This window comes from Sphaerisporangium sp. NPDC005289 (assembly GCF_040607455.1).
Lineage (GTDB): Bacteria > Actinomycetota > Actinomycetes > Streptosporangiales > Streptosporangiaceae > Sphaerisporangium > Sphaerisporangium rhizosphaerae.
In genome coordinates this window covers 171178-223482 of the sequence record NZ_JBEXGS010000016.1, presented here as the reverse complement: position 1 = coordinate 223482, position 52305 = coordinate 171178, and the positions used below count along the sequence as shown (strand labels likewise).

The window sequence follows — 52305 nt, the reverse complement described above, 5'->3', positions numbered from 1 at the left end:
TCCAGCGCCCCCCAGCGGCTGTCCACCCTGATCGACCACATCACCTCGGCCGTGCCCAACGCCGACGTGTTCGTCGCCACCATCATCCCGCTGTCGAACTCCGGCCAGGAGAACTCCGTCCGCACCTTCAACGCGGCCATCCCCGGCATCGTCCAGAGCAAGGTCAGCAGCGGCAAGCACGTCCACCTGGTCGACATGCACAGCAAGCTCACCACCGGCGACCTGATCGACGGCATCCACCCCACCGCCAACGGCTACGACAAGATGGCCGCCGCCTGGTACACGGCTCTGCAGTCGGTCCCCGGCAGCATCAGCCAGGGCACCCCGACGCCGACCCCGACCCCCACTCCCACGCCGACCCCCACGCCGACCCCGACGCCGACTCCGACTCCGACGCCCACTCCCACGCCGACCCCCACCCCGACTCCGGGCGGGAAGTCGTGTTCGGCCGCGTACTCCATCACCGGGCAGTGGACCGGCGGCTTCCAGGCGGCGGTGACGGTCACGGCGGGCGGCGCGCCCATCTCGTCGTGGACGGTCGGCTGGCAGTTCGGCAACGGCCAGACGGTCACCCAGAGCTGGAGCGCCACGATCAGCGCCAGCGGATCGCAGGTCACCGCCCGCAACGTGGACTACAACGGCTCGCTGGGCGCCGGCGCCACCGCGCAGTTCGGATTCCTCGGCACCTGGAACGGCACCAACAGCGTGCCCGTGCTGACCTGCACCGCGAACTGACCCACGCCGCGACGGAGCCATCGGCGTCTTCCGACGGAGGAGAACAGCGTGAAACGAAAGCTCTTGGCCATGCTGGCCGCCGCCCTACCTCTGGCGCTCGCGAGCATGCTCATGGCGATGTGGCCCGCCTCGGCCGCGTCGCTGACCCGGGTGACCGGTTTCGGTAACAACCCGACCAATCTGAACATGTACATCTACGTGCCCAACAATGTCGCCGCACGGCCGGCGTTGCTGGTGCTGGTGCACTACTGCAGCGGCTCGGCCAGCGGCATCTTCAACGGCAACGGGCACGACTTCGTCACCGCGGCCGACCGCTACGGCTACATCATCGTCCTGCCCGAGGCCACCCGCAGCGGCTCGTGCTTCGACGTCTCCACCCCGGCGGCGCTCAAGCGCAACGGCGGCAGCGACTCCACCGGCATCATGTCGATGGTCGCCTACGCCCGCCAGCGCTACAACATCGACCCCGGCCGCATCGCGGTCAGCGGATTCTCCTCCGGCGCCATGATGACCAACGTCCTGGCCGCCCAGTACCCCGACGTCTTCACCGCCGCCTCCGCCTACTCCGGCGTCCCCGCCGGCTGCTTCGCCACCACCAACGGCTCACTATGGAACAGCCAGTGCTCCGGCGGCCAGCTCATCAAGACCGCCCAGCAATGGGGCGACCAGGCCCGCGCCATGTACCCCGGCTACACCGGCCGCTACCCCCGCATCCAACTGTGGCACGGCACCACCGACACCACCCTCGCCTACCCCAACTACGGCGAGGAGATCAAACAATGGACCAACCTCAACGGACTCAGCCAAACCCCCGCCTACACCGACCACCCCCAGTCCACCTGGACCCGCACCCGATACGGCGGCACCGGCAACCAGGCCCCCGTCGAAGGAATCAGCATCAGCGGCGTCGGCCACCAACTCCCCATGACCGGCCAACTCGCCTACGCCATCACCTTCCTCGGCCTCGACGGAACCTCCACCAACCCCACCCCCACACCGACCCCCACGCCCACCCCGACGCCCACCCCGACCCCCACGCCCACGCCCACTCCTACGCCCACTCCTACGCCCACGCCGAGCGGCGGACCGGAGGCCTGCCGCGTCAGCGACACGGTCAGCGCGTGGAACACCGGGCTGACGGAGAGCATCACCATCACCAACACCGGCTCCTCCGCCGTCAACGGCTGGTCGCTGGCCTTCACCCTTCCGGGCGGGCAGACGATCACCTCCGGATGGAACGCCACCTACACCCCCACCAGCGGCCAGGTCACGGCGAAGAACGTCGACTACAACGGCTCGCTGGCACCCGGTGCCTCCACCACCATCGGCTTCCAGGCCACCCACACCGGTAACAGCGGCGCTCCCACCGCCTTCACCCTCAACGGCGCGACCTGCTCGGTTTCCTGAGCAATCCGGAGGCGTTCCCCGGACCCGGAAGGCGCAGGACGACCTGCGTCCCCCGGACTCCGGGGGACGCCTCCGGCGTCATTCGAGCGTCGCCGCCCGCCCTCCGGGGCCGCGGATGCCGTCGAGGACGAGCTGGAGATGGCGTCGCCAGTCGCGGTGGCCGCCCGGTTTGAAGTACATCGTCGAGATGACGCCGCTGGCCACGACGGTGAAGTCGGCCAGGGTGAGGTCGGCGCGCACCTGGCCGGAGGCCACGGCGCGGTCGATGACGCGGGTGACGGCCGCGGCGAACTCGGCCTTCTGCCGTCCGATGCGCTCCCATTCGAGGTCGTCGGAGCCCATCAGCGCCAGTTGGAAGGCCGCGTCGCCGTCGGCGGCCTCCAGGTAGCCGCGCAGCATCGCCTCGAAGGCGTCTCCGGGGTCGGTGATCTGCTCGGCGGCGCGCGCCAGGTCCGCCATACCGTGGAACCGCTCGCCGACCATCGCGATGAGCAGCGCCTGCTTGTTGGGGAAGTGGCGGTAGAGGGTTCCCATGCCCAGGCCGGCGCGGGCCGCGATGTCCTCCATCTGGGCCTCGCGCCCGTGCCGGGCGAACAGCTCGCCGGCGGCGGCCATGATCCGCTCACGGTTGCGGCGCGCGTCGGCGCGCAGGGGTCGTTCGATCTCAGTCATCGCTCACACGTCTCGGTCGCCGCTTGACAACCGGAATCTTAGTTCCGTAACGTGCGTGGCGCTAACAGGAAGAGTAGTTCCGGTTCCGTTAAGCCCACAGTGAGGTCGGATATTTCATGATCGTCATAACCACTCCCACCGGCCAGATCGGCCGCGAGGTCCTCCGGAACGTCCTGGACGGCCCAGAGCCGATCCGGGTCATCGCCCGCGACCCGTCCCGCCTCTCCCCCCAGGTGCGCGAACGCGTCGAGATCGTGCAGGGATCGGCGGACGACGCCGGCGTCGTCGACAAGGCGCTCACGGGCGCTGACACCGTGTTCTGGGTTCTCCCCCCGAACCCCCGCGCCGAGAGCCTCCCGGCCCACGTCCTGGACTTCGTCCGGCCGCTGTGCGACGCGATCGGCCGTCAGGACGTCAAGCGGGTGATCGGCGTCTCCAGCCTGGGCCGAGGAACGGCGAGGAAGGCCGGGCAGATATCCGCGATCTTCGCCATGGACCATCTGGTCGAGAGCATGGGGGTGAGCTACCGCTCACTGTGCCCGCCGGGGTTCATGGAGAACATGCTCAGGCAGGTCGCGCCGATCAGGGACCGGGGCGTGTTCTCCCTCGCGATCTCCGGCGATCGCAGGGTCCCGATCTGCGCCACCCGCGACATCGCCGCAGTCGCGGCGGACCTGCTGCTCGACGGCTCCTGGACCGGGCAGGAGAGCGTGCCGATCCACGGCCCCGAGGACCTGTCCCACGATGACATGGCACAGATCATGTCCGAGGTGCTGCGACGGCCGATCCGCTACCAGCAGGTGACCGGCGAGGAGTACAAGGCCACCCTGATCCGGTACGGCGCGACCGAGGCGTGCGCCCAGGGCATCGTCGACATGTCCGCCGCGGTCGACCAGGGCCTCTACGACACCGACCCCCGCACCCCCCGGTCCACCAGCCCCACCACCTTCCGCCAATGGTGCGAGGACACCCTCAAGCCCGCCGTCCTCGCCTGAGACCGAACGACGAATCCCCCGGGCGGCGCACCCCGCGCCGCCGGGGGTGTCGGGTCAGTCGCCGAGGAGGGCGTCGGTGAAGACCTCGGGGTCGAAGGGAGCGAGGTCGTCGGGGCCCTCGCCGAGGCCGACGAGCTTCACCGGGACGCCCAGCTCGCGCTGGACGGAGATCACGATGCCGCCCTTGGCCGTGCCGTCGAGCTTGGTCAGCACGATGCCGGTGATGTTGACCGCCTCGGCGAAGACCTGGGCCTGGCGCATGCCGTTCTGGCCGGTGGTGGCGTCGAGGACCAGCAGGACCTCGTCGACCGTGGCCTTCTTCTCGATGACGCGCTTGACCTTGCCGAGCTCGTCCATCAGGCCGGTCTTGGTGTGCAGGCGGCCCGCCGTGTCGACGATGACCGTGTCGACCTTGTCCTCGATGCCCTTGGACACCGCGTCGAAGGCGACGGAGGCCGGGTCGGCGCCCTCGTCCTTGCGGACGACCTCGGCGCCGACGCGCTCGCCCCAGGTCTGGAGCTGGTCGGCGGCGGCGGCCCGGAAGGTGTCGGCGGCGCCCAGCAGCACCTTGCGGCCGTCGCCGATCAGCGCGCGGGCGAGCTTGCCGGTGGTCGTGGTCTTGCCGGTGCCGTTGACCCCGACGACGAGCACGACCGCCGGCCGCTCACCGTGCGGGGCGGTGTGCAGCGTACGGTCCATGTCGGGGTTGATCAGGGCGAGGAGCTGCTCGCGCAGCAGGCTGCGCGCCTCGTCGTGGCTGCGCGAGCCGAGGACCTTGACCTTGGTGCGCAGCTCTTCGACCATCGTGCGCGTGGGGCTCACGCCCACGTCGGCGGTGATGAGCGTGTCCTCGATCTCGTCCCAGACCTCGTCGTCCAGGCGGTCGCGCGACAGCAGCTCGAGCAGGCCCTTGCCGAGCGTGCTCTGCGAGCGGGCGAGCCTGGCCCGCAGCCGCACCATGCGGCCGGCGGACGGGGGCGGGATCTCGATGGCCGGCGCGGGCGGCGCGACGGGTTCGGCCGGCTTGACCGGCGGCGGGACGGTGGTCGTAAGGGTGTCGTCCTCGATGACACCGGTGGCCGGAGGCCGCCTCTCCTCCGGGATCGTCGGCGCCTCCGGCGGCGCGACGGGCGGAGCGTGCCTCTGGCTCGGGCGGAACAACAGGAACATCCCGCCCGCCGCGAGCAACGCGACGACGATGACGATCAGAATGATGCCGAGGTACCCATCCACAAGAAGTCAGTTTTCCAGACGGGCGGCCATGCTCACGCCCCGGCTTGCCCGCGCCGCGCCGGTTGCACCGATATGAAGCCTTCGACGGCCCTCATCCCCACCCCCTCCACGCGGCGCTTCCCCATCCCTGTGCCCGCGCGCCCCCTCGACCTGGTACCCGAGCCGACGACCAGGGGCTACCCCCGAAGGCATCGTCGCCTTTCACGTCCGCCAGCAGGCGAAAGACGATCGAACCGTCGACGACCAGGCTCACCGGCGCCCCTCGCGCATTGTCGCGCGGACGAAGTCGGGTTCGTAGGGCACGGGTTCATCTGCGGCGATCTTGGCCATCACCTCGTCTGGCGTTGGCGTGGCCGCTTCCTCGTTCAACGGTCAAGCCGGTTCGCGTTCGCGGAGGCGCTGGCTGACGACCTGGGTGACGCCGTCGCCGCGCATGCTGACGCCGTAGAGGGCGTCGGCGATCTCCATGGTGCGCTTCTGGTGGGTGATGACGATGAGCTGGGAGCTCTGCCGCAGCTCCTCGAACAGGGTGAGCAGCCGCTGGGTGTTGGTGTCGTCCAGCGCCGCCTCGACCTCGTCCATGACGTAGAACGGCGACGGCCGCGCCTTGAAGATCGAGATGAGGAACGCCACGGCGGTCAGCGAGCGCTCGCCGCCCGACAGCAGGGACAGTCGCTTGACCTTCTTGCCCGGCGGCCTGGCCTCGACGTCGACGCCGGTGGTCAGCATGTCGGAGGGGTCGGTCAGCAGCAGGCGCCCCTCGCCGCCGGGGAAGACCCGGGTGAAGATGGTCTCGAACTCGCGGGCGACGTCCTCGTAGGCGGCCGTGAAGACCTGCTCGACCCGCTCGTCGACCTCCTTGACCACGGTGAGCAGGTCGCGCCGGGTCTTGCGCAGGTCTTCGAGCTGGGAGTTGAGGAAGGCGTGCCGCTCCTCCAGCGCCGCGAACTCCTCCAGCGCCAGCGGGTTGACCTTGCCGAGCTGGGCCATCTGCCTGTCGGCGACGCGGGCGCGCTTCTCCTGCTCCTCGCGGACGTAGGGCACCGGCTCGCCGTCGCCGACCGGCACAGGCTGCTCGGGGCCGTACTCGGAGATCAGGGCGTCCATCTCGACGCCGTACTCCTCCATGGCGCGCTGCTCCATCTGCTCAAGGCGCAGCCGCTGCTCGGTGCGGGCCACCTCGTTGCCGTGAGCCCGGTTGACCAGCTTGTCCAGCTCGGACGCCAGCTCGCGCACCCGGACGCGCACCGCCTTGAGCTCGGCGTCGATCTCGCCGCGCGCCCGCTCGGCGTCCTCGCGCTCGTCGGCGGCCAGGGTCAGGGAGGTCTCCAGCACCCCGAGCGCGCGGGCCGCGCCCCGGACGACGGCCTCGGCCACCTGGGCCTGGGCGCGGCGGCGCTCGCGCAGCGCGGCGGCCCCGGCCCGCTCGTGGCGCTCGCGCTCGGCCGCTCTCATGAGCTGGTCGGCGCGGCCGGCGATGCCGCGGACGCGCTCCTCGGCCGTGCGGACGGTCAGGCGGGCCTCCATCTCGGCCTGCCGGGTGACGTCGCGGACCCCGGCCAGCTCGTCGCGGGTCTCGGTGGTCGGCTCCGCGGCCAGCTCGTCGGCGTACTCGGCCTCGGCCAGGCGCTCCTCCAGCTCGACGACGCCGGCGAGGTCGCGGTCGCGCGCCTGCTCGGCGGCGGCGACGCTGCGGGCCAGCCGGTCGCACTCGTCGCCGGCGGCCCTGGCGGCGGCGTCGAGCTGGGCCAGGCGCCTTGCCGCGAGGGCGACCCGCTGGTCGGCCTCGCGCTGCCTGGCCCGCACGCGGTCGAGCTCGCCCTGCGCGGCGTTCACGCCGGCCTGGGCGGTGTTGACGCCGGTCTGCGCCTGCGCGGCGCGCGCCTGGACGGCCTCCACGGCCTGCTGGGCGGCGCGCTCGGCCTCGGCGGCGCGTTCGAGCTCGCCCGCGGCGCTCTCGGCGGTGGCGCGGGCCTGCTCGAGATCGGCGACGGCCTGGTCGAGGGCGGCGCGCACCTGGAGGGCCGAGCCCGCGCCGGCGCCCGAGCCGCCGTGCGCGAAGAACGCGCCCACCAGGTCGCCCGACCAGGTGACGGCCCGGACGTCGGGGCGCTGCTCGACGAGCTTCCTGGCCACCGGCACGTCCTCGGCGACGACCACGCCGGCCAGCAGGCTCTCGACGGCGGGGCGGAAGGCGTCGGACACGCTCACCAGGTCGCAGACCCACTCGGCGTCCTCCACGGGCGCGGGCCTCGCCACGGCGGCATCGGACGCGACGACCAGCGCCGCCCGGCCGGCGTCCTCGGCCCGCAGCAGCTCCACCGCGTCCACGACGGTGGACAGCGACTCCACCGCGACGGCCTCGGCGGCGGCGCCCAGCACGGCGGCCACGGCCACCTCGGCTCCCGGCCGCACGGTCATCATCGCGGCGAGCGGCCCGAGCACTCCGGACAGGCCGGCGGCCATCAGCGCCGCGCCGCCGTCGGCGCCCCCGGCGAGACCCATGCGCAGGGCCTCCCCGCGGGCCTCCAGGGCGGCGATCGCCCGCTGGGCCTCCTGGTCGGCGGCCCGCGCCGCCCCGACGGCCGCGCGGGCCTCCGCCAGGGCCCTGCGCGGGGTCTCGGCGGCGGCCTTGGCCTCCTCGACGGCGGCCCGGGCCTCCTCCACCGCGGCCTTGGCCTCCTCGACGCCCTGCTGTGCGCGCGCCAGCTCGTCGGCGAGGGCGGGGTCGGCGGCGGGCTCGGCCTCCTGCTGCGCGTCGTGCTCCTCGCGGGCCCGCTCGCTCCTCTGACGGGCCTCCCCCAGGGCCTTGGCCAGGCGCCCGATCTCCTCCTCGGCGGCCCTGGCGCGGCCCCGCACGGCGGCCACCTCGCCGCGCAGCCTGGCCAGGCTCTCGCGGCGGTCGGCGGCCTCGCGCGCGGCGGCGGCCAGGCGGCGCTCCTCGACGGCCAGAGCGCTCTCGGCCTCACCGCGCCGCCAGACGGCCTGTTCGAGGATCTCCTCGGCCTGCTCGAGCTCGGCCTTGAGCGCCTCCTCGCGCTCGCGCACCTCGGCGGCCTCGCGCTCGTACTCCTCGGGGTCACGCCCGCGCCGCTCGATGGAGGCGGCCTCGACGGCGTGGCGGTGCCGCTCGGCGGCCAGCGTCTCCACACTGTGGAAGCGCTCCTTGAGCGCGGCCAGGCGGTAGTAGGTCTCCTGGGCGACGGCGAGGCGCGGCTGGGCGGCGCTCTCGGCGGCCTCCAGCTCGGCCTCGCGGCCCTGCCCCTGTTCGAGGCCGGCCTCCACCTCGGCGCGCCTGGCGCGGACGGCGGCCTCGTCGGCGGCCTCACGGTGGAGGTGGTCGCGCAGGCGGACGACGTCGTCGGCCAGCAGGCGCAGCCGCGCGTCGCGAAGGTCGGCCTGGATGACGGCGGCCTTGCGGGCGATCTCGGCCTGGCGGCCCAGCGGCTTGAGCTGGCGGCGCAGCTCGGCCGCGAGGTCCTGCACGCGGGTGAGGTTGGCCTGCATGGCGTCCAGCTTGCGCAGCGCCTTCTCTTTGCGCTTGCGGTGCTTCAGGACGCCCGCGGCCTCCTCGATGAACGCCCTGCGCTCCTCGGGGCCGGCGTGCAGGACGGTGTCGAGCTGGCCCTGGCCGACGATGACGTGCATCTCGCGGCCGATGCCGGAGTCCGACAGCAGCTCCTGGATGTCCAGCAGCCGGCAGGTGTCGCCGTTGATGGCGTACTCGCTCTGGCCGGAGCGGAACATCAGCCGGCTGATCGTGACCTCGGTGTAGTCGATCGGGAGCGCGCCGTCGGTGTTGTCGATGGTCAGCGTCACCTCGGCGCGCCCCAGTGGAGGCCGCGAGGAGGTGCCGGCGAAGATGACGTCCTCCATCTTGCCGCCGCGCAGGGACTTGGCGCTGTGCTCGCCCATGACCCAGGCGAGGGCGTCCACGACGTTGGACTTGCCCGACCCGTTGGGGCCGACGACGGCGGTGATGCCGGGTTCGAACTTCAGGGCGGTGGCGGAGGCGAAGGACTTGAAGCCGCGCAGCGTGAGGTTCTTGAGATACACGCGCGCCGACCTCCCCGTTCCGCTCGGGGACCGCCTGCCTGCCTCCCGGGTCCCTTCCGCTCTTCGGGGCACACTACCGGCTCGGGACGCCCTCGGGTGTGCTCACCGGGTATGCGGCCTGCAACGGAGCACGCGGAACGGGCGCGCGCAGCGCCGAGCCGGGCGAGTGCCGGGCCGGGCCGGTGCCGGGCACGCGAGGATGCCGGACCGGGCGGGGCCGGCCGCCGCCGGAGGTGTGCGGCCGGGCGAGGCCGGCCACGCGAAGGCCGGAAAATGACAAGGGACGCCTTTGCGGGGCGTCCCTGACAGTGTGTTGCCGTCCGTACCGAACCTCAGGTGAGGGCCGGCTCGCGATCTTGCAGGCGAGAGAACGCCTCATCTCGCGACTGGGCCGCGAGAGCGTCGTTCTGGGCCTGGAGCCTTGTGAGCTCTGCCTCCAGATCCCGGATTCGCTGCTGGAGACGGCGCATTTCCGAGACCATTCGAGGGTCGAGACCGCCGACGTGGCCGAGTAGAGCCTTCGCCATGGTTAAGGGTCCTCCACGCTGAGTGACCAAACTGGTTCGCGCACTTCTTGCCGCGGGAGGGGTGCGCGTGTTTCCTATCAAGAGTCGCACCGGCAATGGAGGCGGTCAAGTTGAACGCTCTCCATGAATGCGCCAATGGGCACTCCCGACATGTAAATATACCGCATTTAGGGGGTTTAAGGGAAGCGCCTACCGCTCCACGAATCCACCAAAACCCCCGCGAACCGGTGACCAGCGCTCCACCACGGTATCTACCCGCCCCGGGGTGTCACCACCCCTGAGCAGGGCGAGAAGCTTCTCACAGGCCTCGCGCGGTCCCTCGGCGACGACCTCGACCCTGCCGTCGGCAAGGTTCGACGCCGACCCGACCAACCCCAGCTCAAGAGCCCGGGACCGCGTCCACCAGCGGAAACCCACCCCCTGCACGCGACCGCGCACCCATGCGTTGAGACGGATGTCACTTGCGCCGGGCGCGGCGTCCCCGCTCATGTCGCCACCCGGGGTTGACAACGGGGGCAACTGTAGGAGGACCTGTTCATGAAAGCCTCCCGGACGACCGGTGCGCCACAGCGGGGGCACGGCTCGCCCTCCCGGCCGTACACGTTGAGCGACCGGTCGAAGTAGCCGCTCTCGCCGTTGACGTTGACGTACAGGCTATCGAAGGACGTGCCGCCCTGGCCGAGGGCCTCGGTCATCACCGCGCGCGCGGCCGCCAGCAGCTCTTCGACCTTGCGCCGGCTCAGCGACCGCGTGGGCACGCCGCCGTGCAGCCCCGCCCGCCACAGCGCCTCGTCGGCGTAGATGTTGCCCACCCCGCTGATCAGCGACTGGTCCAGCAGCGCCCGCTTGACCTCGGTCTGCCGGGTGGCGAGCCGCATGGCGAACATCTCCTCGTCGAACGCCTCCTCCAGCGGATCGGGCGCGATGTGCGCGATCGGCTCGGGGACCGGCCGCTCCAGCGGCAGCAGAGGAGCCACCAGCACGTGGCCGAAGGTGCGCTGGTCGACGAACCTCAGCTCGGGGCCGCCGTCGGAGAACCCCAGGCGCACCCGCAGGTGCTTCTCCAGCGGCGAGCCCGGGTCGACCACCAGCAGCTGGCCGCTCATGCCCAGGTGCGCCAGCAGCGCCTCGGACGCGCCATGCCGGGCCTCTCCCGCCGGACCGGCTTGAGGAAGATCCGCTCCGGCGTCTCCGCTGTCCTGCGGGAGATCCGCAGAGCCGCCCACCGGGGCCTCGGAGCCGTTCAGCGCCTCGGCCAGGGGCAGCCACAGGTATTTGCCCCGCCGCTCTGCCGAGACCAGCGTGCGGCCCGCCAGCCGCCCGGCGAACTCGGCAGAACCGGGAGCGTGCCTGCGGATCGCGCGAGGATGCAGGACCTCGGCGAAGGCGATCGTGCGCCCGGCGACCCAGCGTTCCAGCCCGCGCCGGACGACCTCGACTTCCGGCAGCTCCGGCATGGGTCAGCTGGCCTTCTTGTCCCGGGCGTCGGCGGCCGCGCGTATGGCGTTCCAGGCGGCCTCCGCGGCCTGCTGCTCGGCCTCCTTCTTGCTGCGCCCCGCGCCCGACCCGTACTCCTGGCCGCCGACCTTGACGATCGCGGTGAACGACTTGGCGTGGTCGGGCCCGCTCTCGTCCACGTGGTACTCGGGCACGCCCAGCATCTCGGCGGCGGTGAGCTCCTGCAGGGAGGTCTTCCAGTCGAGGCCCGCGCCGAGCGAGGCCGACCGCTTGATCAGCGGGTCGAACAGCAGGTGGACCACACGGAACGCCTCGTCCAGCCCCTTGTCGACGTAGACGGCGCCGATGAGCGCCTCGAGGGTGTCGGCGAGGATCGAGGACTTGTCGCGCCCGCCGGTGCCCTCCTCACCCCGGCCGAGCCGGGTGAACCGGCCGAGGTCCAGGGCGCGCGCGACGTCGGCGAGGGCGCGCATGTTGACCACGGCCGCCCGCAGCTTGGCGAGCTGGCCCTCAGGAAGATCGGGATGCCCCCGGAACAGGGTGTCGGTGACCACCAGGCCCAGCACCGAGTCGCCGAGGAACTCAAGGCGCTCGTTGGTGGGCAGGCCACCGTTCTCGTACGCGTAGGAGCGGTGCGTCAGCGCCCGCTCAAGAAGCTGCTCGTCCAGCTTGACGTCCAGGACGCGCTCGAGCTCGTCCCTGGCGATCTCTACCGGTATGGGCTTCCCACCTGCGGCCACGTCTCCTCCTCGGACGGTGTCTCTCTGGCCGTCACGCAGCACGTCACGACCATGGTCGCGATGGCGGATGGAACGCGGGTGCCCGAAAACGTGGTGGACGCCGGGAGATTGCGGCAGCCCCGGCGCCCACCACGGCCGCGGGCGAACCGCCACCGCACGCCTTTGAACGGTGGACGGTCGTCCCGGCCGGATGCGGGGCATCCGGCCGGCTCACCGGCCACCGCAGGCGTGATCAGGCCGACGGCTCGATGACCTGTCGGCGGTTGTAGGTGCCGCAGGTCGGGCATGCCACGTGCGGCAGCTTCGGCGACCGGCACTGGTTGCAGCTCACGAGCGCCGGCGCGGCGGTCTTCCACTGCGCGCGGCGGGAGCGGGTGTTGCTCCGCGACATCTTCCGCTTGGGGACGGCCACGTCAACCCTCCTGGGTCTTGTTGTTCTCGATGTTCAGGCCCTGCAACGCCGCCCAGCGGGCGTCGGTCTTATCGTGCCGATGGTCTGGGCCGGCTTCCGCCAGCTTGACCCCACACTCCACGCAGAGACCGGGGCAGTCTTCACTACAGACCGGGCTCAACGGCAGTGCGAGCACCACCGCGTCGCGGAACGTCGGCTCGAGATCGAGGAGTTCACCGTCGAGGAGTGAGTCGTCCTCGGCGGCGTCTTCCGCCGAGTAGAAGAAGAGCTCCTGGAAGCCGACCTCGATCTGCGAGGTCAACGGATCCAGGCACCGCGAGCACTCGCCGGTGAGCGGGGCTCGCGCCGTGCCCGTGACGAGCACGCCTTCCATCACTGCCTCGAGCCGGATGTCCAGCTCGATCTCGGCGTCCACGGGGACGCCGATCATGCCGACGGTGAGATTCGCCGGAGCCGGGAGGGAACGGGAGGTCTCGCGCATGGACCCCGGCCGTCGTCCCAGATCATGGGTCGAAATCACCCAGGGGGCCCGGGGGTCGAGGCTATGCAGCGTCTTCCTGCTCTCTTGAGGCATGGCGAATCACCGCCGTCGTACAAGGCCGATGAGAAAGAATACCAGCACTCAGCCGCGGAGCCGTTCGACCAGCATCCGGTGCACCAGATCGGGCACGAGCCCCGAGACGTCCCCACCGTACCGGGCGATCTCCTTCAGCCTGCTCGACGACAGGAAGGAGTACTCGGGGTTGGTCGACATGAACAGCGTCTCCACGCCCGACATGCGGTAGTTGAGCTGGGCCATCTGCAGTTCGTAGTCGAAGTCGCTGACCGCGCGCAGGCCCTTGACGATCGTCGGGATGCCCTGCTGCTTGCAGAAGTCGACCAGCAGCCCGTAGAACTTCTCGACCCGCACGTTGCCGTACTCGCGGGTCACCTCCTCGAGCGTCGCGATGCGCTCGTCCACGGTGAACAGGCTCTTCTTCTCGACGTTGATCAGCACGGCGACGACGACCTCGTCATACAACCGGGACGTCCGGCCGATGATGTCGAGATGGCCGTTGGTGACGGGGTCGAACGACCCCGGACAGACGACGCGACGCAAGGCGTACCCCCAGTTTCACTGGTTCCCGGCGGCGCGACCGTACCAAACGGACGCTTCGCCATAGCGACGGACCCTCTCCTCGCTGAATCCCGAGGGCCAGACCAGGTCCTTCCCCCGCGACTCGCGCTCCACCGCGACCAGGGCGTCCGAAGCCAGCCAGCGGTTGTCGCGCAGCCGTTCAAGCACCTCGGCGACGGCCTCGTCCTTCACCGCGTACGGAGGGTCGGCGAACACGAAGTCGTACGGCTCGGCGCACGGGAGCGCCACGACGCGCTCGACCCGGTCGCCGGTCACGACCGCCCCCGGCAGGCCCAGCGCGGCGATGTTCTCCCTGATCGTGCGCACGGCCTTGACGTCGGACTCCACCAGCAGCGCGTGTGAGGCTCCCCGCGACAGCGCCTCCAGGCCCACCGCCCCGGACCCGGCGTACAGGTCGAGCACGCGGGCGCCGTCCAGCGGGCCGAGCAGGGAGCCGACGGTGGAGAACAGCCCCTCCCTGGCACGGTCGCTCGTCGGGCGGGTGCCACGGCCGGGGGGCACGGCGATGCGGCGCCCGCCGGCGGTTCCTGCGATGACTCGGGTCACCCGCCCATTCTCGCCGCAGCCCGAGCCGCTCCCGCACCGGCCGGGACACGCGGTACGCCCCCACGCCCACCGCGGCCACGCGCACGCCCACGCCCGCCAGAGCCGCGGGGCCGCGCCCGCCGGGGCCACGGGTACGCCCACGCCCGCCGGGGTCACAGGTACCCACGTCCGCCGGGGTCACGGGACGTCACACGCCCGCCGGGGCACGAGATGGGGCCCTCTGCCGGCCCGAGAGCCAAGGTCAAGAGTGGCCAAGTGTCGTCGACGAATGCGCAAGGGTCGTTCCGCACGGCGGCCTGAGCCCACATGATGAGTTCTGCGGCCTTCATGGTGACCCAGGGGAAGGCCGACCGGCGTGATCGTGAGCCCTTCCGCGCGCCGGTGCCCTCGGCACCTGACCCGAGGGTGGGCCCAGCCGGGGACGGCATTCGGGGGGAGGCCGTCCCAAGGCTGGGCCCTGGGTCATTTTTATGACCCAGGGCATCCCCCCGTCAGCACTGAATCCAGGACCGCGCCGCCGATCCCCTGCCAGAGTTCACCCACGCCACCGTGGCGGCGTGGCCGACGACCTCACGCGCCCCGGCTCCTCGCACGGTCCGCAGCCCCGCCTCCACCTCCACGCCCAATGCCCCGCACCCCTGCGGAGGCAGGCGAATGCCCCGCGCCCCCGCGAAAGCGCCGCCCCGCCGCCACAGGCTGCCCGATTTCACCCGTCGATGCGACTCTTCCTGTCGGCGCCGGGTCGGCGGGTCGTGGTACGGCGAAGCCGGCGCCACACTACGTCGAGCAACTTGGGCCGTTCACCCACCTCTGGTAGCGATCATGCCTTTTCGAGGTATTCGGCGCGGTCGTCGCCGAGGAGGCGGTCGATCTCGGCGCGGAGCGCCGGGTGGGCGGTCAGGTCGGGATCGGCGGACAGCAGCAGCCCGGCCTCCTCGCGGGCGTCCCTGATGACGTCCTCGTCGCGCAGCAGCCGCAGCATCTTCAGCGATGATTTGCGCCCGGACTGGGCCGCGCCCAGCACATCGCCCTCGCGCCGCTGCTCCAGGTCGACCCGGGACAGCTCGAACCCGTCGAGCGTGGCGGCGACCGCGTCGAGCCGCTCGCGGGCCGGGGTGCCCGCCGGGAAGTCGGTCACCAGCAGGCACAGGCCGGGCAGGCCGCCCCGGCCCACGCGCCCGCGCAGCTGGTGGAGCTGCGACACGCCGAACCGGTCGGCGTCCATGATCACCATGACGGAGGCATTGGGGACGTCCACGCCGACCTCGATCACCGTGGTGGCCACCAGGACGTCGACCTCGCCGCGCGTGAAGGCGCGCATCACGGCGTCCTTGTCCTCGGGAGGCAGCCGCCCGTGGAGCACCTCGACGCGCAGGCCGGCCAGCGGCCCGCCGGCCAGCAGCGGGGCGACCTCCATGACGGCCAGCGGCGGGCGGCGCTCGCCGTTCCCCTCCCCCGCCTCGGCGGCCTCGCTCAGCTCGGCGAGGTCACCGGGCTCGGCCAGGTCGCTCAGATCGCCCTCGTCGCCCTCCTGGTCGCCGATGCGGGGGCAGACGATGTAGGCCTGGCGGCCCAGGCCGACCTCCTCGCGGATGCGCTCCCAGGTGCGTTCGAGGAAGTGCGGCTTGTCGGCCGCGGGGACGACGTGCGTGGTGATCGGGGCCCGACCAGAGGGCAGCTGGCTGAGCGTCGAGACCTCCAGGTCGCCGAACACCGTCATGGCCACCGTGCGCGGGATCGGGGTGGCGGTCATCACCAGGACGTGCGGCCGTCCGCCGCCGGCCTTCTCGCGCAGCGCGTCACGCTGCTCGACGCCGAAGCGGTGCTGCTCGTCCACGACGACCAGGCCGAGGTCGGCGAACTGGACGTGCTCCTGGAGCAGGGCATGGGTGCCCACGACGACGCCCGCCGCGCCGGACGCGGCCTCCAGCAGGGCGGCGCGGCGGCCCGCCGCGCCCATGGAGCCGGTGAGCAGCGTCACCGCCGTGCCGCCGAACATGCCGCCGGTGCCGAGGTCGCCGAGCATGCGGACGATGGAGCGGTGGTGCTGCTGCGCCAGCACCTCGGTGGGGGCGAGCAACGCCGCCTGGCCGCCGGCGTCGACCACCTGGAGCATCGCCCGCAGCGCCACGACGGTCTTGCCCGCGCCCACCTCGCCCTGGAGCAGACGGTGCATCGGGTGCGCCAGCGCCAGCTCGGCCGCGATCTCTTCGCCGACGGCGACCTGGCCCTCGGTGAGCTGGAAGGGCAGCCGGCCGTCGAAGTCGGCGAGCAGCCCGTCGTCCCGGCTGGGCCGGGGGATGGCGGGCCACGCGGCGGCGGCCTGGCGGCGCTGGGCGAGCACGGCCTGCAGCATGAACGCCTCGTCGAACTTGAGCCTCTTGCGCGCCCTCGCCACGTCGCCCTGGTCGCGCGGCCGGTGGACGGCCTCCAGCGCCTCGGCCAGGCCCGGCAGCCGGTGGCGGGCGCGCAGGTCGTCGGGCAGCGGATCGGGGATCGGGCCCAGCGTGTCGAGCACGACGCCGATCGCCCTGCGGATCACCCACGAGGTGATGCCGCCCGCCGCCGGGTAGATCGGCACCGGCGCGGCGGCGAACTCGGCCGCCGAGGACGACGAGGACTCGACCTCCTCGAACGGCTCGAACTCGGGATTGCTGAGCTGCCACTTGGCCCGCTCGCCGTGCCCGAACCGCCCCACCTTGCCGGAGAACATCGCGCGGGTGCCGGGCTTGAGCCGGGTCTCCACCACGTGGGACATCTTGCCGAAGAAGGACAGATAGATCTTGTTGCGCCGCCCGTCGACGACCTCGACCTCCAGCCAGGTGCCCGACCGGTTGCGCATCGGCTTGCGCATGAGGCGGGAGACCTCGCCGACCACCGTGACGTGCTCGTCGACCTCCAGGGCGTCGAGCGCGGTGAGCTCGCCCCGCTCGGCGTAGCGCCGGGGGTAGTGGCGCAGGAGCTCGCCGACCGTGGTGATGTTGAGCGAGCCCTCGAGCGGCTTGGCCGTCTTTGGATCGAGCGCCTTGATGAGCGGCTCGTCGAAACGCGTCACGTCAACCAGTTGTACCGCTCCCGGCCGACAAGAACCCCCGCGAAGGCTTCACTCGACGCCGTACGCGCGGCGCGGCGCCCGTCGGCTCGGCCTGGCCGCCCGGGGCGCCGCGGCCGGGCCGGGCGGGCACGGGGGCGCCGCGCACGCCGGCCCGGCGGCCTACTCGACGCCGATGAGCAGCGGGTAGCCGCCCTGGCCGCCCTCGTGGACGACCGTCTCCAGGTCCGGCCGGGCCGAGGCCAGGTGCTCACGGACGGCCCGCGCGGGCCGATCGCCGTCCGCCCCCAGGATGAGCGTCACCAGCTCGCTGGCGGCCGACAGCATGCGGGAGGCGGTCGTGACGGCGACGGCCTCGACGTCGGAGCCGATCAGGGCCACGTCGCCGTCGATCACGCCGAGCACGTCGCCCGGACGGCACAGGCCGGCGCTGGTCATGGCCTCCCGGTCGGCCACCCAGACGTGCCCGTGGCGGGCGTGGCCGGCGCTGTCGGTCATCGCCACCACGTCGTCGTCGAAGCGCCGCAGCGGGTCGTGGACGGCCAGGGCCGCGAGCCCCTGGACGGTCGCCTTGGTGGGCAGCACGCTGACGACCACGCCCTCCTCGCGGGCGATCGCCGCCGCGCCCATGGCCACCGCGTTCACGCCGGTGTCGTTCGGCAGCACCGCGACCTCGGTGCCGGCCTGCCGGATCGCGTCCAGTACGGCCCCGAGCGCGGGACTCGAGCCGGGCTCGCGGCGCACCACCACGGCCCCGGCCCGCTCGAACAGGCGCGCGATGCCGTCGCCCGCCGCGACGGCCACCACGCCGCGCCCCTGGCCGCGCCGGGGAGCGTGCGCCGCAGCCTCCAGGTAGGCGATCTTGACGCGGTGCGGCCGCCCGGCCCGCATCCCCGCCTCGACGGCCGCCCCGGCGTCGTCCACGTGGACGTGCACGTTCCACAGGCCGTCCCCGCCGACGACCACCAGCGAGTCGCCGAGGCGGTCGAGCTCCTCGCGCAGCGCGGCGACGGCGGCCTCGTCCGCATCCAGGAGGAACATCACCTCGTAGCCGAACTCCTCGACGTGCCCGTGCTCGCCCGGCCCTACAGGGGTGAACCGCGCGGCCGGCGCGGGCACCTCGTACCGGCCGACATAGGAGTCGGTGATCACGGCGGCCAGGCTCTCCAGGACGACGGTCATCCCGGCGGCGCCCGCGTCGACCACCCCGTTGCGGGACAGCACGTCGAGCTGCTCGGTGGTGCGGCCGAGGGCGGCGCGCGCGGCGGACGCGGCGCTCCTGGCGACCTCCGCCAGCTCGCCGGCGGCGTCCAGGCCGTCCGCCGCCTCCTCCGCCTCCTGCGCGGCGCGGGCCGCCGCGCTCAGCACGCTCAGCACGGTGCCCTCCACCGGGCGCGCCACCGCGCTCCTGGCCAGCTCGGCCGCCCTGGCCAGCGCCTCGCGCAGGTCGCGGCCGACGCCCTTGGCGGGCTTGAGCACCTCGGCCATGCCGCGCAGGGCCTGGCTGACGATCACCCCCGAGTTCCCCCGCGCGCCGATGAGCGCGCCGTGCGCCAGCGTGCCCCAGGTGGTCTCGGCGTCCGCGTCGTGGGGCAGCCCGTCGAGCGCCTCGGCCGCCGACAGCATCGTCAGGTGCAGGTTCGTCCCGGTGTCGCCGTCGGGGACGGGGAAGACGTTCAGCGCGTCGATCTCGGCGCGGACCCTGCCGAGCGCCTCGGCGCACAACCCGGCCCAGCGGCGCACCGCGGCGGGGTCGAGGATCCGCAGCGACTCCCCGGCGTCGGCGGGCTGCGAAGGCATGGGGGGCTCCCTCCTGCGCGCGGCGAATCGACCCCGCGCGGCACGTCGCACGGTGGTTCGCGCGCGCGGGACCGCGCCGGCTCCGATGATGCGCTACGGTTGGTGATACGAGATTATCCCCGTTCGCCCGCCCCTCCGTTTGGTGAGCACCGGGCGACATCGGATACCCTCGTGTGGCCAGCCGGTAGTCCCGGCATGCCCGACCGCCGCTTCTACCTCGGTTTCGGGCCTATTGACTGATCTAAGGAGCGATGACCGTGGCTTCCGTCTGCGACGTTTGCGGCAAGGGGCCGACTTTCGGCAACAACATCTCGCACTCGCACCGCCGCACCCGCCGCCGCTGGAACCCCAACATCCAGCGTGTGCGCGCCATGGTCGGTAGCACGCCGAAGCGGCTGAACGTGTGCACCTCCTGCATCAAGGCGGGCAAGATCGCCCGCTAGCACCGGCTTCGATGGCCCGCCACCCACCATGGGTGGCGGGCCATCGCCGTTCCCGCACTCCCTCGACCAGCGCCCCTGCGGCTGCGACGCGCCTGACAAGGTCCAGCCGGGCGGCGTCCCCTGTGCCTGCCGGCGCGCACGGGCGCGTCCCCGCTACCCCGAGGCCAGCTGTTCGACGCCGCCCTGTGCCTGCGGGCGCGTCCTGCGGGGTGCACTACGGGCACGTCCTGAGACGGTCAGGCGAGTGAGCAGACGCTCCTGAGCCCGCCGGCGTGTCCCGAGGCGGTTCTGGGCGGGCGTGCAGGCGCCCCTACGCCCCAGGTGCGCCCTGAGAAGGTCAAAGGCAGTGAGCAGCGGCCGTCTATGTCGGCAGGCGCGTGTTGAGAGCCTCAAGGGAGCGGGCCAAACGCCGCGTGTGTCCCGGCGGGCGGGTTCTCGGCCAGATCAGGCCCGTGTGCCCCCGCGCCAGCGCCAGGCGTGGTCGACGGGGCCGATGCCCGCGCCCAGGGGGAACCCGTGAGCGATCGCGCCGGTGACGTACTCCTTCGCCTTGGCCACCGCACCGGGGACGTCCTCTCCCAGCGCCAGGTGGGAGGCGATGGCGGAGGCCAGCGTGCATCCGGTGCCGTGGGTGTGCCGGTTGTCGAGCCGTTCGGCGGAGAAGCGGTGCTCGGTGACGCCGTCGGTGAGCAGGTCGACCGGCCGGCCGGGCAGATGGCCGCCCTTGATCAGCGCCCAGGCGGGCCCGAGGGCCAGCACCGCCTCGGCGGCCGGCCGCAGGTCGTCCTCGTCCTCGACCTTGAACGAGGTGAGCTGCTCGACCTCCCACAGGTTCGGCGTCACCACGGTCGCCACCGGCAGCAGGCGCGAGGTCACCGTGTGGACCGCCTCGGGGGCGAGCAGCGGGTCGCCGTGCTTGGACACGCCGACGGGGTCCACGACCACGGGGACCTCCACGCCGGCGAGCACCTCGGCGACCACCTCGACCAGTCGAGGGGAGGCGAGCATGCCCGTTTTGACGGCCTGCGCGCCGATGTCGCCGAGCACCGAGTCGAGCTGCGCGCGCACCGCCTCGGGCGGCAGTTCCCAGTAGCCCTGCACGCCGAGGGAGTTCTGCGCGGTCACCGCCGCGATCACGCTCATGCCGTGGACGCCCAGCGCCAGCATGGTCTTCAGGTCGGCCTGGATGCCGGCGCCTCCGCCCGAGTCGGAGCCGGCGACCGTGAGCACGCGGGGAGGAGTCACGCGTCCATCAAACCAAACTCCCCCTCCGTCCCGGGGCCAGGAGGGGCCGCTATGCCGCTGGGAGCCCGCTGGAGGGGGGAGAGGAGGTGGCTTACTGGAGGGAGATTTCGGGGGCGACCTCGGAGGAGAAGGCGTCGTCGGTGCGGAGGCGGCAGCTGCCTCCGGTGAGCTGGCAGGTCTCCGGGGAGGCGGAGTCGCCGTCGGCGGTGAACGACACCACGACCGTCTCGCCCTCGCCCAGCGTCGCGGCCGAGGACAGCACCAGGAGGTCGCCCTTCTGCGTCCATTCCGCCCCGTCGGCGCCGGTCACCTCGCCGCCGACCGGCACACGGACACTCCAGCCGTCCAGCGCGGCCCCGGTGTTGGTGATCGTCAACCGGCCGGTGTACCCGGCGGGCGTCACCGCCGACACGCCGAAGTCGACGGCCACCCGGCCCGGCGCGACCAACGGGTCGGCGTCATCGGCCTCAGGCGTCGCTTCGGGCGAGGTGGTGATGTCGGTTTCCTCGGGGTCCGGCGTGGGGTCCGCGGTGTCCTCCTGCGGGCTCGGCCGCCCGGTGGGGGTCGTCCGGGTGCGCTCCGGCGTCGGCCGGGCCGAAGGCTGCGGCGTCCGGTGGGCGGGCGGACGGCTCGCGCCGGAGGTGGGCGCGGAGGAACGGCGGGACGACGAACTGGGCGACCCGGCGCTGGGGGAAGCGGACGCCTCGTCGGAGGGGGCGCCGGTGTCGGGCGTCTCGGTGTCGCTGGGCGGGGTGTCCTGCCGCTGTGGCTTGCCGGGGGCGATGGCCGCGCAGACCTGGCCCTTGGGGCAGTCCGGCGGCCGGACCAGGTCCACCTGGCCGGAGGACAGCTTGACGCCGATCACGGCGGTCGTGATGGCGGTGACCACGGCCACGGCCGACAGCGCCGCGAGGCGCCCCCTCCGGGCCTTCGGACGGTCCTCGCCGTCCTGGCCGCGCCGCCGGCCGCGCCTGCGGCCTCCGCCGTCGTGTGGACCTTCGGTGGCGGGACCGCCGGGACGCTCGTCACCGCCCGGCGCCAGCCCGACCCGCAGGACGTCATCCTCCGAACGCGGCCCCGGTCCCACGCGCGGAGAGGCGCCTTCCGAGCTCGGCCCCGGGCCGACGCGCGAAAGGTCGTCCTCCGACCTCGGCCACGGGCCGACGCGGGGAAAGTCGTCCTCGGAGCCGGCCCCGGGACCGGCCCTCAGGCCGTCGCCGGAACCGGCCGGGTAGCCGGCACGCAGCGTGTCCCCGCCGGCGGCGGACCAAGGCGACATCCGCGCCAGGTCCTCCCCGAAACCAGAGCGAGGCCCCCCGGCCGGCACGTCCTCACCGGGAAGCGGCCCAGGGACCACCCCCTGCATGTCCCCGGCGGGCGGCGGCGCGTGGGCCGTTCGCGGCGCGTCCTCGGCAGGACCGGCCGATTCCGGCTCGTCGCCCCAGGCGGTCGGCCAGGCGGGGGTGGGCACGGCGTCCCACGCACTGGACCTCGGCGGCTCGGCCTCCACGCCCGCACCCGCGGACGGCGACTCCTGCCACGCCGAGGGGCCCGCGGAGGAGGGCTCGGACCAGGCGGAGGGGCTAGGGGACGAGGGCTCCGGCCACACCGTGGCCCCTGTGGACGGCGGCCCGGACCAGGCCGAAGGAACAGGAGACGGTGGCTCAGGCCACGCCGAAGGGCCAGAGGACGGCGAGTCCGGCCACGCCGGGGCGCCCGTGGGCGGGGATTCGGTCCAGGTTGGGGTGCCAGGGCCCGGGGAGACGCCTGAGGCCGGTGGGGGCCAGGCGGGAGAGCCAGGGCCAGGGGAGGCGCCGGAGGCCGGTGTGGGCCAGGCCGGGGCGTTGGGGTCGTCGTCGGGCCAGGCGGCGGGGGCCAGCCATTCCTCGGTTCCCCGGTCGTCGTCGCGCCGGCCCGAGGCTCCGCGCTCGTCCGCCCCGTCGGGGTCGGACCCTCGGCCTCGCGATGACGTGTGGCGTCCCCGTCCCATGAAGCGCCTTCCTCCTAGAAACCACAGCGCGTCACTTCATAACACCTTCAACACGTCTTTGTCACAATTTTCACGTTAATCACGGAAGTGATCCCAGCCACTTCTCTGCCCCACCCGCCCTCTGACCTGCACGCCTTCCCCCTCCGCCACCCGCCCGATGACCTTCCACTCAGCGGGCAGCGAGACGTCCGGCGGGAACGCGGCGACCAGCGCGTGGTCCTCGCCCCCGGTCAGCACCCACTCCACCGGGTCCTGGCCGAGCTCGGCCGCGGCGGCGACGAGCAGTGCGGGGACGGGCAGGGAAGCGGGGTCCACCTCGATGCGCACCCGGCTGGCAGAGGCGATGTGCCCGAGGTCCTGCACCAGCCCGTCGCTGACGTCGGCCATGGCGGTGGCGCCGAGAACGGCCGCCCGCGGCCCGCACGCGTACGGCGGCCTGGGACGCCGGTGGGCGTCGGCCAGCTCGGGGAAGGCGTCGTCGGCGCCGCCCGCCAGCAACAGCGCGAGCCCGGCCGCGGCGTGGCCGAGCCGCCCCGCCACGGCCACCACGTCGCCGGGACGCGCTCCGGAGCGGGTCACCGGGGCACGTCCGCCGAGGTCGCCGAGTGCGGTGACCCCCAGCACAACAAGATCGGACCTGGCGATGTCGCCGCCCGCCACGCTCGCGCCGACCAGCGCGCACTCCTCGCCGAAGCCGTCGGTGAGGCCGTCCACCCAGTCGGTCGCGGTGTCCCCGGGCATCCCGAGGCCCACCACCAGGGCGGTGGGATCGGCGCCCATGGCCACGACGTCGGCGAGGTTCTGCGCCGCCGCCTTGCGCCCGATGTCGTACGCACTGGACCAATCGCGACGGAAGTGCCTACCCTCGAGTAGGAGATCTGTCGTCACAACCACCCGTCCATCAGGGGCGCGGACCACCGCGGCGTCGTCCCCAGGACCGAGCAATACCGCCGGAAATTGTGGCAAACGTCCGGCAATACGGGCAATGATCCCAAATTCGCCAAGATCTGCGGCTGTGATAGCACACCTCCAGGTCTGTTGCATGTACGGTTGCGATTCGGACTGATCGAGTAACGGCACTGAAACAAACCAGCTTCGCCCCCGCGGGAGGACGTGATGGTGCAGGCCTACATCCTTATCCAGACAGAAGTCGGCAAGGCCGCCGCGGTCGCAAGCGCGATCGCGGGCATCCAGGGTGTGACACGCGCCGAGGACGTCACCGGCCCGTACGACGTGATCGTCCGCGCCGAGGCCAACAACGTGGACGAACTAGGCAAGCTGGTCGTCGCGCAGATTCAGGCCGTCGAGGGGATCACGCGTACCCTTACTTGTCCGATCGTGCACATCTGAGCGTCGAGGTCTTCGGGGGGAGCCATGGGGCGGGCCGTCGTGGCCGCGTCGTGCCTGGCGGCGCTGTCCCTGACCGCCGGCTGCGGCGCGGCGGTCCGGGTGCAGCCTCCGGCCCCCCAGGGTGCGACGGCGGCCGCCTGCGCGTCCCTGGACGGCCGGCTCCCCCGCACGCTCGACGGCGCGGAGCGCGTCCCGTCCGAACCCCCTTCGCCGTACGTGGCGGTGTGGGGCTCGGGCGAGATCGCGCTGCGCTGCGGCGTGCCGCGCCCCGCCGCGCTCGATCCCACCGAGCAGGTTCCCGAGATCAACGGCGTGCCGTGGTACGCCGACCCGGCCAGGCCGTCGCTGTTCACGGCCCTGGTCCACGGCGACTACGTCGAGCTGACGATCTCCTCCAGGCACCAGGCCGCGGCCGTGCTCGTCGACCTGGCCGCCCCGATCAAGACGGCGTTCTCCGGCCACTGAAACCCCGCGGCCGGCCCGACGCCCACCGCGACCCGCGCGCCGACGCCCGCCGCGACTCGCATACCGACGCCCGACGTCCCTGACCGGAGCGGCCGCCGCGGGCGGGCCGACGGCCCTTCCGCCCGCGATGACGCGCTCCGGCCGTTCCACCCGCGGCGACCCCCTCCGGCGGCTCAGCGCAGGCCGACGGGGCGGTGCAGCGCGAGCTGGATCAGATGGTCCACCAGCTCGGCGTAGGAGAGGCCCGTGGCCGCCCACAGCTGGGGCGCCACCGACATGGCCGTGAAGCCCGGCATCGTGTTGATCTCGTTGAGGATCAGATGCCCCGTCGGCGTGTAGAAGAAGTCCACGCGCGACAGCCCTTCGCACCCGAGCGCCTCGAACGCCCGTACGGCCATCGCCCGAAGCTCCTCCGCGACCGCCTCGGGGATGTCGGCCGGCACGCTGAGCGCCATGTCCGAGCCGATGTACTTGGCCGAGAAGTCGAAGAACTCGTGCGACTCTTCCACCAGCACCTCGCCGGGCAGGCTCGCCCGCGGCGGCTCGTCGCCCGGCCACTCCAGCACCGCGCACTCGATCTCGCGACCCTCGATCGCCGCCTCGACCAGGACCTTCGGGTCGTGCTCACGGGCCAGCTCCACGGCCCGCTCCAGGCCCTGCACGTCGTCCACCCGGGTGATGCCCTGGCTGGACCCGGCCCGGGAGGGCTTGACGAAGACCGGCATGCCGAGGGCTTCGACGTCCTTGAGCACCCGGTCGCGGTCCAGGCGCCAGTCGCGGTCGCGCACGACGACGTACGGCCCGACGGGCAGGCCGGCCGAGGCCAGCAAAGCCTTCATGTACGCCTTGTCCATGCCCACGGCACTGGCCAGCACCCCCGAGCCGACGTAGCGCACGCCGGCCATCTCCAGCAGGCCCTGGATGGTGCCGTCCTCGCCGAACGGGCCGTGCAGCATCGGGAAGACGACGTCCACCTGTCCCAGCGAGGCCGGGATCGTCCCGGCGTCCAGCGCCACGAGGGGACCGCCTCCGGACGGCAGCGCGAGCGCCGCGCCGGCCGGGTCCACGCTGGGCAGTTCCTCGCCCTCGATCTCGAACCGCTGGTCGTCGGTCGCCAGCACCCACCGCCCGTCCGGCGAGATGCCGATGGGCACGACGTCGTACTTCGACCGGTCGATGGCCGAAAGGACACTGCCCGCGCCCATGAGCGACACCGCGTGCTCGGAGTTACGGCCCCCGAAGACCACCGCCACCCGTACGCGCGGCCGGGATTCCTGCTGCTCGTTCATGATGCCCGAATCTACCTTGCGTCACTGTCGTCCCTGCTTGTCAGGTGCGGGGCGCGTCGTCCCATGACGCCCGCCGACGGACCGGAATGGTCAGGCGCGGGTGGCGGTGTTCGAGCGCAGCGCGTCGAGCGCCTCGGTGACGTCGGCGATGAGGTCCTCGGCGTCCTCCAGGCCGATGGAGAAGCGCACGGCCCCCGCGTCGACGCCCGAGCCGGCCCGGGCGGGCTCGTCGAGGCGGCGGTGGGTCGTGGAAGCCACGTGGGCGACCTTGGTCTCGGCGCCGCCGATCGAGGCGGCGATGCGCGGCAGCCGCACGGTGTCGGCCAGCATGACCCCGGCCTCGTAACCGCCGTTCGGGACGACGGTGACGCACGCCCCGTACCTGGTGCCCTCGGGGCCGGCGTCGAAGAGCTGGCGGGCGAGCTGGTGGCCCGGGTGGCCGGCCAGGCCGGGGTAGTCGACGCGGCGCACCGCCGGGTGCTTGGCGACGGCCGCGGCGAAGACCATCGCGGTGGCGCACATGCGGCGCACCCGCAGCGTCAGCGTCGCCAGGCCCCGCCGCAGCAGGAACGCCTCGTCGGGGGCCAGGGCTCCGCCGGTGTCGATGCGCACCTCGCGGATCTGCGCGATCAGGTCGGGACGCCCCACGACCGCGCCGCCCGTGGCGTCGTCGTGCCCGCCGATGTACTTGGTGGCCGAGTGGACGACCAGGTCGGCGCCGTGTTCCAGGGGCCGGCAGACCACGGGGGTGGCGAAGGTCGAGTCGACGACCAGCAGCGCGCCGGCGTCCCGGGCGATGCGGTAGAGCCCGCGGATGTCGGCGACCGCCATCGTCGGGTTGCTCAGCGTCTCGGCGTAGATGATCTTCGTGGTGCGGCGCACGGCGGCGTGGACGCGGCGCAGGTCGGCGTAGTCCACGAAGTCGACCGACACGCCGAACCGCGACAGCACGTTCGACAGCAGCGAGTAGGTGCCGCCGTAGACGTGGGCGGGCGCGACGACGTGCGCGCCGGCCCGCAGGAACGTCATCAGCACCCCGCTGACGGCCGCCATGCCCGAGGCGAACGCCTGCCCGGCGACGTCCTCGGGGGCCGCGGCGCCCTCCAGCGCGGCGATGCCCGAGGCGAACGCCGCCACGGTGGGGTTGTCGACGCGGCTGTAGGCGAACCCCGGCGCCCGGTCGCCGAGCACGTCGGCGTACTCGGCGGAGCCCTCGAAGCTCCACGCGGAGGTGCGCCAGACGGGCAGCCCGATGGGGAGCTGGCGGGAGGCCGGGACCGGTGGCAGGTGGACGGCCCGGCTGTTCTCGCCGAGCCTCCTGCGCATGCGTCGGGAGGAAGTCACACGCCGTACCGTTCGGGCTTGGGAGTCCGTGACATCAGCAGCATCGCGGCCTCGCTCGGGGTCATTCCGTCATGGACGACGCCCACCACGACCTCGGTGATCGGCATCTCCACGTCGTGCTTCCTCGCCAGGTCGAGGACCGACTCGCAGGACTTGACCCCCTCGGCGGTCTGCCTGGTGGCCGCGATGGTCTCGGCCATGGTCATGCCCCGGCCGAGATTCTCGCCGAAGGTGCGGTTCCTCGACAACGGGGAGGTGCAGGTGGCGACGAGGTCTCCCATGCCGGCGAGGCCGGCGAAGGTGTGCGGGTCGGCGCCGAGCGCCGCGCCGAGCCGGGAGATCTCCGCCAGGCCGCGGGTCATCAGCATCGCCCGGACGTTGTCGCCGAGCCCCATGCCGGCGGCCACGCCCACCGCGAGCGCGATGACGTTCTTGACCGCGCCGCCGAGCTCGACCCCGACCACGTCGGTGTTGGTGTAGGCGCGGAACCACGGCAGGTGGCAGGCCTCCTGCAACCGCGCGGCCACCTCGTCGTCGACGCTGGCCACCACGGTCGCGGCCGGCTCGTGCCTGATCAGCTCGCCCACCAGGTTGGGCCCGGAGACCACCGCGACCCGCTCGGCGGGGACGCCCGCGACCTCGCAGATGACCTCGCTCATCCGCCGCGAGGTGCGCAGCTCGATGCCCTTCATCAGGCTGACGAGCACCGCGTGCGAGGGGATGTGCGGGCTCCACTGGGCCAGGTTGCCGCGCAACGTCTGGGAGGGCACCGCGAGCACGACGAAGTCGGCCCCCTCCATGGCCTCGACCGGGTCGGTGGTCGCGCGCACCGTCGCGGGAAGCCGCACGCCGGGGAGGTACTCGGGGTTCTCGCGCCTGCGGTCGATGGACTCGACCACCTCGGCCCGCCGTCCCCACAGGGTCGTCGGCGTGCCGGCCTCCGCCAGGATCATCGCGAAGGTCGTCCCCCACGAACCGGTTCCGAAAACGACGGCCTTGGTCATCTGCTCACCGTACGCCCACTCCGCGGCACATGGCCGTCTCTGACGGTCACCGCCGGATCGTTCACTGTCATGGCCACCGCGACGCCGGCGGACGAGGCCGCCGGCGCGCCGTCACCCGGCGCGGGTCTCGGGCTCGCCGAAGGGGGCGTCGGGCGCCTTCTCGCCGCGCAGGTCGGCGAGCTGGGAGGTGATGTCCGCCATGATGTCGGCCGTGGCCTCCTTCAGGACCTGGGAGCGCATCGGCAGGCCCGCGTACTTGGACAGGTCGACGGGCGGCCCGGCGATCACCCGGAAGGTCTTGCGGGGGAACAGCCGGGGCTTCTTCTGGCCGTACGGGAGCAGCTCCTGGGCGCCCCAGTGGGCCACCGGGATGACCGGGACGCCGGTCGCCAGCGCCAGCCGGGCGACGCCGGTCTTGGCGCCCATGGGCCAGAACTCGGGGTCGCGGGTGATCGTGCCCTCGGGGTAGAAGATCACGCAGGAGCCCTCCCTGAGGGCCTGCTCGGCGTCCTTGAGCGAGCGCGCGGCGTCGGTGCTGCCGCGGTGCACCGGGATCTGCCTGCACTTTCTGACGATGGTGCCGATGACCGGGATGTCGAAGACCCCGGACTTGGCCAGGTACACCGGCCAGCGGCCGTTGTTGTAGGCGAAGTGGGCGAACAGCAGCGGATCACTCCACGACAGGTGGTTGGCCGCGATGATCACACCGCCCTTGCGGGGAACGTTGGAGCGGCCCCGCCAGTCGCGCTTGGTGAAGAGCAGCAACACCGTCTTCACGATCGCGACCACGAGGGCTTCCCAGAAAATGGGCGGACGTCCGGGGCGGCTCATCGACTCCTCCAGTCATGCCTGTGCGCCCTCAGTCTCCCGGGTGCCTCCACGGAATGTCGAGGCGGGATGCTTAAGCCATGCGCCGTACGCAACCTGGCGGGCCCGGCCCGCGGCCCGGCTGGACCATGGTGGTGCCGGTCAAGACCCTCATCGCCGCCAAGACACGCCTGGCCGCGGCGGCGGGTCCGCACCGGGCCGCGCTGGCCGTGGCGATCGCCTGCGACACGGTCGCGGCCGCGCTGGCCTGCCCGGCGGTGGCCCGCGTCGTGGTCGTCACCGGCGACCCGGTGCCCGCCGAGGCGCTGTCGGCGCTCGGGGCGCACGTGGTGCCCGACCCACAGGCCGGGTTGAACGCCGCGCTGCGGGCCGGCGCGGCGCATGCCCTGGGCCTGGCGCCGGACGGGCCGATCGGCGCGCTCCAGGCCGACCTGCCGGCCCTGCGTCCGGCGGAGCTCGGCGTGGCGCTGGCGGCGGCGGCCGAGTTCGACCAGGCGTTCGTCCCGGACGCCGCGGAGGTCGGCACCACCTTCTACGGAGTGCGTCCGGGCGTGGCCTTCCGGCCGCGGTTCGGCGGGGAGTCGCGGGCCAGGCACCTGGGCGGCGGGGCCAAGGAGCTGACGCCCGACGGCATCGTGTCGGTCCGCACGGACGTCGACACCCCCGCGGACCTCGCGGCGGCCCTGGCCCTCGGCGTCGGCCCCCGCACCCGCGCGGTGGTGGAGACGATGAAGGAGTCCCCCACCCGGGAGACTCCTTCCTGACTCTCCTTCCAAGGCGATTCCAACGGATGGGCCACAAGGAGCCGCGCCCCGAGCCGCCGAGCGAAGCGGGGCCGGAAACTACGCCTCTTCCTGTTCGCGGGCGTGCTTGGGGAGCAGGAAGGCGACCAGGAAGGTCAGCAGCAGCATGCCGTCCACGACCCACAGGATCGTCTTCATCGCCACGCTGAAGCCCTGCTTGGCCGCCTCGGTACCGGCCGACGCGACGGCCCTGCCGATGGCCGCGCCCGCCTCCGGCCCCTTGGCCGCCGACGCCGCGTCGGCCTGCAGCCGCTCGCACGAGGCGGGCACCAGCACCGGGTCCTTGGCGACCGCGCGATCGTGCACGCAGGCGCGCACGCCCTCGACCAGGCGGTCCTGCGGGGCGCCGGTCACCTGGACGGCGGCCAGCTCGGCGCGCAGCTTCGGGGCGGTGTCGTCCGCGGCGGCGCCGACGTTGCCGCCGAGCAGGCCGAAGAACACCGTGCCGAGGAGCGCCACGCCGAAGGCGCTGCCGAGCTGCTGGACGGCGGTGAGGGTGCCCGAGGCCGAGCCGGTCTCGTGCTGCTCGACGCCGGCGAGCACGATGTCGAAGAACGGCGCCATGAGCAGGCCCATGCCGATGCCGGTGACCGCGAGCGCGGGGGTGAGCTGCCAGGGGGTGACGCCGACGCCCGCGAGGTTGAGCGTGACCAGGATCGCGAGCACGCCGACGGCCATGAGCAGGGTTCCGCCGTGCAGCAGCTTGCGCCCGTACTTCTGCAGGGGCTGGGCGATGCCGAAGCCGACGACCATGCCGAGCGACCATGGCACCATCGACAGGCCGGCCTTGAGGGTGGAGTAGCCGAGGCCGATCTGGGTGTAGAGGTTGAACACCAGCGTGAAGCCGATCATGCCGGAGAAGAAGACCAGCCCGGTGACCAGGCCGCCGGTGAAGGCGCGCTTGCGGAACAGGCTCGGCACGACGAGCGGGTCGCCGCCGGCCCTGGCCTTGCGCGACTCGTACCACCCGAAGACCGCGAACACCACGACGGACCCGGCGATCATCAGCAGCGACCAGAGCGGCCAGTCGTGCTCACGGCCCTGCACCAGCGGGAAGATGATCAGCAGACCGGCCAGCGAGGCGAGCACCATGCCCGCGACGTCCAGTTTGAGCGGGTGGGGCGAGCGCGACTCGGGCAGGAAGCGCAGCCCGAACAGCACGGCGGCCAGGCCCAGCGGCAGGTTGATCAGGAAGATCATCCGCCAGCCGGTGCCCCAGAAGTCGGCGTCGACCAGCCAGCCGGCGAGGATCGGGCCGCCCACCGAGGACAGGCCCATGACCGGGCCGAACATGCCGAACGCCGCCTGCATCTCCTTGGGCGGGAACATCTCCTTGATCATGCCGAGGCCCTGCGGCAGCATGACCGCGCCGAACAGCCCCTGGACGACGCGCGCGGCGATCAGCAGTTCGGGGCCTTGGGCCACGGCGCACAGCAGGGAACCGAGGGTGAATCCCGCGGCGCCGATGATGAACATCTTCTTGCGGCCGAAGATGTCGCCGAGCCGTCCGCCGGTGATGAGGCCGACGGCCATGGCCAGGGTGTAGGCGGCGCCGAGCCACTGGATGACGGCGGCGCTGCCGCCCAGTTCGGCGCGGATGGTCGGCGAGGCGATGTTGGTGACCATCGCGTCCAGCAGGTCCATCACCTCGGCGGCGAGGATCACGAACAGGGCCGCCCACCGCCAGCGGTAGGGGGCCGTCCCGGGTGGCGCCGCCGGCGCGGTCGCGTCTGTGGTGGTCATGAGAACTCCTTCTGCGGGGGGTCGGCGCCGGGCGGCCGGCATCGTCGATCTGAACACTGTTCACCATAGCTGATCGCCGTTCTACAATTGAACGGCGTTCGCGAGCCTGTTCGGCGTTCTCAAGATATGTCGCATTCGACCGCGACACAAGATATATCGCGAAAAAGAGCGGCGTTCACCACCGCGAGCGGCGTTCGACCGGCCAACTAGACTCCGTGGGTAGCGATCAGGAACGAGGCGGTGAGGCATGAGCGAGCCACGGAGTGAGGAGAACGAGGTCCCCGCGCCCCCATGGGAGCGGTCACGCAGGCGCGCCGCCCCCGCGCGCGTGCCGCTCACCCTCGGCCGCATCGTCGATGCCGCCTTCACCGTCCTCGACCGCGAGGGGTACGACGGCCTGAGCATGCGCCAGGTGGCCGCCGAGCTGGGCGTCGCGGTCTCGGCGCTGTACGCCCACGTCGCGAGCAAGGACGAGCTCCTCGAGCGCATGTACGCCCGGCTGTTCGAGGGCCAGGAGCTCCCCGAGCCCGACCCCGCGCGCTGGCGCGAGCAGGTCAGGGACTACGCCGTCCAGGGCCGGGCACGGCTGCTCAGCCACCGCGACATGGCCCGCATCTCCATGGCCCATGTGCCCTTCAGCCCCGAACTGCTCCCGCACGTCGAGCGCATGCTCGCCATCTTCCGCGCCGCCGGGCTGCCCGACCGGGTGGCCGCCACGGCGGGCGACATGATCTCCACGTTCCTCGAGGGGTTCACCTACGAGCAGAGCATGTGGCAGGAGCGCCAGCGCAACACCGACGCGCGCACCTGGGAGGAGATGCGGGCCACCATCAAGGCGTACTTCGACACGCTGCCGCCCGACCGCTTCCCGAACCTGCTCGCCATGGCGGACATGATGTTCGGCGGCACCTACGACGCCCGGTTCGAGCTGGGGTTGGAGATCATCATCCGCGGCCTGGCCAGCTACATCGAGCCGGGAAGCCCGGCGGGCCAGAACGGCGACACCGACGCCCCGGTGGAGGGCGGCGACACCGGCGCCCCGGTGGAGCGCGGTGGCTCGGGTGCCCCCGGGGACGGCGGTGGCTCCGGTGCCCCCGGAGAGCGGTAGCGCTACAGGCGGGTGATCCGCCGGAAGGCCACCAGCACCGGCACGTGCGCGAGGGCGATGACGCCCGCCGCCGCCCACAGAGTGTCCCCGACCCCGCGCCACTCCCCCACCAGCCCGCCCAGGATGCCGCCGAACGGCATGGCGCTCCACATCAGGAACCGCATGGAGGCGTTCATCCGGCCGAGCAGGCGCGGCGGGCACATCGCCTGCCGGTAGCTCAGCTGCGTCACGCTGAACACCGTCCCCGCGAGCCCGGCCACGGCCAGGCCGAACGGGAAGAGCGCGACGCGCCAGCCGGGCGCGGCCAGGCACGCGACGAGGGTGGCGGGCAGCGCGACCGCCGCCGCGCCGTAAAGCGTGCGGCCCGTCCCCCAGCGGGCGACGGCGCGCGGGGCGGCCACGGCGCCCAGCAGGCCTCCCAAGGCCGAGGCGGAGATGACCGCGCCGTACAGGCCGGGGCCGAGCCGGAGCTCGCGCAGCACGAACAGCGCCTGAGCCGACGTCCACGCGCCGTACCCCAGCATGTTGAGGGCGCCGACGAGCGCGATGACGCGCAGCACCGGATGGCCCGCGACGTAGCGCACCCCCTCGGCGACCTCGGTGAACAGGCTCGGCCTGCCGGAGTCGGCGCGGGGCGGCGGCGTCCCGGCGGCGGGGATCGCGCTGAGCATCACCGCCGACAGCGCGTAGCTGACGGCGTCCGCGAGCAGGGCCAGCGGCGCGGTGACCACCTGGACGAGCCACCCGCCGAGGCCGGGCCCGGCCAGCGACGCCGTCGAGCGGATGGTCTCGATGGTCCCGTTGCCCCGGGCGAGGTGGCGCCGGTCGACGATGGACGGCAGGAAGCTCATGTGGGCGACATCGAAGAACACCGTGCCGACCCCGGTGACGAACGCCACCGCGTACAAATGGGGCAGCGACAGGCCGCCGGCCACCACCGCCACGGGGATGCTCGCGAGCGCCACCGCGCGCAGCAGGTCGGCCGCGACGAGGATGCGCCTGCGCGGGAGCCGGTCGGCCCACACCCCTGCGGGCAGTCCGATCAGCAGGAAGGCCGCCATCTGGGCGGCCGTCAGCAGGCCGACCTGCAAGGGCCCCGCGTGCAGGCTCAGCACCGCGACGAGCGGCAGGGCGACGAGACTCACCTGCGCGCCGACCTGGCTGACCGCGTCGGCGCCGACGAACAGGACGTACGACCTGCCGCGCCAGAGACCATGGGATCCACGGGATCCACGGGATCCACGGGATCGGTCGGGCGCGTCCGGCGGCTCGGACGTATCCGCCGCATTCGGCACGTCCGCCGCATTCGGCACCTTCGCCGCATTCGGCACGTCCGCCGCATCTGACACGTCCGCCGTATCCGGCCCGTCGGGCGTGTCCGGCGTGTCGGTGGTGTCGGTCGTGGCCATGGACGGCACCATGGCCGCTCTCCGGGGACCGGTCAAACGAATATCGGCGGAGTAGACTGGCCGGCGTGCAGGCCACGGTGCGGAGCTTCGACCCGGACACCCGGTCGGGCTCGCTCTTCCTCGACGACGGCAGCGAGATCCCCTTCGGCGCCGCGGCCTTCGACGCGGGCCCGCTGCGGCTGCTGCGCCCGGGCCAGCGGGTGAACTTCGCCCTCACCGACGACACCGTCACCGTGATCACCCTGTCGACCTTCCCTCTGCCCGAGAGCGGCGCGTAACGCCCCTCGCGGAGCGTCACCGGGCGAGGTCGGCCCCGAACACGCGGGGCCCGGTTGAGGACCCTCTGGCCGGCCCTCCGACAGAGCGCGCGGAGCGCCGGCGCGGACCCTCAATACAGCGCGGAGCACGGACAGAGCGCGCGGCGCGCGGGGTATGGACCGCCAGCGCCGCGGAGCGCGGGCGGAGGGCCGGGCACGGACGGGGGCGCCCGGGATCCCTGGCGGGGATCCCGGGCGCCGTTATCGCCGGTCAGGTGCTCATGGGTCAGGTGATCACTTTTTCTTGGCGAGCTTCTTCCCCGCGGCGTTCACCTGGTCCTTGAAGTCGGCGCCGGGCCGGAACTTGGGCGCCCAGCTCTCGGAGACCTTGATGGGCTCACCGGTCGAAGGGTTCCTTGCCTGGCGGGCCGGCTTGTGCGCCATCTCGAACGCTCCGAAGCCCGTGATAGAGACTTTGTCCCCGTTCGAGACAGCGTGCTGGATGGCCTCGATTATGGCGTTCACGGCCTCTGTGGCCGTCTTCCTGTCGCCGACCCGATCGGTGATCGCGTCGACGAGTTCTCGCTTGTTCATCTAGCTTGCTCCCCCTGTTACCGCTGTCTGAGGATGAACATCGCGGCCGGCAGTGCGCGACCCCGTTCTCACCCGGTGTGCCAGGTGCGGGGTTTCGGCACGCACCCACCAGTCAACGGTCAGAAACCCCTTACCCGCTTGAAATTAAAGGACACACGGCCAGGACTCAATCACATTCCGCGATGTTTCGCCTACCCGGCGTGTCGGATTCGGCTTCGAGGTCGGCGAGAAAGGCGTCCAAGCGGGCGCAGGCGTGATCGACATCACGCTTCGCACTGTCACATATGGCCACAAAGCGGCGTGCGAAGCGTTCCTTGTTCTCAGGGGACATGCGTGCGGCGGCCACCCGACGGTAAACGTCGCGCAACCGCCGCGCCAGCTCGTCTTCGGAGCCCGCGGTGTCGTTCAGACGGTCGTCGGCAGCCATGGCTGCCGACCATTCTCGTACGCCGTCACATCGTCGGCGTGCGTCAGGGTCAGCCCGATGTCGTCCAGCCCCTCCAGCAGGCGCCAGCGGGTGTAGTCGTCGATCTCGAAACCGGCCGAGCCGCCGTCCCAGCGCACCTCGCGGCCGACCAGGTCGACGGTCACCTCGGTGGCCGGATCGGCCTCGACGGCCGCCTGCAGCGCCTCGACGGTCGCGGCGGGCAGCACGACCGGCAGCAGGCCCATCTTGGTGGCGTTGTTGCGGAAGATGTCGCCGAACCGGGCGGCGATGACGGCGCGGAAGCCGTACTGCTGCAGCGCCCACACGGCGTGCTCGCGCGAGGAGCCGGTGCCGAAGTCGGGCCCGGAGACCAGCACCGTGGCGCCGGCGTAGACCGGGTCGTTCAGGACGAAGGCCGGGTCCTCGCGCCAGGCGGCGAACAGGCCCTTCTCGAACCCCGTGCGGCTGACCTGCTTGAGCCAGACCGCCGGGATGATCTGGTCGGTGTCCACGTTGCTGCGGCGCAGCGGCACCGCCCGGCCGGTGTGGGTGGTGAAGGCTTCCATGGTCGCGAGCTCCTTACAGGTCGGCGGGCGCGGTGAGACGGCCGGTGACGGCGGTGGCGGCGGCGACGGCCGGCGACACCAGGTGGGTGCGCCCGCCCTTGCCCTGGCGCCCCTCGAAGTTGCGGTTGGAGGTGGAGGCGCTGCGCTCGCCCGGCGAGAGGGTGTCGGGGTTCATGCCCAGGCACATAGAGCACCCGGCCTGCCGCCACTCGGCGCCCGCGGCCTGGAAGACCTCGTGCAGGCCCTCGGCCTCCGCCTCGGCCCTGACCTGCATCGAACCGGGGACGATCAGCGTGCGCGTCTTGACCGTGCGTCCGCGCAGCACGTCGGCGGCGGCGCGCAGGTCCTCCAGGCGGCCGTTGGTGCACGAGCCGACGAAGACGGTGTCCACCTCGATCTCGCCGAGCGGCGTCCCCGCGGTGAGGCCCATGTATTCCAGGGCGCGCTGGGCGGCCGCCGGGTCGGAGGTGTCCTCGGGGGCGGGGATCGCGCCGGTCAGCGGCGCGCCCTGGCCCGGGTTGGTGCCCCAGGTGACGAACGGCGACAGCGTCGAGGCGTCGATCTCGACGACCGTGTCGAAGACGGCGTCGTCGTCGGTGCGCAGCGAGCGCCAGTACTCCACCGCGGCGTCCCACGCCTCGTCCGTGGGGGCGTGCGGACGGCCCTGGAGGTAGGCGAACGTCGTCTCGTCCGGCGCGATCATGCCCGCGCGGGCGCCCGCCTCGATGGACATGTTGCAGACGGTCATGCGGCCTTCCATCGAAAGGTCGCGGATGGCCTGCCCGCGGTACTCGACGATGTGGCCCTGGCCGCCGCCGGTGCCGATCTTGGCGATGATGGCGAGGATGAGGTCCTTGGCGGTGACGCCGTACGGCAGGGCGCCGCTGACCTCGATGGCCATCGTCTTGGGCCGGTAGGCCGGGAGGGTCTGGGTGGCCAGCACGTGCTCCACCTCGGAGGTGCCGATGCCGAAGGCGAGCGCCCCGAACGCGCCGTGGGTGGAGGTGTGGGAGTCGCCGCAGACGATGGTCATGCCCGGCTGGGTGAGGCCGAACTGCGGGCCGATGATGTGCACCACGCCCTGACCGGCGTCGCCCATCGGGTGGAGGCGGACGCCGAACTCGGCGGCGTTCTTGCGGAGGGTCTCGACCTGCGCCTTGGAGACCGGGTCGGCGATCGGGCCGAGCACGGTGGGGACGTTGTGGTCCTCGGTGGCGATGGTCAGGTCGGGCCGGCGCACCTTGCGCCCCGCCATGCGAAGGCCGTCGAAGGCCTGCGGGCTGGTCACCTCGTGGATGAGGTGAAGGTCGATGTAGAGCAGGTCGGGCTCGCCGTCGGCACGGCGGACGACGTGCTGCTCCCATACTTTCTCGGCCAGTGTGCGACCCATGTCCTGAACGCCTCCTTGCGTCTCGGTCCCCCGGAAAACGTCTCATATGACAAGACAGAAATTTCGGGATATGGACAGCCTACCCGCCCCTCTCCCATATGCCAGTTGCATCTCGGATAGCGAGACGGCAGTATCGGGGTATGGACAACTCTAGCGGAGTCGGCGTACTCGACAAGGCCGTCCTCGTGCTCAACGCCCTCGAAGCGGGCCCCGCGTCCCTGGCACAGCTCGTCCAGGCCACCGGCCTGGCCCGTCCCACCGCCCACCGGCTGGCCGTCGCGCTGGAACACCACCGCATCGTCTCCCGGGACACGCAGGGCCGCTTCATCCTCGGCCCCCGCCTGTCCGAGCTGTCCACCGCAGCAGGCGAGGACCGCCTGCTCGCCGTCGCCTCCCCCGTCCTCACCCAGCTCCGCGACCTGACCGGCGAGAGCGCCCAGCTCTACCGGCGGCAGGGCGACGAGCGCGTGTGCGTCGCCGCCGCCGAGCGGGCGAGCGGCCTGCGCGACACGGTGCCGGTCGGCAGCTCGCTGCCCATGACCGCCGGCTCGGCCGCCCAGGTGCTGCTGGCCTGGGAGGAGCCCGACCGGCTGCACCGCGGCCTGCGCGGGGCCAAGTTCACCGCCGCCACGCTGGCCAGCGTGCGCAGGCGCAGCTGGGCGCACAGCGTCGGCGAGCGCGAGCAGGGCGTGGCCAGCGTCTCGGCGCCCATCCGCGGCGCGGGCGGCAAGGTCATCGCCGCCGTCTCGGTCTCGGGGCCGATCGAGCGCCTCACCCGCACGCCGGGCCGCATGCACGCCGCTCCGGTCGTCGCCGCCGCCGAGCGCATCACCGAAGCGATGCGCCGCGCCAACTGATCGGTGACCGGCCGGGAGCGCCCGGCCGACGGTGCCGCCCCCGACCCGTGCGAACTGATTAGAGACGGCCGCCGCCAAGCACTAGCCTGGCGGAGTGACAGATCGCATCGAGGCAGCCGCGACGGAGCTGCGTCCCCTCCTTCAAGAGTTCATTCTCTGGGCACCCGACAACGCACCGGACAGTGATCCCGACCTGGTGGGACCCGCCGCTCTCTGGCACCGCCTGATCGCTCGCGACGACGTCCACCTGTGGAAGCGCGAAGACCTGCGCATGGTGCTGGTCGAACGCCTCCCGCAGGTCGTCGAGGATCCCGACGCGGCCGCCGACGGCATGGTCCCGGCCGTGCGCTCCTACCTGACCTTCCTGTCCGAGACCGGCCGCCTGGCCGAGGGCTCCGACGACCTGGACGATCTCCTCGACGAGCTGGACGCCGTCGAGGAGGACTTCGTCGAGGCCATGGAGGAGGTCCTGGGCGAGCGTGACTGGGAGGAGGAGGACGACGAGCTCGACGAGGAAGAGGTCGAGGGTCTCGGCGACTTCGAGCCCTTCACCGACGAGCTGGCCGATCTGCCCACCATCCGCCTGCGCCCCGACGCCGAGCTCGCCGACGCGGCGCGGGAGGTCCCGCTGATCCACAAGGCCCGCGACCTGGCCGTCTGGGTCGGCAGGTCGCGCAAGGTCGGCGAGGACAGCCTGCTGAGCGACGACGAGATCAGCCAGGCCCTGGCCGTTCTCGGGCTGCCCGAGCCGGACGAGAAGCCGTTCGCCCACGCCGTCCCGGCCCTGTGGAACCTGTGGAACCTCGCCGTCGACCTCGAGTTCCTCACCCCCGACGGTGAGGACACCGTCAGCGTCGACGCCGACACCGCCGCGTGGCCGTTCGAGAACGACGAGGACGTCCTGGACGCCTGGATGCTCGGGCTCCACTCGGTCGACTACGGCGACCCCGAGCTGGACGACGACGATCTGACGCTCGCGCTCTCCGGTCTGACCCGCGCGCTGCTCGTCAGGCTGCTGGTCGCCGAGGGCGAACGGCCGCTCGGCGAGCTGCGCGAAGAGCTCGCCGAGGCCGCCGCCGAGTTCGACGACCTCGGCAGTGCCGCCTGGGAAGAGGCCGGCGACCCGCTCGCCTCCGTCGTCGAGTGGCTGTCCGGCTACGGCATGGTCACCGTCGAGGACGACCGCGTGCGGCTCACCGCCCTCGGCACCGAGGGCGTGGTCCACCTGCTGGACGACGACGACATCGAGGTGGACGCGCGTCCCGCGATCGACGCGATGACCGCGCTCGACCTGCTGTCGCTCAGCGCCGACCTGCCCGAGGAGGAGGCCGACGCCGAGTTCGCCGCCTGGATGCGCCTGCGCGAGCCCGCGACGGCCGCTGAGGAGCTCCTGGAGGCCGCCGCGGAGGACGAGGCCGACGCGCTGATCCGCGTCCAGGCGGCCAGCCTGGTCGGCTCTCTGGGGCCGGTCGCCGTCCCCGCCTGGCGGGAGGCGCTGAACGAGCCGTCGCTGCGGCCCTACGCCGCCACCCACCTGGCCCAGCTCGGCATCGACGACGCGCCTGAGCCGAGCCAGAGCGACACCCACTGGCTCATCCTGGACATGTGGACGATCTCGGCGGGCCTCGGCCGGCCCGAGTTCGTCAGCAGCCTGCACGACATCGGCCCCGCGCCCGTGCTCAGCAGTCTGCTGGAGGTGATCTGGAAGATGCCGCACCCGCACGTCGAGGAGCTGCTGGAGGCCATCAGCGAGGCCCACCCCGACAAGCAGGTCGCCAAGGCCGCCAAGCGCGCCCTGTTCAAGGCCCGCTCCAAGGCCGCGCCCGACGCCGCCGAGTAGGCCGCCCGCTCCGCTCCTGCGCCCGTCCCCGCGGACCGACCGTCCGCGGGGACCCGCGCTGCGGAAGAGGGGGGGAATGCGAAAAACCCCCGGAAGACGAGCTTCCGAGGGTTCCCGAGCTGCGGTGTAGCCCCGACCGGATTCGAACCGGCGCTACCGCCTTGAGAGGGCGGCGTCCTAGGCCACTAGACGACGGAGCCAGGCCGACAGGCCTTGCGGCCATGTCACTGCAGAGTAGTCCCGACCGGATTCGAACCGGCGTTACCGCCTTGAGAGGGCGGCGTCCTAGGCCACTAGACGACGGGACCCTGCAGCTGTCCTAATCGACGGAGGCGCCCTTGCGGACGCCCCGGCAACGGCCGTAACTCTACCGCACCCCGCAGAGCACGACCAAACCGTTACCGCCCACCGGCCGCCGGCTCAGGCCCGGCCCGGTCGGCCCAGGCCTGGCCAGGTGAGGCTCCACGCCGCGGGACCGTGTGATCGACCAGGTCGGCGCGGAGGCCCCGCGCCACCGGCCCCGCGCCACCCGGCGGACGGCGGGCGCCACTCGGCGGACGGCGGGCGGCGGCCGAACGGAGCGGGAGGGCAGCCGAACGGGGAGCGAGTGAACGGTGAGCGAGCGAACGGTGGCGGGCGCGCCGGCAGCGGCAGGCGGGGAGGCGGCGCCGGAAAAACGAAGCGCCTATGTCCTTCACGGACATAGGCGCTCAGCAGGAAACCTGCTGGGGTACCAGGACTCGAACCTAGACTAGCTGAACCAGAATCAGCCGGGCTGCCAATTACCCCATACCCCATTGCTCACGGCCCCTGCTCGTCGCCGGGCCCGCTCGCGACTTCCGAAAGAATAGCCCAGCTTGGGGGCCAAGACCAAAACGATTGCCCAACCACGAGATTCCCCCTGGTCGGCCCCTGAAGCGGGCGGTCGTCCACAGGATCGCCGCTTGATGTGCCGAGCACGGCCAGGCTGTGTAACGCTGCAAGGAGAGCCGTCGCCACGTGAGGAGCCCGCGCGTTGACCGAGAACCCCTTCTTCGCCCCCAGTGCCCTGCCCTACCGCCTGCCTCCGTTCGCGGAGATCCGCGAGGAGCACTACGCGCCCGCCTTCGAACGCGGCATGGCCGAGCAGCTCGCCGAGGTCGAGGTCATCGCGGCCGGCGAGGAGGCGCCGACCTTCGACAACACCGTGGCAGCGCTCGAGCGGTCCGGTGAGCTCCTGTCGCGCGTCTCGACGGTGTTCTTCAACCAGGCGTCCTCCGACACCAACCCCGCCGTCCAGGAGATCCAGAAGGACGTCACGCCCAAGCTCACCAAGCACAGCGACGCCATCCATCTCGACCGGCGGCTGTTCGCGCGCATCAAGGCCATCCCCGTCGACGGCCTGGACGCCGAGGAGCGCTTCCTGCTCGAACGCTACGTCACCGACTTCGTCCGGGCGGGCGCCGAACTCGAGCCGGCCGATCAGGAGCGGCTGAGGTCTCTCAACGAGGAGCTGTCCACCCTCTCCACCCGTTTCGAGCAGAACCTCCTCGCCGCCACCAACGCCGCGGCCATCGTGGTCGAGGACGCCGCCGAGCTGGACGGCCTGTCCGAGGACGCCATCAAGTCCGCCGCCGAGACCGCGAAGTCCCGGGGCCTCGATGGCAAGTACGTCCTCACCCTGGTGCTGCCCACCGGCCAGGCCGCGCTGGAGGAGCTGACCGACCGCGCCCTGCGCGAGCGCATCCACCGCGCCTCCGTCGAGCGGGGCCTCGCAGAGAACTCCGAGCTCGTGGTCCGCATGGCGAAGCTCAGGGCCGAGCGGGCGGCGCTGCTCGGCTACGAGAACCACGCCGAGTACGTCGTCGCCGACCAGACCGCGCCGGGCACGCGCGCCGTCACCGAGATGCTCGCCAAGCTGACCCCCGCGGCCGTGGCCAACGCCCACCGCGAGGCCGACGAACTGCGCGCCGAGGCCGGCTTCGACATCGCCGCGTGGGACTGGTCGTTCTACGCCGAGAAGGTGCGCGAAGCGCGCTACTCGATCGACAGCCGCCAGATGCGCCCGTACTTCGAGCTCGACCGCGTCCTGCGCGACGGGGTCTTCCACGCGGCCGGCAAGCTCTACGGCCTGCGGTTCGCCGAGCGCTCCGATCTGGTCGGCTACCACCCCGACGTGCGGGTCTTCGAGGTGACCGACGAGGACGGCTCCCCGCTCGGGCTGTTCCTCGGCGACTTCTACGCCCGGGCGTCCAAGCGCGGCGGGGCGTGGATGAACAGCCTGGTCAAGCAGTCGGAGCTCGAGGGCACCCGGCCGGTGGTGGTCAACAACCTCAACATCGTCAAGCCCCCGGCCGGCGAGCCGACCCTGATGACCTGGGAGCAGGTCAACACGATGTTCCACGAGTTCGGGCACGCCCTGCACGGGCTGTTCTCGGCCGTGCGGTTCCCGAGGTTCTCCGGCACGGCCGTGCCGCGCGACTTCGTCGAGTATCCCTCGCAGGTCAACGAGATGTGGGCCACCTGGCCCGAGGTGCTGGCCAACTACGCCCGCCACCACGAGACCGGCGAGCCCATGCCGCAGGACCTCGCCGACCGCATGCTGGAGGCCCAGAAGTTCAACCAGGGCTACGCCACGGTGGAGTACCTCGCGGCCACCCTGCTCGACTGGGCCTGGCACACCTTCACCGAGGAGCCCCGCGACGCCCAGGAGTTCGAGCGGCAGGCGCTGCGCAACGCCGGCGTCGACCTGCCCCTCGTGCCGCCGCGCTACCGCAGCACCTATTTCGCCCACATCTGGGTGGGCGGGTACAGCGCGGGCTACTACTCCTACATCTGGAGTGAGGTCCTCGACGCCGACACGGTGGAGTGGTTCAGGGAGAACGGCGGCCTGACCCGCGAGAACGGCGACACCTTCCGCCGCGAGCTGCTGTCCAAGGGCGGCAGCGTGGACGCCATGACCGCCTTCCGCGCCTTCCGCGGCCGCGACCCGCGCATCGAGCCCCTCCTGGAGCGCCGCGGCCTCCTGTGACCCACGCCGCGCCACGGACGCGTCCGGGCCCGAAGGCCCGGACCGCGCCCGGGAGTCTCAGCTCACCGCGCCTGGCATTCTCAGGTCGCCGCGCCTAAGACCCTCAGGTCGCCGCGCCTGGGAGCCTCAGCTCGCCGCGTCCTGCAGCTTGGCCAGGGCCGCGCGCAGGCGGTCCAGGGCGCGCTCGCGGCCCAGCACCTCGATCGACTCGAACAGCGGGAGCCCGACCGTCCGGCCGGTGATCGCGACCCGCACGGGGGCCTGGGCCTTGCCGAGCTTGAGGCCGTGCTCGGCGCCGACCTCCTCAAGGGCGGTCTTCAGAGACTCGGGGTCGAACGACACCGACTCCAGCCGCTGGAGGTAGCCCGCCAGGATGTTCTCGGCGCCCGGCTTCATCGCCTTGTCCCAGCTCGCCTGGTCGAAGACCGGCTCGTCCAGGAACAGGAAGTCGACGTTGGCCGTGATCTCCGACAGCACGGCGATGCGGGTCTGCGCCAGCGGCGCGACCTTGGCGAACGTCTCGCGCCCCCACGAGGGGTCGAGCCAGGGCTCGCAGCGCGCGATGAAGGTCGCGAGCGGCAGCGCCCGGATGTACTCGCCGTTGAACGCCCGCAGCTTCTTCTCGTCGAAGAACGCCGGGGAGGGGTTGACGTCTTCGAGCTTGAACAGCGGCACCATCTCAGACCACGGCATGATCTCGCGGTCGCCGCCCGGCCCCCAGCCGAGCAGCATGAGGTAGTTGACCATCGCCTCGGGCAGGTAGCCCTCGTCGCGGTAGGACTCCAGCGCCACCTTGTCGCGGCGCTTGGACAGCTTCTGCCGCTTCTCGTTGACGATCACCGGGACGTGCGCCCACACGGGAGGCTCGACGCCGAGGGCCCGCCACAGCAACTGCTGCTTGGGCGTGTTGGACAGGTGCTCCTCGGCGCGGACGACGTGGGTGATGCGCATCTCGATGTCGTCGATCACGTTGGCCAGCACGAACAGCGGAGAGCCGTCGCCGCGGGCGATGACGAAGTCCTCCATGGCCTTGTTCGGGAACTCCACCCGCCCGCGTACCAGGTCGTCCACCACGGTGATGCCCTCGTCGGGGGTGCGGTAGCGCACCGCCCCCTCGGCGAGCCCGCGGTCGCGGCAGAACCCGTCGTACCCCTGGTGCTCGGAGCCGGTGCGGGCCTTGACGTCCTCGCGGGTGCAGGTGCAGTGGTAGGCGTTGCCGTCCGCGACCAGCTTGGCGGCGGCGGCGCGGTGCTGCTCCTCGTACGCCGACTGGAAGTAGGGGCCCTCGAAGTGCGGGGAGTCGCCGTGGATGCCGATCCAGGCGAGGGCCGAGATGATGCCCTCGGTCCACTCGGGCCGGTTGCGGGCGGCGTCGGTGTCCTCGACGCGCAGCACGAAGCGGCCGCCCGACTGCTCGGCCAGCGCCCAGTTGAACAGCGCGGACCGCGCGCCGCCCACGTGGAACATGCCGGTCGGCGAGGGCGCGAACCGCACCCTGAGCGTGGGCTCCGCCGAGCCCTCCTGCAGATCAGTCACGGGAGACCACCCGGTTGGTGAGAGTGCCGATGCCTTCGATGCCCACGCTGACCTCGTCGCCGTCCTCCAGCGGGCCGACCCCCTCGGGCGTGCCGGTGAGGATCACGTCGCCCGGGATGAGCGTCATGACGTCGGTGATGTAGGCGATGAGCTTGGGGATGTCATGGATGAGCTGGGAGGTGCGCCCGCTCTGCTTGAGCTCGCCGTTCACCGTGGTGGTGAGGGCCAGGTCGGCGGGGTCGAGCTCGGTCTGGATCCACGGCCCGAGCGGGCAGAAGGTGTCGAAGCCCTTGGCCCGCGTCCACTGCCCGTCCTTGCGCTGCAGGTCGCGGGCGGTGACGTCGTTGGCGCAGGTGTAGCCGAAGATGACCTCGTGGGCGCGCTCGACCGGCACCTCGCGGCACAGGCGCCCGATCACGACGGCCAGCTCGCCTTCGTAGTCGACCCGCTCGGAGAGCTTGTGCGGGTAGGCGATCGCCTCGCTCGGGCCGATCACCGACGTGGACGGCTTGCTGAAGATCAGCGGCTCGGCCGGCGGCTCGCCGCCCATCTCGCGGGCGTGCTCGGCGTAGTTCTTGCCGACTGCGATGATCTTGCTCGGCAGCATCGGCGTCACGAGCCGCACTTCCTGCAGCGGGTAGCGCTCGCCGGTGAACTGGATCGCGCCGAACGGATGCCCGTCGATCCTGGAGATGAACTCCTCACCCTGAGCGCCCTCGACCACGCCGAACGCGACACCCTCACCTGTGGAGAACCTTGCGATACGCACCCTCCAAGGCTAGTGCCGCCCACCGGCCTCCGCTGCCATCACCACCAGCACCCCGCCGAGCCCTCCCCGGGCACCGGCGCGAGTGGCCCAGGTCACTCCCCGGCCGCCGTATCCGCCGGCAGATCGGGCAGATCCTCGATCGAGAAGTCCGCCGAGCAGCAGGCCAGGTGCCTGGTGATGGCCTCGTTCAGCTCGGCGGACGGGGTGGCACGCGCCAGCGCCTCCGCCAGTTCCTCATGGGTCGGCCGGAGCGAAACAAGGGTCCTCAGCGTCGCCCGGACAGGTTCACCATGATTACTGATCATCGACTCCATCAGTGCCGCACGCGACGCGGAAGCGTCCGGCCCGTGGCCCAGCGCCTGCAAGGCCAGCAATCGGATCAAGCTATCTGTCGTCATCCGAGCGCTCCCGGTCCCAGCGCTCTCGATTCGAGCGCTCCCGGTCCTAGCGCACTCGATCAGCGCCGCACGTACCGCGACGTCCCCGTTCAGCCGGCCCAGCACCAGAAGGGCATTGATCTGCATGTCGATGGACCCGTCGGTGGCGGCGGCGATCAGTAGCCGCCGTGCCTCGGGCTCGTCGGACAACTCCGCCAGGACCGTGATCGCCGCGGCCCTGCTCTCGCGTCGTTCGTCGACGGCCATCGCCAGGATCACGTCTCGCGCCTGGGGGTCGCCGGCCGCTTTGCCCAGAGCGGTCACGGCGGCCCGCTGGACCTTGCCTTCGGAGTCGGCGCAGAGTCCGATGAGTGCCGTCCGGACAGCGGGATCATGGACGGCGCCCGCCAGGGCCTCCGCCGCCGCAGTACGGATCTCGTCGTCCTCGTCGGCGGTGCACCGCAGCACGGCCGCGCGCACGCCCGGATCGGCGACCGCGCCGGCGCCCGCGCGCACGGCGATGGCGCGGATCTCCGGGTCCGGGTCGGCCACCGCTCGCATCAACGCCTCACGTACATCGGGGTCGTCCGGCGGCGCATGGCCGAGTGCGGCGAGGGCGGCCGCGCGAAGCTCATGATCGCCACCGGCCGCGTACCGCAGCAGGAGGGCCAGCCCACCGGGATCACCGGCGACGTCCCGGAGATGCCCCCGGGCGACGATGGCCGGCTGATCATGATCCGTGTACCGGATCACGCTGTACTCGTCCCTGGTCCACCGCAGGATCGACGGGAGCACGTCGGGGTCGGCGGCGATGCCGCCGAGTGCGCGCGCCACGGCGGTCTGGACCTCCGTGGCCGCGTCGGCGACCCGGTCCAGCACCGCCCGGCGGACCGCCGGGTCGTCCAGCATGCCCGACAGCGCCGTCACCGCGGCGGCACGGACCCGCCAGTCCTCGTCGGCCGTGCACTCCAGCAGCAGGGGCAGCACAGCGGGGTCGTCCAGGGCGCCCGCCAGACCCGCCACCGCCGCGGCGCGTACCTTTCCTCCAGGTTCCACGGCATGCAGCAGAGTGGCGCGGTGGTCCGGGTGGCCGAAGAACCGCTGGAGGGCTTCCTGCGCCGGGGACATCAGCGACGGCCACGCGACCGGCAGTGCACCGTCTGTGTCGAAGGCGGATTTTTCGCGGGAGTAGCGCGCCTGCACCATCGTCAGCAAGGCGTCCGGCAGCCGACGGTCGCCCGGGATCAGCGCGACGGCGATCGCCGCCGCCACCTCGACAACCGCTCTCCAGGGCTGGTGCGCCCCGCGCCGGAGGAACCATGCCAGGTAGGTCTCGCGTCCCGGCCATTCCGGGCCGAGAGTCTGGACGGTGGTCAGGATCTGCAGGCCGAGCACCACGGCGAACAGATCCCGCGTGTCGCCGCCGTATTCCAGTGTCTGCACGATACGCACGATCACCCGGCCGCCCGCCTCCTCCAGTTCGGCCGAGGGGCGTTTCTCCGCCAGGCACTGGGCGGCAAGGATGACGTTCCACGGCAGATCGCCGCCGGAGATGGTCCAGGGCCAGGGCCAGTTGACCTGGTCGGCCAGGTAGGTGACGATCTCGGCGGTGCGGGCGTCGGTGACCATGCCGGCGATCAGGCGCAGCACCTCGCGCCAGGCCGGGTCGTTCCAGTGCGCGCCGAACACCTCGGTCTTGAGCTCGTCCAGGCTGAGCGTGCCGTCGCGTTCGAGCTGCCAGCGGTACGCCTCGGCGCAGAAGTACTCCAGCAGGGCCCGGTGTACGAACCCGTACAACTCGGTGCCATACCGGCTGAGGATGAAGTTGCGCTCGCGGAACTGACGGATCATCACCCGGGCGATGCGCGTGGCCTCGGCCGGCGGGTGCCGGAACCGGGTCGTGAGGTAGTCCTCGAACTCCTCCCGCAGTTCCTCGGCGGTCAGGTAGTTGCCACCGGTCCCGCCCCGGCCGCCGAGCTGCATGCGCAGGGCGACCCGGCGCAGCAGCTCGCCCTTCTCCTCCTCGCCGATGTGGTCGACGTGCGGGCTCTCGTCGCGCAGATAGCGCTCGACGTCCCAGCGCTGCACGAGCACCGTCGCGGCGTACTCGTACACCTTCCAGCGCTCGCGCGGCAGCTCCTGGTGCCGTCCGATGATCGCCAGGATGGTCAGCAGCAGCGGGTTGCCCGCCATCTCGCGCACCGACCGGATGTTCTCCACCGCGTCCGCGATGCGCTCGGTACGGCTGACCGCGTCGGCGGGGCGGTCGTGCAGCGCGAGGTGGTACCAGGAGGTGAGGAAGGACCTGATCTGCTCCGGGTCGAGGTCCTGCAGGGTGGCGTGGGCGAACCCGGCGTCCGCCAGGGTGGCCTTGGCGTAGCCGATGATCCGCGAGGTGACCAGGACGCGGGCCGAGGGGTACCGCTCGGCGAACCCGGCGATGCGCCGCGTCACGGTGGCCCGCTCCCCGGGGTCGAAGATCTCGTCCAGGCCGTCGAAGACGACCAGTGCGGGCCCGCCGGCGCCAAGGTAGGCGTGCAGGTCGTCGCAGGTCAGGCCAAGCGACTCGGTGTGGCACAGGTGGTCCAGGTAGTCGAGGAACGTCGCGCGGCCCGACCCCGCGTAGGACTTCAGCTCGACCAGCAGCGGCAGGTGCCCCTTGAAGGCCGGCAGTTCGGCGCCGGTCCCGGCGAGCGCGAGCATCAGGTAACGGGCCAGGGTCGACTTGCCGGCGCCCGGGTCGCCGAGCAGCACGGTGTTGCGGGCCTCGCCGCCGGTGAGGAACTCCAGCACCTTGCGCCGAGGGCGCTCCCGGTAGGCGGTGGCGAGGCGACGGACCTCCTCGCGGTCGTCATGGTCTGGAAGATCACGCGCATCGAGGTTCCCTTCGGCGCGGATCCACCGCCACAGCTCCTTGGGCAGGTCCAGCGGCGGCACGTCCTCCCGGACGTCCTGTTCCACGAACACCGAGCCGAGGGCGAAGCGCATCTCGTCGGCGTACCGCGGCGGGGTCAGCGTCTCCAGGTCCAGCCTGCTGTACTGCCGGATGAGCCGCTGGTAGTAGGTCCGCACGGCGCCGGAGTCCAGGTGCGGGCCGGACGGCAGAGCGGGTCGCTGATCGCCGAGCGTGAGGTGGACGGCCGCCGCGACCTTGCGGCCCAGCTCCTCCGGAGAGGTGAAGAAGCTGATGATGTGCCGGTCGGCGAGTTCGGCGCGTAAGGCCTCGATGCGGGTGACGTCCGTGTCCATCTTCGATCGAGGCCAGGGGGCGTCCTCGTGCAGCAGGAAGATCAGCACGGGTATGCCGGCCTCGACCGCCGCCCGGTACTCCAGTTCGGTGATCGCCCGATCGTGGTCCGGCGGGACGTGGCCGTACCGCCAGGCGAAGATGCCGATGTAGAGGTCGCAGTCCCGTACGTCCGCCAGGCACTTCTCGGCGGCGGGATGGGCGTCGGCGACGTACGCCTCCATGGCGAGGTCCGCGACGCGCATCTCGTGCAGCGCCTGCCGTACGACCGCGCGCTCGTCCCGCAGATCCCGGTAGGTCGAGGAGACGTACGCCTTCTTCATCACTGATCACCCCAACCTGATCCCACCGAATTACCGAAAAAGGCACGCCGGAATTGGCCCATGTGGAGGCCTCGCCTCCGACCGATCCCGTACAGCCCTCCCGCGTCGGCACCGCCGCCCGCCGCCCTGATCAAAGGCCGGAATTCCCCCGATCTCCGGCGCAGCACGAGTATCCAGGAGAAGGCCCACCTATATCGCAGAAACCGAACATCAGCCGGCGCCGGAGATGGCACTGCGTCGGCGTGGGCGACGGGGCGGATCGTAGGGTGGCTGTGCCGGGTCAGGGTCCGTCACCGCGTTCCGCGCGCGTGCGGCCGCGGGCCTGGCTACGACGTCACGTGGCGAGGAGTGGACATGTCGGTTGTGAAGATCAACGCTCTGATCGTGCCCGACGAGATGCGGGAGGAACTGGAACGCCGGTTCGCGGGACGGGCGGGGATGGTGGAGTCCTCGGACGGCTTCGAGTGGTTCGAGTTGCTGCGTCCGCTGGAGGGCACCGACCGCTACCTGGTGTACACGCGGTGGCGCAGCGAGGAGGACTTCCAGCGCTGGCAGCAGAGTGAGTCCTTCCAGCGGGGCCACGCGCGCGCCGCGGCCGACGCGGCCGCCCAGGGCCAGGCGGCCGAGCAGGGCCAGGGCCACGGCGAGGCGGCCGAGCAGGGCCATGGGCACGGTCAGGGGCACGGCCATGGCCAGGGGCCGGCCGCGACCGGCTCGGAACTGTGGACCTTCGAGGTCGTCCAGAGCACCGGCCACAAGAAGGCCTGACCGGCGCGCGGCGCGCACGGAACGGTGACCCGCCCGTGGCACCCGGCACGGGCGGAGCGGTGACCGGCCCGCCACGCCCGGCGAGCCCGGAGCGGTGATCCGTCCCCGGGGGGCGTCCGGCGAGGCGACGCGGCGGGGAGTCCTGATCCGACAGGGCCGGTGAGGCGGTCAGAAAGCGGGCCATACCTGGGAGAAGCCTGGGTCCGGCGCATCTGGTTGTTAACGATGCGGCGGAAGAGGCGCGAGCGACTTGACCTGTTCGTCATGATTCGGACAGCATGATCCGCCCCCATCTTCGGTCACGGAAGGAACTGGCGTGCGCCGCCGGACACGAGCCCTCGCTTTCCTCACCACCCTTCTGCTGACCTGGGGCTGGACCTTCCAGGCCGCGCCCGCGGGCGCCGACCGCTCCGCCGGGGCCGCGGCGGTGAAGCAGAGCGCCGAATGCCAGGGCGACTGGCTGCCCGCCACGCCGACCTCCGCGCAGGTCATGTCCGGCGAGGTGCAGTTCCTCGACCTGCCGCCCGTCAAAATCGGCACCACGATCAACTGGCGCTGGAGCCCGTACAAGAACCGCTCCTGGGACATGGTGTTCTCCTCCCTGCGCTGGGTCGGCCGGCTGGTCGCCGACTACGAGACCTCCGGGGACGAGAAGCTGCTCGACCGCGCGACCGCGCTGGTCAAGAGCTGGGTGGAGAGCAACCCCCGGGGCAGCTCGCGCGCCAGCGCCTACGCCTGGGACGAGCACCCGATCGCGTTGCGCGCGCCCGTGCTGGTCTGCCTGAGCCGCCACGTCAAGGCGTCCTGGCTGACCGGCAGCCTGGTCGACCACGCCAGGATGCTCTCCGACCCGGCCCTGTACGAGAAGGGCCACAACCATGGGATGGACCAGGACATCGCCCTGCTGCGCATCGGCTGCCGCACCGGGCACAAGGAATGGAGCGACCTGGCCGTCCGCCGCATGACCGGCTCGGTGAAGCTCGACATCGACTCCCAGGGCGCACTGCAGGAGCAGGCCCCGCGTTACGGCATCTACGTGCACGAGCGGCTGAAGGTCGGCATGGAGGCCATCACCGACTGCGGCAGGAAGGTGCCCTCCGAGATCGAGAAGCGCTGGGAGTCGCTGGAGGGGTACATCACCCACGCCACTGAGCCCAGCGGGTTCATGGTCCCGATCGGCGACGGCGGCGCGGACGTCAAGCCGGCGGGGTACAAGCACGCGAACAAGACCGTGCAGGTGTTCCGGACCGGCTACGTCTTCGGGCGGACGGCGTGGGACAAGCCCGAATCGGCGTACTACTCGATCAGGTTCGGCCCCGGCCTGAAGTTCCATGGGCACGAGGACCACCTGGGCGTGACCTACTACGCGCAGGGGCACGACGTGCTGGTGGAGGCCGGGTTCCACTCCTACGAGCGGACGGCGTACCGCTACTGGACCATGTCGCCCGAGGCGCACAACGTGCCCGTCGTGGTCGGCAAGCCCTTCCGCGGGCGCACGGCGACGTCCCTGACCCGCTCGTCGATCAAGGACGACCGGCAGTCGTACAAGCTCACCGACAAGGCCTACGGCGTGAGCAGGAACCGCTCGGTGCTGGTCAACCACGGCGACGACCTGATGGCCGTGCTGGACACGGTGGCCTCCGGCGCGAAGGCCCGCAGCTACTGGCACCTGGACCCGGCGCTGACCCCGGTGTCCACCAGCGGCGGGCGGGTCGTCGTGAAGGACAGGTCGGGCTGGAAGGCCACGCTCGTGCAGCTCGCCATGCCGTCCTGCGCGCCGATCGGCGGACAGTCGGTCGTGCGGGCCCAGACCAACCCCTACCAGGGCTGGATCTCACCGTCCTACATGGCCAAGGTGCCCGCCTCGGTGGTCGTCTCTCCCGCGGCCGGCGACCTGCTCACCATCGTCGTCCCCGGCACCGCCGAGCCCAAGGTCACCTGCTCGGGCACCCGCGTCACCGTCGAGACCTCCGACGGCCGGACCTCCTTCCGCGCCTCCGCCGGCACCCTCTCCTGAAGCGACCGGGAGGGCCTCGCGGGCCCTCCCGGAACCCGCTGTCTCCCCGATCGCGGGTCGCATCGTGGCCGGCCGACGCCCGCCCGCCCTTCCCACCACTGTGGAGAAGATCTTCAGGAACGCCCGCTGTCGCACCTTCGACCCACGAACGCGACCTATCCGGGCTTGTCCGGCGGATACAGCTTGTCGAAGGCGATTCCCGTCAGGACGGAGACGGCGACCGCGATCATCCACGGGTCGATGCCGGTGGCCTGGTTGATGAACTGAGCCGCCTCGCCGAAGTTCAGACTCGCATCCGCGCATGCGGCCAATGCCATCGCGAACGCGGCGCCGGTCATCACCCTGCGCCGCGATGCTCGTGAAGCGACGGGGAAACGTGCCTGCGGAGCCGCGAGCACGCCGGGCACGCCCAGGGATGGCGCCTTCTCAGGTAAGCGCGCGAGCAGATGTGGATTCGGCCAGATCGCGGAGCCGGGCATGCGGAACAGCGGCTCCCATTCGGGCCGCTCGGGGACGGCTTCACGAATGGTCTCGG

Annotated in this window: 44 protein-coding genes and 3 tRNA genes (1 of these 47 only partly in view); 14 read left to right on the top strand and 33 right to left on the bottom strand. The window is 72.0% G+C overall.

Annotated features, from left to right (window positions below; translation table 11 throughout):
* Both ABZT47_RS26670 and ABZT47_RS26665 read left to right on the top strand, forming a co-directional pair.
* The coding region (locus ABZT47_RS26670) for a cellulose binding domain-containing protein (protein WP_354847527.1) at positions 1–735 on the top strand (735 nt) is incomplete at its 5' end.
* Between the two features lie 48 nt (positions 736–783).
* Positions 784–2142 carry a PHB depolymerase family esterase gene (locus ABZT47_RS26665; RefSeq protein WP_354847524.1) on the top strand — a complete coding sequence of 453 codons (1359 nt, stop codon included), beginning with the start codon at positions 784–786 and terminating at the stop codon, positions 2140–2142.
* A gap of 78 nt (positions 2143–2220) precedes the next feature.
* Here the strand turns inward: ABZT47_RS26665 and ABZT47_RS26660 are convergent, their stop codons facing one another.
* A complete protein-coding gene (locus tag ABZT47_RS26660; protein WP_354847521.1) occupies positions 2221–2814 on the bottom strand; it encodes a helix-turn-helix domain-containing protein in 594 nt (197 codons plus the stop codon).
* 116 nt (positions 2815–2930) lie between these two features.
* On the opposite strand from ABZT47_RS26660, the gene ABZT47_RS26655 reads away from it, so the two are divergent.
* Positions 2931–3809 carry an NmrA family NAD(P)-binding protein gene (locus tag ABZT47_RS26655; protein ID WP_354847518.1) on the top strand — a complete coding sequence of 293 codons (879 nt, stop codon included), beginning with the start codon at positions 2931–2933 and terminating at the stop codon, positions 3807–3809.
* 54 nt (positions 3810–3863) lie between these two features.
* On the opposite strand, the gene ftsY is transcribed toward ABZT47_RS26655, so the two are convergent.
* The 12 genes from ftsY to ABZT47_RS26595 form a co-directional block, all read right to left on the bottom strand.
* Positions 3864–5042, bottom strand: a complete 1179-nt coding sequence (gene ftsY, locus ABZT47_RS26650) for a signal recognition particle-docking protein FtsY (RefSeq protein WP_354847515.1) — start codon at positions 5040–5042, stop codon at positions 3864–3866.
* Positions 5043–5414: 372 nt separating this feature from the next.
* A complete protein-coding gene (gene smc, locus ABZT47_RS26645; RefSeq protein ID WP_354847512.1) occupies positions 5415–9098 on the bottom strand; it encodes a chromosome segregation protein SMC in 3684 nt (1227 codons plus the stop codon).
* Between the two features lie 332 nt (positions 9099–9430).
* Positions 9431–9625: a hypothetical protein gene (locus ABZT47_RS26640; protein WP_248958190.1), complete on the bottom strand. Its 195-nt coding sequence runs from the start codon at positions 9623–9625 to the stop codon at positions 9431–9433.
* Positions 9626–9814: 189 nt separating this feature from the next.
* Complete coding sequence (locus ABZT47_RS26635; protein WP_354847509.1) at positions 9815–10114, bottom strand: acylphosphatase; 300 nt, start codon at positions 10112–10114, stop codon at positions 9815–9817.
* Complete coding sequence (gene mutM / locus ABZT47_RS26630; RefSeq protein ID WP_354847506.1) at positions 10111–11082, bottom strand: bifunctional DNA-formamidopyrimidine glycosylase/DNA-(apurinic or apyrimidinic site) lyase; 972 nt, start codon at positions 11080–11082, stop codon at positions 10111–10113. The genes ABZT47_RS26635 and mutM overlap by 4 nt, the downstream gene beginning before the upstream one ends.
* A 3-nt stretch (positions 11083–11085) precedes the next feature.
* Positions 11086–11802, bottom strand: coding sequence for a ribonuclease III (rnc, locus tag ABZT47_RS26625; RefSeq protein ID WP_354847549.1), 717 nt, complete (start codon positions 11800–11802; stop codon positions 11086–11088).
* 253 nt (positions 11803–12055) lie between these two features.
* Complete coding sequence (gene rpmF / locus ABZT47_RS26620) at positions 12056–12235, bottom strand: 50S ribosomal protein L32 (protein ID WP_189161846.1); 180 nt, start codon at positions 12233–12235, stop codon at positions 12056–12058.
* Between the two features lies 1 nt (position 12236).
* Entirely contained in the window at positions 12237–12809 is a 573-nt protein-coding gene (locus tag ABZT47_RS26615) for a YceD family protein (protein ID WP_354847503.1), read from the bottom strand.
* A 48-nt stretch (positions 12810–12857) separates the two neighbouring features.
* Positions 12858–13334, bottom strand: a complete 477-nt coding sequence (coaD, locus tag ABZT47_RS26610; protein WP_354847500.1) for a pantetheine-phosphate adenylyltransferase — start codon at positions 13332–13334, stop codon at positions 12858–12860.
* Between the two features lie 15 nt (positions 13335–13349).
* Complete coding sequence (gene rsmD / locus ABZT47_RS26605) at positions 13350–13919, bottom strand: 16S rRNA (guanine(966)-N(2))-methyltransferase RsmD (protein ID WP_354847497.1); 570 nt, start codon at positions 13917–13919, stop codon at positions 13350–13352.
* A gap of 820 nt (positions 13920–14739) precedes the next feature.
* Positions 14740–16974, bottom strand: a complete 2235-nt coding sequence (gene recG, locus ABZT47_RS26600; protein WP_354847494.1) for an ATP-dependent DNA helicase RecG — start codon at positions 16972–16974, stop codon at positions 14740–14742.
* Between the two features lie 159 nt (positions 16975–17133).
* On the bottom strand, positions 17134–18771 hold the full coding sequence (locus ABZT47_RS26595; protein ID WP_354847491.1) for a DAK2 domain-containing protein: 1638 nt from the start codon (positions 18769–18771) through the stop codon (positions 17134–17136).
* A 257-nt stretch (positions 18772–19028) separates the two neighbouring features.
* On the opposite strand from ABZT47_RS26595, the gene rpmB reads away from it, so the two are divergent.
* Positions 19029–19214: a 50S ribosomal protein L28 gene (gene rpmB, locus ABZT47_RS26590; RefSeq protein WP_354847547.1), complete on the top strand. Its 186-nt coding sequence runs from the start codon at positions 19029–19031 to the stop codon at positions 19212–19214.
* Positions 19215–19658: 444 nt separating this feature from the next.
* Here the strand turns inward: rpmB and thiD are convergent, their stop codons facing one another.
* The 3 genes from thiD to ABZT47_RS26575 form a co-directional block, all read right to left on the bottom strand.
* Positions 19659–20459 (bottom strand): bifunctional hydroxymethylpyrimidine kinase/phosphomethylpyrimidine kinase, encoded by an 801-nt coding sequence (gene thiD, locus ABZT47_RS26585; RefSeq protein WP_354847488.1) that lies wholly within the window; start codon positions 20457–20459, stop codon positions 19659–19661.
* A gap of 91 nt (positions 20460–20550) precedes the next feature.
* Positions 20551–21738: a cellulose binding domain-containing protein gene (locus tag ABZT47_RS26580; RefSeq protein ID WP_354847485.1), complete on the bottom strand. Its 1188-nt coding sequence runs from the start codon at positions 21736–21738 to the stop codon at positions 20551–20553.
* Between the two features lie 786 nt (positions 21739–22524).
* Entirely contained in the window at positions 22525–23493 is a 969-nt protein-coding gene (locus ABZT47_RS26575) for a thiamine-phosphate kinase (RefSeq protein WP_354847482.1), read from the bottom strand.
* Positions 23494–23565: 72 nt separating this feature from the next.
* Here ABZT47_RS26575 and ABZT47_RS26570 point away from each other — a divergent pair, with 72 nt between their 5' ends.
* Positions 23566–23799, top strand: a complete 234-nt coding sequence (locus ABZT47_RS26570; protein WP_354847479.1) for an Lrp/AsnC ligand binding domain-containing protein — start codon at positions 23566–23568, stop codon at positions 23797–23799.
* A 24-nt stretch (positions 23800–23823) separates the two neighbouring features.
* Entirely contained in the window at positions 23824–24264 is a 441-nt protein-coding gene (locus tag ABZT47_RS26565) for a DUF3515 family protein (protein ID WP_354847476.1), read from the top strand.
* Between the two features lie 173 nt (positions 24265–24437).
* Here the strand turns inward: ABZT47_RS26565 and ABZT47_RS26560 are convergent, their stop codons facing one another.
* The 4 genes from ABZT47_RS26560 to ABZT47_RS26545 form a co-directional block, all read right to left on the bottom strand.
* The gene (locus ABZT47_RS26560; RefSeq protein ID WP_354847473.1) at positions 24438–25553 is read right to left on the bottom strand and encodes a D-alanine--D-alanine ligase family protein; all 1116 of its coding nucleotides are present in this window, start codon (positions 25551–25553) and stop codon (positions 24438–24440) included.
* Between the two features lie 90 nt (positions 25554–25643).
* Entirely contained in the window at positions 25644–26879 is a 1236-nt protein-coding gene (locus tag ABZT47_RS26555; RefSeq protein WP_354847544.1) for an aminotransferase class I/II-fold pyridoxal phosphate-dependent enzyme, read from the bottom strand.
* 14 nt (positions 26880–26893) lie between these two features.
* A complete protein-coding gene (locus tag ABZT47_RS26550) occupies positions 26894–27901 on the bottom strand; it encodes an NAD(P)H-dependent glycerol-3-phosphate dehydrogenase (protein ID WP_354847470.1) in 1008 nt (335 codons plus the stop codon).
* Between the two features lie 111 nt (positions 27902–28012).
* Complete coding sequence (locus tag ABZT47_RS26545) at positions 28013–28690, bottom strand: lysophospholipid acyltransferase family protein (RefSeq protein WP_354847467.1); 678 nt, start codon at positions 28688–28690, stop codon at positions 28013–28015.
* A 119-nt stretch (positions 28691–28809) separates the two neighbouring features.
* Here ABZT47_RS26545 and cofC point away from each other — a divergent pair, with 119 nt between their 5' ends.
* On the top strand, positions 28810–29493 hold the full coding sequence (gene cofC, locus ABZT47_RS26540) for a 2-phospho-L-lactate guanylyltransferase (protein ID WP_354847464.1): 684 nt from the start codon (positions 28810–28812) through the stop codon (positions 29491–29493).
* 78 nt (positions 29494–29571) lie between these two features.
* On the opposite strand, the gene ABZT47_RS26535 is transcribed toward cofC, so the two are convergent.
* Positions 29572–31275: an MFS transporter gene (locus ABZT47_RS26535; protein WP_354847461.1), complete on the bottom strand. Its 1704-nt coding sequence runs from the start codon at positions 31273–31275 to the stop codon at positions 29572–29574.
* A 247-nt stretch (positions 31276–31522) separates the two neighbouring features.
* Here ABZT47_RS26535 and ABZT47_RS26530 point away from each other — a divergent pair, with 247 nt between their 5' ends.
* On the top strand, positions 31523–32383 hold the full coding sequence (locus tag ABZT47_RS26530; RefSeq protein ID WP_354847458.1) for a TetR/AcrR family transcriptional regulator: 861 nt from the start codon (positions 31523–31525) through the stop codon (positions 32381–32383).
* Between the two features lie 2 nt (positions 32384–32385).
* Here ABZT47_RS26530 and ABZT47_RS26525 read toward each other — a convergent pair whose 3' ends face one another.
* Entirely contained in the window at positions 32386–33792 is a 1407-nt protein-coding gene (locus ABZT47_RS26525) for an MFS transporter (protein ID WP_354847455.1), read from the bottom strand.
* Between the two features lie 65 nt (positions 33793–33857).
* On the opposite strand from ABZT47_RS26525, the gene ABZT47_RS26520 reads away from it, so the two are divergent.
* Positions 33858–34070: a hypothetical protein gene (locus ABZT47_RS26520; protein WP_354847452.1), complete on the top strand. Its 213-nt coding sequence runs from the start codon at positions 33858–33860 to the stop codon at positions 34068–34070.
* A gap of 273 nt (positions 34071–34343) precedes the next feature.
* On the opposite strand, the gene ABZT47_RS26515 is transcribed toward ABZT47_RS26520, so the two are convergent.
* From ABZT47_RS26515 to leuC, 4 genes are all read right to left on the bottom strand, one after another.
* Complete coding sequence (locus ABZT47_RS26515) at positions 34344–34643, bottom strand: HU family DNA-binding protein (protein WP_354847449.1); 300 nt, start codon at positions 34641–34643, stop codon at positions 34344–34346.
* A 166-nt stretch (positions 34644–34809) separates the two neighbouring features.
* Positions 34810–35070, bottom strand: coding sequence for a hypothetical protein (locus ABZT47_RS26510; RefSeq protein ID WP_354847446.1), 261 nt, complete (start codon positions 35068–35070; stop codon positions 34810–34812).
* Positions 35049–35636 carry a 3-isopropylmalate dehydratase small subunit gene (gene leuD, locus ABZT47_RS26505; protein ID WP_354847443.1) on the bottom strand — a complete coding sequence of 196 codons (588 nt, stop codon included), beginning with the start codon at positions 35634–35636 and terminating at the stop codon, positions 35049–35051. The genes ABZT47_RS26510 and leuD overlap by 22 nt, the downstream gene beginning before the upstream one ends.
* A gap of 13 nt (positions 35637–35649) precedes the next feature.
* Positions 35650–37026 (bottom strand): 3-isopropylmalate dehydratase large subunit, encoded by a 1377-nt coding sequence (leuC, locus tag ABZT47_RS26500; protein ID WP_354847440.1) that lies wholly within the window; start codon positions 37024–37026, stop codon positions 35650–35652.
* Between the two features lie 140 nt (positions 37027–37166).
* Between leuC and ABZT47_RS26495 the strand changes: the two genes are divergently transcribed.
* Both ABZT47_RS26495 and ABZT47_RS26490 read left to right on the top strand, forming a co-directional pair.
* Positions 37167–37883: an IclR family transcriptional regulator gene (locus ABZT47_RS26495; RefSeq protein WP_354847437.1), complete on the top strand. Its 717-nt coding sequence runs from the start codon at positions 37167–37169 to the stop codon at positions 37881–37883.
* Positions 37884–37977: 94 nt separating this feature from the next.
* Positions 37978–39723: a hypothetical protein gene (locus ABZT47_RS26490; protein WP_354847434.1), complete on the top strand. Its 1746-nt coding sequence runs from the start codon at positions 37978–37980 to the stop codon at positions 39721–39723.
* Between the two features lie 127 nt (positions 39724–39850).
* On the opposite strand, the gene ABZT47_RS26485 is transcribed toward ABZT47_RS26490, so the two are convergent.
* The 3 genes from ABZT47_RS26485 to ABZT47_RS26475 all read right to left on the bottom strand — a co-directional run bounded on the left by ABZT47_RS26485 (position 39851) and on the right by ABZT47_RS26475 (position 40520).
* Positions 39851–39923: transfer RNA gene (locus tag ABZT47_RS26485), tRNA-Glu, on the bottom strand.
* A gap of 35 nt (positions 39924–39958) precedes the next feature.
* A tRNA-Glu gene (locus ABZT47_RS26480) sits at positions 39959–40031 on the bottom strand.
* A gap of 417 nt (positions 40032–40448) precedes the next feature.
* Positions 40449–40520, bottom strand: a tRNA-Gln gene (locus tag ABZT47_RS26475).
* Between the two features lie 218 nt (positions 40521–40738).
* Between ABZT47_RS26475 and ABZT47_RS26470 the strand changes: the two genes are divergently transcribed.
* On the top strand, positions 40739–42733 hold the full coding sequence (locus ABZT47_RS26470; RefSeq protein WP_354847431.1) for a M3 family metallopeptidase: 1995 nt from the start codon (positions 40739–40741) through the stop codon (positions 42731–42733).
* A 126-nt stretch (positions 42734–42859) separates the two neighbouring features.
* Here ABZT47_RS26470 and gltX read toward each other — a convergent pair whose 3' ends face one another.
* The 3 genes from gltX to ABZT47_RS26455 form a co-directional block, all read right to left on the bottom strand.
* Positions 42860–44260 carry a glutamate--tRNA ligase gene (gene gltX, locus ABZT47_RS26465; protein ID WP_354847542.1) on the bottom strand — a complete coding sequence of 467 codons (1401 nt, stop codon included), beginning with the start codon at positions 44258–44260 and terminating at the stop codon, positions 42860–42862.
* A gap of 1 nt (position 44261) precedes the next feature.
* On the bottom strand, positions 44262–45038 hold the full coding sequence (locus ABZT47_RS26460; RefSeq protein WP_354847428.1) for a fumarylacetoacetate hydrolase family protein: 777 nt from the start codon (positions 45036–45038) through the stop codon (positions 44262–44264).
* 92 nt (positions 45039–45130) lie between these two features.
* Positions 45131–48985 (bottom strand): HEAT repeat domain-containing protein, encoded by a 3855-nt coding sequence (locus ABZT47_RS26455; RefSeq protein ID WP_354847425.1) that lies wholly within the window; start codon positions 48983–48985, stop codon positions 45131–45133.
* Between the two features lie 354 nt (positions 48986–49339).
* On the opposite strand from ABZT47_RS26455, the gene ABZT47_RS26450 reads away from it, so the two are divergent.
* Positions 49340–49753 (top strand): antibiotic biosynthesis monooxygenase, encoded by a 414-nt coding sequence (locus tag ABZT47_RS26450; RefSeq protein WP_354847422.1) that lies wholly within the window; start codon positions 49340–49342, stop codon positions 49751–49753.
* Positions 49754–50069: 316 nt separating this feature from the next.
* Positions 50070–51770, top strand: coding sequence for a heparinase II/III family protein (locus ABZT47_RS26445; protein ID WP_354847419.1), 1701 nt, complete (start codon positions 50070–50072; stop codon positions 51768–51770).
* A gap of 155 nt (positions 51771–51925) precedes the next feature.
* On the opposite strand, the gene ABZT47_RS26440 is transcribed toward ABZT47_RS26445, so the two are convergent.
* Positions 51926–52305, bottom strand: the 3' portion of a protein-coding gene (locus ABZT47_RS26440; protein WP_354847416.1) for a hypothetical protein. Its footprint extends 229 nt past the window's final position; only the last 380 of its 609 coding nucleotides appear in the window; its start codon lies beyond the right edge, outside the window — the gene reads right to left on this strand; the stop codon is at positions 51926–51928.

Coding starts and splice junctions, on each gene's coding strand:
- leuC (WP_354847440.1), bottom strand. CDS start 37,026: ATGGGTCGCACACTGGCCGAGAAAGTATGGGAGCAGCACGTCGTCCGC.
- ABZT47_RS26510 (WP_354847446.1), bottom strand. CDS start 35,070: ATGGCTGCCGACGACCGTCTGAACGACACCGCGGGCTCCGAAGACGAG.
- ABZT47_RS26515 (WP_354847449.1), bottom strand. CDS start 34,643: ATGAACAAGCGAGAACTCGTCGACGCGATCACCGATCGGGTCGGCGAC.
- ABZT47_RS26615 (WP_354847503.1), bottom strand. CDS start 12,809: ATGCCTCAAGAGAGCAGGAAGACGCTGCATAGCCTCGACCCCCGGGCC.
- ABZT47_RS26655 (WP_354847518.1), top strand. CDS start 2,931: ATGATCGTCATAACCACTCCCACCGGCCAGATCGGCCGCGAGGTCCTC.
- ABZT47_RS26560 (WP_354847473.1), bottom strand. CDS start 25,553: ATGAACGAGCAGCAGGAATCCCGGCCGCGCGTACGGGTGGCGGTGGTC.
- ABZT47_RS26555 (WP_354847544.1), bottom strand. CDS start 26,879: ATGCGCAGGAGGCTCGGCGAGAACAGCCGGGCCGTCCACCTGCCACCG.
- ABZT47_RS26550 (WP_354847470.1), bottom strand. CDS start 27,901: ATGACCAAGGCCGTCGTTTTCGGAACCGGTTCGTGGGGGACGACCTTC.
- leuD (WP_354847443.1), bottom strand. CDS start 35,636: ATGGAAGCCTTCACCACCCACACCGGCCGGGCGGTGCCGCTGCGCCGC.
- ABZT47_RS26495 (WP_354847437.1), top strand. CDS start 37,167: ATGGACAACTCTAGCGGAGTCGGCGTACTCGACAAGGCCGTCCTCGTG.
- ABZT47_RS26640 (WP_248958190.1), bottom strand. CDS start 9,625: ATGGCGAAGGCTCTACTCGGCCACGTCGGCGGTCTCGACCCTCGAATG.
- ABZT47_RS26565 (WP_354847476.1), top strand. CDS start 23,824: ATGGGGCGGGCCGTCGTGGCCGCGTCGTGCCTGGCGGCGCTGTCCCTG.
- ABZT47_RS26450 (WP_354847422.1), top strand. CDS start 49,340: ATGTCGGTTGTGAAGATCAACGCTCTGATCGTGCCCGACGAGATGCGG.
- ABZT47_RS26570 (WP_354847479.1), top strand. CDS start 23,566: ATGGTGCAGGCCTACATCCTTATCCAGACAGAAGTCGGCAAGGCCGCC.
- ABZT47_RS26580 (WP_354847485.1), bottom strand. CDS start 21,738: ATGTCGCCTTGGTCCGCCGCCGGCGGGGACACGCTGCGTGCCGGCTAC.
- ABZT47_RS26455 (WP_354847425.1), bottom strand. CDS start 48,985: ATGAAGAAGGCGTACGTCTCCTCGACCTACCGGGATCTGCGGGACGAG.
- ABZT47_RS26595 (WP_354847491.1), bottom strand. CDS start 18,771: ATGCCTTCGCAGCCCGCCGACGCCGGGGAGTCGCTGCGGATCCTCGAC.
- ABZT47_RS26535 (WP_354847461.1), bottom strand. CDS start 31,275: ATGACCACCACAGACGCGACCGCGCCGGCGGCGCCACCCGGGACGGCC.
- cofC (WP_354847464.1), top strand. CDS start 28,810: ATGCGCCGTACGCAACCTGGCGGGCCCGGCCCGCGGCCCGGCTGGACC.
- ABZT47_RS26525 (WP_354847455.1), bottom strand. CDS start 33,792: ATGGCCACGACCGACACCACCGACACGCCGGACACGCCCGACGGGCCG.
- ABZT47_RS26530 (WP_354847458.1), top strand. CDS start 31,523: ATGAGCGAGCCACGGAGTGAGGAGAACGAGGTCCCCGCGCCCCCATGG.
- ABZT47_RS26635 (WP_354847509.1), bottom strand. CDS start 10,114: ATGAGCGGGGACGCCGCGCCCGGCGCAAGTGACATCCGTCTCAACGCA.
- mutM (WP_354847506.1), bottom strand. CDS start 11,082: ATGCCGGAGCTGCCGGAAGTCGAGGTCGTCCGGCGCGGGCTGGAACGC.
- ABZT47_RS26575 (WP_354847482.1), bottom strand. CDS start 23,493: ATGCAACAGACCTGGAGGTGTGCTATCACAGCCGCAGATCTTGGCGAA.
- ABZT47_RS26660 (WP_354847521.1), bottom strand. CDS start 2,814: ATGACTGAGATCGAACGACCCCTGCGCGCCGACGCGCGCCGCAACCGT.